This is a genomic window from Brevundimonas abyssalis TAR-001, assembly GCF_000466985.1.
In the GTDB taxonomy this organism is placed as follows: domain Bacteria; phylum Pseudomonadota; class Alphaproteobacteria; order Caulobacterales; family Caulobacteraceae; genus Brevundimonas; species Brevundimonas abyssalis.
Map to the genome: position 1 here is coordinate 1 of NZ_BATC01000003.1, position 56092 is coordinate 56092.

At 68.3% G+C, this 56092-nt stretch carries 49 protein-coding genes and 2 pseudogenes (1 of these 51 cut by a window edge); 26 read left to right on the top strand and 25 right to left on the bottom strand.

Going from position 1 to position 56092, the window contains the following annotated elements; all coding sequences use genetic code 11:
- A partial coding sequence (locus tag MBEBAB_RS01195; RefSeq protein WP_045318636.1) for an amidohydrolase family protein occupies nt 1-714 on the top strand: 714 nt, incomplete at its 5' end.
- Here MBEBAB_RS01195 and MBEBAB_RS01200 read toward each other — a convergent pair.
- The 4 genes from MBEBAB_RS01200 to MBEBAB_RS01210 all read right to left on the bottom strand — a co-directional run bounded on the left by MBEBAB_RS01200 (nt 708) and on the right by MBEBAB_RS01210 (nt 3337).
- Nucleotides 708-1748, bottom strand: a complete 1041-nt coding sequence (locus MBEBAB_RS01200) for a M28 family metallopeptidase (RefSeq protein WP_242397014.1) — start codon at nt 1746-1748, stop codon at nt 708-710. The two genes, MBEBAB_RS01195 and MBEBAB_RS01200, sit on opposite strands and share 7 nt — an antisense overlap.
- Nucleotides 1691-2074 carry a zinc-binding metallopeptidase family protein gene (locus tag MBEBAB_RS17025; RefSeq protein WP_242397015.1) on the bottom strand — a complete coding sequence of 128 codons (384 nt, stop codon included), beginning with the start codon at nt 2072-2074 and terminating at the stop codon, nt 1691-1693. Before MBEBAB_RS17025 ends, MBEBAB_RS01200 begins: the two co-directional genes overlap by 58 nt.
- Nucleotides 2074-2511 carry a hypothetical protein gene (locus MBEBAB_RS01205; protein ID WP_021696091.1) on the bottom strand — a complete coding sequence of 146 codons (438 nt, stop codon included), beginning with the start codon at nt 2509-2511 and terminating at the stop codon, nt 2074-2076. The genes MBEBAB_RS17025 and MBEBAB_RS01205 overlap by 1 nt, the downstream gene beginning before the upstream one ends.
- A gap of 76 nt (nt 2512-2587) precedes the next feature.
- Nucleotides 2588-3337 (bottom strand): creatininase family protein, encoded by a 750-nt coding sequence (locus MBEBAB_RS01210; RefSeq protein WP_021696092.1) that lies wholly within the window; start codon nt 3335-3337, stop codon nt 2588-2590.
- Nucleotides 3338-3447: 110 nt separating this feature from the next.
- Here MBEBAB_RS01210 and acs point away from each other — a divergent pair, with 110 nt between their 5' ends.
- Nucleotides 3448-5382, top strand: a complete 1935-nt coding sequence (gene acs, locus MBEBAB_RS01215; RefSeq protein WP_021696093.1) for an acetate--CoA ligase — start codon at nt 3448-3450, stop codon at nt 5380-5382.
- On the opposite strand, the gene MBEBAB_RS01220 is transcribed toward acs, so the two are convergent.
- The gene (locus MBEBAB_RS01220; RefSeq protein WP_021696094.1) at nt 5363-6082 is read right to left on the bottom strand and encodes a hypothetical protein; all 720 of its coding nucleotides are present in this window, start codon (nt 6080-6082) and stop codon (nt 5363-5365) included. The genes acs and MBEBAB_RS01220 overlap by 20 nt on opposite strands.
- A 67-nt stretch (nt 6083-6149) precedes the next feature.
- Here MBEBAB_RS01220 and nth point away from each other — a divergent pair, with 67 nt between their 5' ends.
- Entirely contained in the window at nt 6150-6818 is a 669-nt protein-coding gene (nth, locus tag MBEBAB_RS01225; RefSeq protein ID WP_021696095.1) for an endonuclease III, read from the top strand.
- 4 nt (nt 6819-6822) lie between these two features.
- Here nth and gyrB read toward each other — a convergent pair.
- From gyrB to MBEBAB_RS01255, 6 genes and pseudogenes are all read right to left on the bottom strand, one after another.
- Nucleotides 6823-9250 (bottom strand): annotated as a pseudogene (gene gyrB, locus MBEBAB_RS01230) (DNA topoisomerase (ATP-hydrolyzing) subunit B).
- Nucleotides 9251-10423, bottom strand: a complete 1173-nt coding sequence (gene recF, locus MBEBAB_RS01235) for a DNA replication/repair protein RecF (RefSeq protein ID WP_021696097.1) — start codon at nt 10421-10423, stop codon at nt 9251-9253.
- 136 nt (nt 10424-10559) lie between these two features.
- The gene (dnaN, locus tag MBEBAB_RS01240) at nt 10560-11678 is read right to left on the bottom strand and encodes a DNA polymerase III subunit beta (RefSeq protein ID WP_021696098.1); all 1119 of its coding nucleotides are present in this window, start codon (nt 11676-11678) and stop codon (nt 10560-10562) included.
- Nucleotides 11679-11798: 120 nt separating this feature from the next.
- Nucleotides 11799-13226: a chromosomal replication initiator protein DnaA gene (gene dnaA, locus MBEBAB_RS01245; protein ID WP_021696099.1), complete on the bottom strand. Its 1428-nt coding sequence runs from the start codon at nt 13224-13226 to the stop codon at nt 11799-11801.
- 425 nt (nt 13227-13651) lie between these two features.
- Nucleotides 13652-13921, bottom strand: coding sequence for a 30S ribosomal protein S20 (rpsT, locus tag MBEBAB_RS01250; protein WP_021696100.1), 270 nt, complete (start codon nt 13919-13921; stop codon nt 13652-13654).
- 111 nt (nt 13922-14032) lie between these two features.
- A complete protein-coding gene (locus MBEBAB_RS01255) occupies nt 14033-14818 on the bottom strand; it encodes an enoyl-CoA hydratase (RefSeq protein ID WP_021696101.1) in 786 nt (261 codons plus the stop codon).
- Nucleotides 14819-14981: 163 nt separating this feature from the next.
- On the opposite strand from MBEBAB_RS01255, the gene MBEBAB_RS01260 reads away from it, so the two are divergent.
- From MBEBAB_RS01260 to folP, 4 genes are all read left to right on the top strand, one after another.
- Nucleotides 14982-16211 (top strand): acyltransferase family protein, encoded by a 1230-nt coding sequence (locus tag MBEBAB_RS01260; protein WP_021696102.1) that lies wholly within the window; start codon nt 14982-14984, stop codon nt 16209-16211.
- Nucleotides 16212-16270: 59 nt separating this feature from the next.
- Complete coding sequence (locus MBEBAB_RS01265) at nt 16271-16909, top strand: hypothetical protein (RefSeq protein WP_021696103.1); 639 nt, start codon at nt 16271-16273, stop codon at nt 16907-16909.
- 3 nt (nt 16910-16912) lie between these two features.
- Nucleotides 16913-17215 (top strand): winged helix-turn-helix domain-containing protein, encoded by a 303-nt coding sequence (locus tag MBEBAB_RS01270; protein WP_021696104.1) that lies wholly within the window; start codon nt 16913-16915, stop codon nt 17213-17215.
- Between the two features lie 62 nt (nt 17216-17277).
- The gene (gene folP, locus MBEBAB_RS01275) at nt 17278-18123 is read left to right on the top strand and encodes a dihydropteroate synthase (protein WP_045318649.1); all 846 of its coding nucleotides are present in this window, start codon (nt 17278-17280) and stop codon (nt 18121-18123) included.
- Here the strand turns inward: folP and MBEBAB_RS01280 are convergent.
- From MBEBAB_RS01280 to MBEBAB_RS01310, 7 genes and pseudogenes are all read right to left on the bottom strand, one after another.
- Nucleotides 18093-19174: pseudogene (locus MBEBAB_RS01280) on the bottom strand (PA0069 family radical SAM protein). The gene folP and the pseudogene MBEBAB_RS01280 sit on opposite strands and share 31 nt — an antisense overlap.
- A gap of 100 nt (nt 19175-19274) precedes the next feature.
- Nucleotides 19275-19763: a peptidase S1 gene (locus MBEBAB_RS01285; RefSeq protein ID WP_148291393.1), complete on the bottom strand. Its 489-nt coding sequence runs from the start codon at nt 19761-19763 to the stop codon at nt 19275-19277.
- Between the two features lie 170 nt (nt 19764-19933).
- On the bottom strand, nt 19934-20344 hold the full coding sequence (locus MBEBAB_RS15970; protein WP_148291394.1) for a hypothetical protein: 411 nt from the start codon (nt 20342-20344) through the stop codon (nt 19934-19936).
- An 85-nt stretch (nt 20345-20429) separates the two neighbouring features.
- Nucleotides 20430-20885: a hypothetical protein gene (locus MBEBAB_RS01295; protein ID WP_021696109.1), complete on the bottom strand. Its 456-nt coding sequence runs from the start codon at nt 20883-20885 to the stop codon at nt 20430-20432.
- 160 nt (nt 20886-21045) lie between these two features.
- Nucleotides 21046-21507, bottom strand: a complete 462-nt coding sequence (locus tag MBEBAB_RS01300) for a hypothetical protein (RefSeq protein WP_045318651.1) — start codon at nt 21505-21507, stop codon at nt 21046-21048.
- 116 nt (nt 21508-21623) lie between these two features.
- Nucleotides 21624-23225, bottom strand: a complete 1602-nt coding sequence (locus MBEBAB_RS01305) for a lytic transglycosylase domain-containing protein (protein WP_242397016.1) — start codon at nt 23223-23225, stop codon at nt 21624-21626.
- A gap of 158 nt (nt 23226-23383) precedes the next feature.
- Nucleotides 23384-24172, bottom strand: coding sequence for a uracil-DNA glycosylase (locus MBEBAB_RS01310; RefSeq protein ID WP_045318638.1), 789 nt, complete (start codon nt 24170-24172; stop codon nt 23384-23386).
- 88 nt (nt 24173-24260) lie between these two features.
- Here MBEBAB_RS01310 and MBEBAB_RS01315 point away from each other — a divergent pair, with 88 nt between their 5' ends.
- The 8 genes from MBEBAB_RS01315 to MBEBAB_RS01350 all read left to right on the top strand — a co-directional run bounded on the left by MBEBAB_RS01315 (nt 24261) and on the right by MBEBAB_RS01350 (nt 33708).
- Complete coding sequence (locus tag MBEBAB_RS01315) at nt 24261-26009, top strand: electron transfer flavoprotein-ubiquinone oxidoreductase (protein WP_021696113.1); 1749 nt, start codon at nt 24261-24263, stop codon at nt 26007-26009.
- Nucleotides 26010-26024: 15 nt separating this feature from the next.
- Nucleotides 26025-27791, top strand: coding sequence for a tetratricopeptide repeat protein (locus MBEBAB_RS01320; RefSeq protein WP_021696114.1), 1767 nt, complete (start codon nt 26025-26027; stop codon nt 27789-27791).
- Nucleotides 27788-28663 (top strand): 4-(cytidine 5'-diphospho)-2-C-methyl-D-erythritol kinase, encoded by an 876-nt coding sequence (locus MBEBAB_RS01325; RefSeq protein WP_021696115.1) that lies wholly within the window; start codon nt 27788-27790, stop codon nt 28661-28663. Before MBEBAB_RS01320 ends, MBEBAB_RS01325 begins: the two co-directional genes overlap by 4 nt.
- Before the next feature lie 128 nt (nt 28664-28791).
- Nucleotides 28792-29304, top strand: a complete 513-nt coding sequence (locus MBEBAB_RS01330; protein ID WP_021696116.1) for a hypothetical protein — start codon at nt 28792-28794, stop codon at nt 29302-29304.
- A gap of 71 nt (nt 29305-29375) precedes the next feature.
- Complete coding sequence (locus MBEBAB_RS01335) at nt 29376-30296, top strand: glycine--tRNA ligase subunit alpha (protein ID WP_045318639.1); 921 nt, start codon at nt 29376-29378, stop codon at nt 30294-30296.
- Nucleotides 30293-30700 carry a hypothetical protein gene (locus MBEBAB_RS01340; RefSeq protein ID WP_148291395.1) on the top strand — a complete coding sequence of 136 codons (408 nt, stop codon included), beginning with the start codon at nt 30293-30295 and terminating at the stop codon, nt 30698-30700. The genes MBEBAB_RS01335 and MBEBAB_RS01340 overlap by 4 nt, the downstream gene beginning before the upstream one ends.
- Nucleotides 30700-32886 carry a glycine--tRNA ligase subunit beta gene (gene glyS, locus MBEBAB_RS01345; protein ID WP_021696119.1) on the top strand — a complete coding sequence of 729 codons (2187 nt, stop codon included), beginning with the start codon at nt 30700-30702 and terminating at the stop codon, nt 32884-32886. Before MBEBAB_RS01340 ends, glyS begins: the two co-directional genes overlap by 1 nt.
- Before the next feature lie 123 nt (nt 32887-33009).
- A complete protein-coding gene (locus tag MBEBAB_RS01350; protein WP_021696120.1) occupies nt 33010-33708 on the top strand; it encodes a pirin family protein in 699 nt (232 codons plus the stop codon).
- A gap of 121 nt (nt 33709-33829) precedes the next feature.
- On the opposite strand, the gene MBEBAB_RS01355 is transcribed toward MBEBAB_RS01350, so the two are convergent.
- Nucleotides 33830-34780 (bottom strand): acetyl-CoA carboxylase carboxyltransferase subunit alpha, encoded by a 951-nt coding sequence (locus MBEBAB_RS01355; RefSeq protein ID WP_021696121.1) that lies wholly within the window; start codon nt 34778-34780, stop codon nt 33830-33832.
- A gap of 81 nt (nt 34781-34861) precedes the next feature.
- Nucleotides 34862-35767 carry a site-specific tyrosine recombinase XerD gene (locus MBEBAB_RS01360; RefSeq protein ID WP_021696122.1) on the bottom strand — a complete coding sequence of 302 codons (906 nt, stop codon included), beginning with the start codon at nt 35765-35767 and terminating at the stop codon, nt 34862-34864.
- A 57-nt stretch (nt 35768-35824) separates the two neighbouring features.
- Between MBEBAB_RS01360 and MBEBAB_RS01365 the strand changes: the two genes are divergently transcribed.
- The 3 genes from MBEBAB_RS01365 to MBEBAB_RS16745 all read left to right on the top strand — a co-directional run bounded on the left by MBEBAB_RS01365 (nt 35825) and on the right by MBEBAB_RS16745 (nt 38138).
- Nucleotides 35825-36391, top strand: a complete 567-nt coding sequence (locus MBEBAB_RS01365) for a shikimate kinase (RefSeq protein WP_021696123.1) — start codon at nt 35825-35827, stop codon at nt 36389-36391.
- Nucleotides 36388-37500: a 3-dehydroquinate synthase gene (gene aroB, locus MBEBAB_RS01370; RefSeq protein WP_021696124.1), complete on the top strand. Its 1113-nt coding sequence runs from the start codon at nt 36388-36390 to the stop codon at nt 37498-37500. The genes MBEBAB_RS01365 and aroB overlap by 4 nt, the downstream gene beginning before the upstream one ends.
- Before the next feature lie 191 nt (nt 37501-37691).
- Complete coding sequence (locus MBEBAB_RS16745; RefSeq protein ID WP_371514767.1) at nt 37692-38138, top strand: class I SAM-dependent methyltransferase; 447 nt, start codon at nt 37692-37694, stop codon at nt 38136-38138.
- Here the strand turns inward: MBEBAB_RS16745 and MBEBAB_RS01380 are convergent.
- On the bottom strand, nt 38135-38545 hold the full coding sequence (locus MBEBAB_RS01380; RefSeq protein ID WP_242397017.1) for an MliC family protein: 411 nt from the start codon (nt 38543-38545) through the stop codon (nt 38135-38137). The two genes, MBEBAB_RS16745 and MBEBAB_RS01380, sit on opposite strands and share 4 nt — an antisense overlap.
- A 31-nt stretch (nt 38546-38576) precedes the next feature.
- Nucleotides 38577-39056 carry a tRNA adenosine(34) deaminase TadA gene (tadA, locus tag MBEBAB_RS01385; protein WP_045318655.1) on the bottom strand — a complete coding sequence of 160 codons (480 nt, stop codon included), beginning with the start codon at nt 39054-39056 and terminating at the stop codon, nt 38577-38579.
- Nucleotides 39057-39292: 236 nt separating this feature from the next.
- On the opposite strand from tadA, the gene MBEBAB_RS01390 reads away from it, so the two are divergent.
- The 4 genes from MBEBAB_RS01390 (at nt 39293) to MBEBAB_RS01405 (ending at nt 45073) form a co-directional block, all read left to right on the top strand.
- Complete coding sequence (locus MBEBAB_RS01390; protein ID WP_021696128.1) at nt 39293-40549, top strand: pseudouridine synthase; 1257 nt, start codon at nt 39293-39295, stop codon at nt 40547-40549.
- Between the two features lie 6 nt (nt 40550-40555).
- A complete protein-coding gene (rsmD, locus tag MBEBAB_RS01395) occupies nt 40556-41137 on the top strand; it encodes a 16S rRNA (guanine(966)-N(2))-methyltransferase RsmD (RefSeq protein ID WP_021696129.1) in 582 nt (193 codons plus the stop codon).
- A 9-nt stretch (nt 41138-41146) separates the two neighbouring features.
- Nucleotides 41147-42187 (top strand): Kelch repeat-containing protein, encoded by a 1041-nt coding sequence (locus tag MBEBAB_RS01400; protein ID WP_021696130.1) that lies wholly within the window; start codon nt 41147-41149, stop codon nt 42185-42187.
- A 93-nt stretch (nt 42188-42280) separates the two neighbouring features.
- Nucleotides 42281-45073 carry a M16 family metallopeptidase gene (locus MBEBAB_RS01405; RefSeq protein ID WP_021696131.1) on the top strand — a complete coding sequence of 931 codons (2793 nt, stop codon included), beginning with the start codon at nt 42281-42283 and terminating at the stop codon, nt 45071-45073.
- 102 nt (nt 45074-45175) lie between these two features.
- Here MBEBAB_RS01405 and MBEBAB_RS01410 read toward each other — a convergent pair whose 3' ends face one another.
- Both MBEBAB_RS01410 and MBEBAB_RS01415 read right to left on the bottom strand, forming a co-directional pair.
- Nucleotides 45176-46864 (bottom strand): alkaline phosphatase D family protein, encoded by a 1689-nt coding sequence (locus MBEBAB_RS01410; protein ID WP_021696132.1) that lies wholly within the window; start codon nt 46862-46864, stop codon nt 45176-45178.
- A gap of 12 nt (nt 46865-46876) precedes the next feature.
- Nucleotides 46877-49423 carry a TonB-dependent receptor gene (locus MBEBAB_RS01415; RefSeq protein WP_021696133.1) on the bottom strand — a complete coding sequence of 849 codons (2547 nt, stop codon included), beginning with the start codon at nt 49421-49423 and terminating at the stop codon, nt 46877-46879.
- Nucleotides 49424-49646: 223 nt separating this feature from the next.
- Between MBEBAB_RS01415 and MBEBAB_RS01420 the strand changes: the two genes are divergently transcribed.
- Both MBEBAB_RS01420 and MBEBAB_RS01425 read left to right on the top strand, forming a co-directional pair.
- Nucleotides 49647-49931 (top strand): DUF4212 domain-containing protein, encoded by a 285-nt coding sequence (locus MBEBAB_RS01420; protein ID WP_021696134.1) that lies wholly within the window; start codon nt 49647-49649, stop codon nt 49929-49931.
- A 9-nt stretch (nt 49932-49940) separates the two neighbouring features.
- Complete coding sequence (locus MBEBAB_RS01425) at nt 49941-51848, top strand: sodium:solute symporter family protein (protein ID WP_021696135.1); 1908 nt, start codon at nt 49941-49943, stop codon at nt 51846-51848.
- Between the two features lie 243 nt (nt 51849-52091).
- Here the strand turns inward: MBEBAB_RS01425 and MBEBAB_RS01430 are convergent, their stop codons facing one another.
- Nucleotides 52092-54029 (bottom strand): S9 family peptidase, encoded by a 1938-nt coding sequence (locus tag MBEBAB_RS01430; RefSeq protein ID WP_021696136.1) that lies wholly within the window; start codon nt 54027-54029, stop codon nt 52092-52094.
- Between the two features lie 144 nt (nt 54030-54173).
- On the opposite strand from MBEBAB_RS01430, the gene MBEBAB_RS14875 reads away from it, so the two are divergent.
- Nucleotides 54174-54899 carry an acyltransferase family protein gene (locus MBEBAB_RS14875; protein WP_021696137.1) on the top strand — a complete coding sequence of 242 codons (726 nt, stop codon included), beginning with the start codon at nt 54174-54176 and terminating at the stop codon, nt 54897-54899.
- A 2-nt stretch (nt 54900-54901) separates the two neighbouring features.
- Nucleotides 54902-56092 carry the 5' portion of an acyltransferase family protein gene (locus MBEBAB_RS14880; RefSeq protein WP_021696138.1) on the top strand. It continues 75 nt past the right edge of the window, so only the first 1191 of its 1266 coding nucleotides appear in the window; it begins with the start codon at nt 54902-54904; its stop codon lies off the right edge, out of view.

The following is a 56092-nucleotide window of genomic DNA, read 5'->3' on the forward strand; positions in this document are numbered from 1 at the left end:
GACCTGGGCGTGGACGCCCTGGTGCACATGATGCCGGTCAGCCCCGACCTGCTGCCGCCGGATCGCCGCGAGGCCTATGTGGCGAGCCGCAGGCAGGGCGCGTTCGCCTTCTTCGAATGGTACGAGGCCGTCGATCTGGACGCACCGGAAATCGAAACCATGATCCGGACGTTGGCGCGTGAACAGGTTCATGTTGACGCCACGCTGGTGGCTTTTGAAGCGGCCTTCCGGGGTGACGATGCGGCCTTCCTCGCCCGGGACGCAGACCTGTTCCATCCGGACATGCAGGCGAACTGGAGCGAGGTCTTCCGCTTTGATCTGGGCTGGACCGCCGAGGACTATGCGCGCGCCCGGGCGGTGTGGCCCAAGGTGCTGGAGCTGACCCGCCGCATGCACGAGGCGGGCGTGCCGCTGACCCTGGGCACGGACATGGCCAATCCCTTCATCGCGCCGGGACGGAGCATGGCGCGCGAGGCGGTCCTGCATCACGCGGCGGGAATTCCCGCCTGGGACATCCTGCGCATGGCCACCTCGAATGCGGCGCGCACGTTGGGCATCGCGGACCGCACCGGCGCCCTGGCCGTGGGTCAGGAAGCGGACATCGTGTTCCTCTCAGCCGACCCGGCGACGGACCTGAACGCCCTGATACAGGTGCGTGCGGTGCTCTCGGACGGTGCGCTCCATGATCCGGAGACGCTGCTGGCCGATCAGTAGCCGCCGAAGCTGCCCGCCGCGCCGGGGAACACCACGGGGCTTTCCGCCCCGTTGTCCGCCACCGCCGCCACGCCGAAGAAATAGTTGTCGATGACTACGTTCTCCAGCGTGAACTCGGTCACGTCCCCGACCCAGCGGCTGTGGGTCCACTGGGGCTCTGTGGTCAGCCGCCAGTAGATGCGGTAGCCGGCCAGCTCGGGGGCCTGGGCGTCGGTCGGACGGGTCCACCGCAGGGTGGTGTCCGGGCTGACCGCGCCCTCGATCTGGACGTCTGCGGGCGGTGGCGGGGCCCAGGCCATGCCGGCCAGGGCCACGGCGTTCAGGCCGGTCAGCTTGGCGGCGTAGTCGAAGTCCACATACGCCAGGGTGTCGCCGTAGTGGCGGCCGTCCTCATTCCTCAGGTCCTGGTGCTGACGGTCATAGTGCTCGTTGGTCTCCATGATCCGCACGCCGGGGTATCCCAGATCATTGAACGGACGGTGGTGACCGCCGCGCCCGAAGCGGTCCAGACGATAGACCATCATCACGTCCAGGTTGGGCACATACTGCTCGCCAATCCGCTCGATGTAGCGGGCCAGGTTGCGCGAGGGGCTGTCCACCTCGCCGCCGGTGAAGCGACGCTGGGTCGCTTCCTGGGCGGTTTCGGTCATGCGGGTGCCTTCGGCGAAGACCCGGGCGGTGGTGTTGTCCACCACCCCGTTGATGCCCGCCGAATTGCCGATCATGTCGTTGTTCAGCACCGCCTGTAGCCGCCAGCCCTCGCGCTGGGCGTGGGCCGCCAGGATCTGGCCGCCGAACAGGCCCTGCTCCTCGCCGGCCAGAGCGGCATAGACGATGGTGGCGGGGAAGCGGTGTCGGGTCAGAACCCGTGCGGCCTCCAGCGTGCCGGCCACGCCCGAGGCGTTGTCGTTGGCGCCGGGAGAGTCGTCCGTGGCGTTCAGTACGTCGGTGACGCGGCTGTCGATGTCGCCGCTCATCAGCACATAGCGGTTCGGGTCGGCGGTCCCGCGCTGGATGGCGATGACGCTGACCACCTCGGCAGGCTCGGGGATGCGGGCGCCGTGACCGTGTCTGAGACATACATCACCTCAAGACAGCCGCCGCAGGCCGCCGAGATGCGTTCGAACTCCGCATGGATCCAGCGCCGGGCCGCGCCGATGCCGCGTGTATCCGACTCCGTTTCCGACAGGGTGTGCCGGGTGCCGAAGCCGACCAGGGTGGCGATGTCGGCCTCAATGCGTTCCGGCGAGGGCGCCACGGCGATGTCATGGAGGGCGGGGATTTCCGCGGGCGGCGGCGTCTGGGCCATGGCGGCGGTCGGCAGGGCCGCGATCGCCAAGGCGGTGAACAGTGCGCGCATCAGCGTTTCTCCTTCGTTTTCAGGCGTCTTGCGTTGGCGCTAACGGTGCTGTGCACTGGTGCCAGGACATAGGTCTGCATCCGCGCCCAGTCGGCGTTCAGCGTCAGGGCTCTTTCGGTCGCGCGTGTCCAGCATCCAAGCGCCCACTGGGTCTGGATGACCGCCGCCTGCGCCGCGTCCGGCGCCGTCATGACCTGCTCCATGGCGCGAGAGGCGGCGTCGGTCTCGACCGCCCAGGCGTCGGCCACTCGCCCCGCCACGACCCCCGCGCCGGCCGTTGCGCGCTCGGAGACGGCCTGAAAGGCGGCGAGCTTCTCGTCGCTCATCAGGGCCAATTCGGTCAGGTCGGCGCCGGCGGGGTCGCACACGGCCTCGGCCATGATCTCCAGCCGCCGGTGGATCACGCTCCCCGCCTCGCGCATCATGCGGTCGTTCATGTCGGAGGGGCTCGGGGGGGTTCTGGATTTCATGCCCGCAAGCCTAGACCGACGCCGCCGCCATGCAAGCGGCGGCTCAGGGCGCCACCTCGCCGGAGAACGCCTTCACATCGGCCAGCAGAGCCGGGACCGCCGCATCGATGATGCGCTGGCCCTTCTCGGGCGACGCCTGGGCCGGGTCCGAGCCAATGCGGCCGTCCGGGAACCGCGCCCGATAATCCAGGGCGTCGCGGATCGGCCCCACGGGCGCGATCTGCGGCGAATAATCCGCCGTCTTGATGCGGTCGGGATAGGCGGCCTGGGTCACGGCGATCTCCGACGGGGTGGCGTGCATGCCGTGCCCCTTGGGGAAGATCTCGGTGCACAGCCGGTGCACCCCCGGCAGATCCCACCAGTTGACCAGCTTCAGGGCGAAGGGCGGGCGCTCCTCCACGAACGACCATTCGGCGTAGATCTCGGAGAAGGTCGCCTCGATGGTGGCGACGTTGCCGCCGTGGCCGTTCAGGAAATAGATGCGCTCAAAGCCGTGCCGCGTCAGCGACGAGACCCAGTCGGTGATGGCCGCCATGAAGGTGGAGGGCCGCAGGGATATGGTGCCCGCGAACGCCAGGTGGTGCTGGGCCATGCCGATGTTGAAGGTGGGCGCCACCACCAGGCCGTCGTCCTGGGTCTCCGCCGCATGGGCGATGATCTCGGGGCACAGCCAGTCGGTGCCCAACAGGCCCGTGGGCCCGTGCTGCTCATTGGAGCCGATCGGCACGACCACGGTCTTCGTCGCCTTCAGGCGCGCGTCGATCTCGGGCCAGGACGACAGGTGGATCAGCATGAGGAACTCCGAACTTTGGGACAGTGGTCCGCTTGGCAAGCGGACGCCCAGCGCATACGCCTGTTTCACCGGCGCCGCCAAGACGCGATCCTCCCCAAACGGAGCCCCACATGACCGACCAGACCCGCATTCCCGTTCCGGACCACATCGCGCAAGCCGCCCACATGGACGCCGAAGCCTATGCCCGTACGGTCGAGAGCGCGGCGCGCGATCCGCAAGGGTTCTGGCGCGGAGTGGGCGAGCGGCTGGACTGGTCCAGGCCCTTCACCGAGGTGAAGGACGTCAGCTTCGACCGGCAGGATTTCCGCATCCGCTGGTTCGCCGACGGCGAGCTGAACGCCAGCGTCAACTGTATCGACCGGCACCTGCCCGACCGCGCCGACCAGACCGCCATCCTGTTCGAGGGCGACGACCCCTCCGTCGACGGCAGGATGACCTATGCCGAGCTGCACGCCGAGGTGTGCCGCATGGCCAATGTGCTCAAGGACCTGGGCGCGAAAAAGGGCGACCGCATCACCCTGTACATGCCCATGATCCCGCTTGCGGCGGTGGCTATGCTGGCCTGCGCCCGCATCGGCGCGGTGCACTCGGTGGTGTTCGGCGGCTTCTCGCCGGACAGCCTGGGCGGCCGGATCGAGGACTGCGGCTCGACCATCGTCATCACCGCCGACGAGGGCAAGCGCGGCGGCAAGCGCATCCCGCTCAAGGCCAATGTGGACAAGGCGCTGGAGAAGGTCGCTGTCGACAAGGTGCTGATGATCCGCTGGACCGGCGCCGACGTGCCGCTGACCGAGGGCCGCGACGTGGTCTATGAGGACGTGCGCGAGGCCGCGTCCACCGAATGCGCGCCCGAGCCCATGAACGCGGAGGATCCGCTGTTCATCCTCTACACCTCCGGCTCCACCGGAAAACCCAAGGGCGTGCTGCACACCACCGGCGGCTATCTGGCCTGGGCCGCCTACACCCACGAGCTGGTGTTCGACTACAAACCCGGCGACATCTACTGGTGCACCGCCGACGTGGGCTGGGTCACGGGGCACAGCTACATCGTCTATGGACCCCTCGCCAACGGCGCGACGACCCTGGTGTTCGAGGGCGTGCCCACCTGGCCCGATGCCGGGCGCTGCTGGCAGGTGGTGGACAAGCACAAGGTCAACATCTTCTACACCGCCCCCACCGCCCTTCGCGCCCTGATGCGCGAGGGCGACGACTGGGTGACGAATTCCGACCGTTCGTCCCTGCGCCTGCTGGGGTCGGTGGGCGAGCCCATCAATCCCGAGGCCTGGCTGTGGTATCACCGGGTCGTCGGCGACGGCCGCTGCCCCGTCGTGGACACCTGGTGGCAGACCGAGACCGGCGGCATCCTGATCAGCCCGTTGCCCGGCGTCACAGAGCTCAAGCCCGGCTCGGCCACCAAGCCCCTGCCCGGCGTCATGCCCGCCATCGTCACAAATGAAGGCGACATCCTGCAGGGGGCGGCCGAGGGGCCGCTGTGCATCACCGAATCCTGGCCGGGCCAGATGCGCACCGTCTACGGCGACCACAACCGCTTCATCGAGACCTATTTCACCACCTTCCCCGGCAAATATTTCACCGGCGACGGGGCCCGGCGCGACGCGGACGGCTACTACTGGATCACCGGGCGCATCGACGATGTGCTCAACGTCTCCGGCCACCGTCTGGGCACCGCCGAGATCGAGAGCGCGCTTGTGTCCCACCCGGCGGTGTCGGAGGCTGCGGTGGTGGGCTATCCCCACGACATCAAGGGTCAGGGCGTCTGGGCCTATGTGACCCTCAAGGCGGATCAGGAGCCGTCCGAGGATCTGCGCAAGGCGCTGGTCACCCACGTCCGCGCCGAGATCGGCCCCATCGCCAGCCCCGACGTGATCCAGTGGGCCCCCGGCCTGCCCAAGACCCGCTCGGGCAAGATCATGCGGCGCATCCTGCGCAAGATCGCCGAGAACGAGACCAGCGCCCTGGGCGACACCTCCACCCTCGCCGATCCTTCGGTGGTGGACGATCTGGTCAGGAACCGGCCGGGGTGACCGTCAATTGGTAGGGAATGAATAGCGACAGATCGAGCGGCCCGGACTGGGTCCAGGTCACGCGGTGGGCGAGGCCCTCCACTTGCACCGCATAGCGATCTCCGAAGGCTTCGGCGGTGCGACGGGCGTCAGCCGCGATGGCGGCAAGGATCTCGGCGCGATACCGGTCGGGGCCGATAAGAGTGAGCTGCCAGTCGCCCGAGGTGATGATTTCGGTGCGTCCGGCCTTGGGGGTCTGCGCCACAAAGCGCTCTATGCGCGCCGTGGCGGCATCCAGAGTGTCCTCGGCGCGGACGGGTGTCTTGATCGTCAGGGTGACCACGCTGGTGTCGGCGCGCGTGCGGTCGACGCCGATGGTCAGTCCGCCCGCCATGGTTTCGTCGAAGGCTGAGAGGATGTCCGATCCGGTGCTGAGATCGATGTCGTCCCGATAAGCCGCCGCCCGCGCCATGTTTCTCAGGGTCTCCAGCAGCTCGGCTCGCCGTTGGGCGGGGTCGCGCGTGTCGCAGATCACCTGCACCTGAATGACCAGATTGTCCGCCCGCCGGGTCAGCCGCACCTGGGGCACCTCTTCAGGCCCCCAACCCGCGAGGCGCGAACCGGTGACGACGATCTCGTCCACCTCGCCGTAGTCCTGCCCCGTCGCCGGAAGCGGGGCCAGCAGGGCGAGTGCGGCGATCAAGGCAATGGCGGATTTCATGAACGTCTCTCCCCGTTTGGACCATTAAGACCCTTGTTCAAATCCTTGTCACGCGGGATGAAGGAGCATGGTTTCCGTCTCACGCTTCCCGCCCGACCCCGACCGGGTGGAGGAGATCTTCGCCCGTCTGGCGCGGGTGATGCCCGAGCCGAAGACCGAGCTGAACTTCACCAATCCCTTCACCCTCGTCTCTGCCGTGGCCCTGTCGGCCCAGGCCACGGACGTGGGGGTGAACAAGGCCACAACCGCGCTGTTCGCGGTGGCCGACACGCCGCAGAAGATGGCCGCCTTGGGGGTCGAGGGCCTGACCCCCTACATCGCCTCCATCGGCCTGTACCGGAACAAGGCGAAGAACCTGATCGCCATGTCGCAGATCCTGATCGAGCGGCACGGCGGCGAGGTGCCGCTGAACCGCGCCGACCTGCAGGCCCTGCCCGGCGTGGGGCGAAAGACCGCCTCGGTGGTGCTGAACGAGCTGGGGATCGAGCCGGCCATCGCGGTGGACACCCATGTGTTCCGCGTCTCCCACCGCCTGGGTCTGGCCAACGCCAATACGCCGGACAAGGTGGAGGCCCAGCTGCATCAGGTGGTCCCGGAGCACTGGCTGCCCAAGGCCCACCACTGGCTGATCCTGCACGGTCGCTACACCTGCGTGGCGCGCCGTCCCAAATGCGAGGCCTGCGTCATCTCGGACCTGTGCCCGGCGCGGCCCGACCTGATGGCGGCCCGCGCCTGATCGATCAGACGTCCACCGCCGCGTCCAGGGCGTTGCTCTGGATGAACTCGCGGCGCGGCTCCACCACATCGCCCATCAGCTTGGCGAACAGGTCGTCAGCGTCGTCGGCGTGGTCCACCTGCACCTTGAGAAGGGTGCGGGCGTTGTCGTCCAAGGTGGTTTCCCACAGCTGCTCGGGGTTCATCTCGCCCAGGCCCTTGTAGCGCTGGATCGACAGCCCCTTCTTGCCCGCGTCCAGCACGGTGGTCAGCAGGTCGAGCGGTCCCCGGATGGTGGTGGACTTGTCCTTGCGCCGGAACGTCGCCGGCTCGCGGAACAGACCGTCGAAGGCGGCGGCGCGCTCGCCGAGGCGTCGCGCGTCCAGCGAGCGGGTGAGGGATTCCTCAAGCACGATCTGCTCGGCCACGGCGCGGCGCGTGCGGCTGAACACCAGGCGCCCTGTTCCCCCTTCTCGCCGGACCAAGGACCATCGCCCTCCTCGGCGTAGAGGTCCAGATGGCGCGCCGCATAGGCGAGATCGCCGCCTTCCGCCGTGAACAGGCCCGACAGGGCCGCCTGCTCAATGGCGAAGGCGGGGGCGCGGGTCGCCAGCCGGTCCACCAGCCCCTTGAAGGCCTTGGCCTCGCGCACCAGGCCTTGCAGGTCCATGCCGGTGCGGCGCTCGCCGCCGGCGAAGTCCAGCTCGGCGCCGTCCGACCCTTCCTCGATCAGATAGGCGTCCATCTCGGACTCGTCCTTGAGGTAGCGGGACTGCTTGCCCTTGGACACCTTGTAGAGGGGCGGCTGGGCGATGAAGATGTGGCCCTTCTCGATCAGCTCCGGCATCTGCCGGTAGAAGAAGGTCAGCAGCAGGGTGCGGATGTGGGCGCCGTCCACGTCGGCGTCGGTCATGATGATGATCTTGTGGTAGCGCAGCTTCTCGATGTTGAAGTCGTCGCGCCCGATGCCGGTGCCCAAGGCCAGGATCAGGGTGCCGATCAGCTCGCTGGACAGCATCCGGTCAAACCGGGCCCGTTCCACGTTCAGGATCTTGCCGCGCAGGGGCAGGACGGCCTGGTTCTCGCGGTTGCGCGCCTGCTTGGCCGAGCCGCCGGCGGAATCACCCTCGACGATGAACAGTTCCGATTTGGCGGGGTCACGCTCCTGACAGTCGGCCAGCTTGCCGGGCAGGGAGCTGATCTCGAGCGCGGACTTGCGCCGGGTCAGGTCGCGGGCCTTGCGCGCCGCCTCGCGCGCGACGGCCGCCTCGACGATCTTGGAGACCACCATCCGGGCCTCGGTCGGGTGCTCCTCGAACCAGGTGGACAGGCCGTCCGAGCACAGGGCCTCCACTGCCGGGCGCACCTCGGACGAGACCAGCTTGTCCTTGGTCTGGCTGGAGAATTTCGGGTCCGGCACCTTGACCGACAGCACGCAGGTCAGACCCTCGCGCGCGTCCTCGCCGGTGACGGAGACCTTCTCCTTCTTCGCGATGCCGGAGCTCTCGATATAGGCGCCCATGACCCGCGTCAGGCTGGCGCGGAAGGCCGAAAGGTGGGTGCCTCCATCCCGCTGGGGGATGTTGTTGGTGAAGCACAGCATGGTCTCGTGGTAGCTGTCGTTCCACCACAGGGCCAGGTCGATCTCGATGTTCTCCTTCTTGCCCCGGATGACGATGACGTCCTTCAGGATCGGAGACTTGGACTTGTCCAGGTGGCGCACGAAGGCCTCGACCCCGCCCTCGTAGTGCAGGATCTCCTCGAACGGCTCCGCGCCGCGGTGATCGGCCAGCTTGATGACCACGCCCGAGTTCAGGAACGCCAGCTCACGCAGGCGGTGCTCCAGGGTCTTCAGGTCGAAGTCGATGTGGCTGAAGGTGGTCACCGACGGATAGAAGGTCAGTTCGGTGCCTGTCAGGACCTTGCCGTTCTCGCGCATGGGCGCGTCGCCCACCACTTCCAGCGCCTTGACCGTGTCGCCCCGTTCGAAGCGCATCTGATGCTTCTTGCCGTTGCGGTAGATGACCAGCTCGAGCCAGTCGGACAGGGCGTTGACCACCGACACGCCCACGCCGTGCAGGCGCCGGAGACCTTGTAGGAATTCTGGTCGAACTTTCCGCCCGCGTGCAGCTGGGTCATGATGACCTCGGCGGCGGACACGCCCTCACCCTCGTGGATGTCGGTGGGAATGCCGCGCCCGTTGTCGGTGACGGTCACCGAGCCGTCGGCGTTCAGGATCACCTGCACCAGGTCGGCGTGACCGGCCAGGGCCTCGTCGATGGCGTTGTCCACCACCTCATAGACCATGTGGTGCAGGCCCGAGCCGTCGTCGGTGTCGCCGATGTACATGCCCGGACGCTTGCGGACGGCGTCGAGCCCTTTCAGCACCTTGATGGATTCTGCGCCGTAGGCGGCTTCCTCGGCGGTGTCCGGGGTGCGGTTCTGGTCGGTCATTCAGTCATCCGATGGGGCGAGCGTTCCTGCGTCGACGCGCACGAACCGGCCTCGCCCGTGAAGGTCAGAGAAGAGCGTTTCGTCGGTGCCGGTCAGGAAAGCCTGAAGGTCCAGCGCCACGATCTCCTCGAACAGGGCGGCGCGTCGGCGGCTATCCAGGTGCGCCGGCGCTTCGTCCAGCAACAATACAGGGTTTGCGCCTGAATTGGCCAGTGATTCCGGGCCTTCCGGCATGGTTTTCAGCCGCGCGACCTGCGCCAGAATAAGGTTCAGAACCAAGGCCTTCTGCTCTCCGGAGGAGCCTTCGGCCGCCGGGCGGTTCTTTTCCCGGTGAATGGCGGTCAGATCCGACCGATGAGGACCGAAAAGCGAGCGTCCTGAGGCCGAATCGCGGGCCCTGGACGCCTTCATGCCGGCGACGATTCCGGCTGCGATTTCAGCGGTCTCCCCGCCCATGGCGGCGCTTTGCTCGGCCTCGCCGGTCAGGCCCAGATCGGCCTGGGGGAAGGGGCGGTCGCCGCGCGCGTCGATGCCCGCCTGCAGGTCGCCCAGGGCGCGGGCGCGGGCCATGGCGGCGGCGGCGCCCTGTTCGCCCAGGCGGGCCTCCAGTGCGTCCAGCCAGGCGGGATCGGCGGGCCGCTTGCCCTCGGCCGCCTCGGTCAGCAGGCGCAGCCGTTCGCGCAGGGCTTTCTCATAGGCCGAGACGCTGGCGGCGTGGCCGGGGTCGGCGGCGAACACCAGCCGGTCGAAGAATTTGAGCCGCTCGGCCCGGCTGTCCGAGAACAGCCGGTCATGCTCGGGCGTGGCCCACACGGGCCGCAGATAATCCAGCATCCGCCCCGGCTGGGCGGTCTCGCTGTCGATGCGCACGATGCGCCGCGACGCCCCCGGGGCCTGCACTCCCGTGCCCAGCCGAACCTCATCGCCATCCGCCCCCGCCAGCACCGCCGCAACGGCCCAGGCGCGGCCCCCGGCCTCGCCCGGCTCGCGCCGCCCCAGCTCGGCCACCGGCGCCCCGCGCAGCCCCCGCCCCGGCGTCAGCAGGCTCACCGCCTCCAGCAGATTGGTCTTGCCCGCCCCGTTGGGCCCATGGAGCACGATGGGGCCTGACCCCACGCGCAAGGTCGCGCTGGCGTATGAGCGGAAATCGGTGAGGGTGAGGGCGGTGATCACTGTGTGATCGGTGGCGCGTGGCGCGTGGCGAGTGGCGAGACGGGCCAGCGCAGGTTCAGGAGGTCTAAGCGCAACCACCCCAAAGCGGTCAGTCTAGCCTTCTCACCACTCGCCACTCGCCGCTCGCCACTCAGAATCACACCCTCAGCGGCATCAGCACGTACTGCACGCCCGGATCGCCCGGATCGAGCACCAGGGTCGGGCTGGCCGGGTCGGCGAACATGTAGGTGGCGGTCTCGCCCTCGATCTGGCCGGCCACGTCCAGCAGGTAGCGGGCGTTGAAGCCGATCTCGAACGGCTCGTCGCTGTAGCCGATCTCAACCTCCTCCACGCCTTGTCCCGCTTCCATGTTGCGCACGGTCAGGGTGACCCGGTCGTTGTCCAGGCCCAGCTTCACCGAGCGGCTCTTCTCGGCCGAGATGGTGGAGACCCGGTCCACGGCCTGGGCGAACACGGCGTTGTCGATGTCGGCGCGTTTGTCGTTGCCCTTGGGAATGACCCGCAGATAGTCGGGGAACGAACCGTCGATGACCTTGGAGGTCAGGCTGGCCTGGCCGAATTCGAAGCGGATCTTCTGGGCGCTGACCTGCACCTCCACCGGGCCGGAGCCGTCGTCCAGCAGGCGGCGCACCTGATCGATGGTCTTGCGTGGCACGATCACGCCGGGGCCGCCCGCCGCGCCTTCCGGCGCCGGGGTCTCGGCCAGGGCCAGACGATGGCCGTCGGTGGCGACGGCGCGCAGCAGCGCCTGTCCGCCCTCGGACACGGTGTGCAGATACAGGCCGTTCAGATAGTAGCGCGTCTCTTCGGTGGAGACGGCGAAGCGGGTCTTGTCGATCAGACGGACCAGATCTTCCTTGAGCAGGCTGAACCGGGCCCCGGCGCTATCGGCGGACATGACCGGGAAGTCCCCGGCCGGCAGCACCGGCAGGTTGAACTTGGACCGGCCGGCCTGGACCACCAGACGGGGGTCGTCGCCGGAGTACAGCAGCGACACCTCGGCGCCTTCCGGCAGCTTGCGCACGATTTCGTACAGGGTGTGGGCCGGGGCCGTGATCTGGCCCTCGGTGTGCACCATGGCCTCGGCCTCATCCACCATCTCCATGTCCAGGTCGGTGGCCGCGAAGCTCAACCGGTCCCGGCCCGCGGACAGCAGGACGTTGGACAGGATGGGGATGGTGTTGCGTCGTTCGACGACGCTCTGCACGTGGCCAAGGGCCTTCAGGAGCGCCGCGCGTTCGATCGTCAGCTGCATTTGGTCTCGCCCGGATGACGACGACTCAACCGCCGCCGCTGCAATTGTGGGCCTTGGACATTAGCGGCTTGCGCGCCCGCTTCAACAGGGGAAACGGGCGCTCCACAGACCGGCGTCGCCTTATCCCCGCAGCTTGCGGGTCAGGGTCTCCACATCGCGGGCGATCTGGTCGTCCGCGGGCATCATCTCCTCGATGCGGCGCACCCCGTGCAGGACCGTGGTGTGGTCCCGCCCGCCGAAGCGGCGGCCGATGTCGGGATAGCTGCGCGTGGTCAGCTGCTTGCACAGGTACATGGCGATCTGGCGGGGGCGGGCGATGATGCGCGTGCGCCGTTCGCTCAGCAGATCCGCCTGCTTCAGGTTGAAGTGCTCGGCCACCGTCTTCTGGATCTCGTCCACGGTGATGCGGCGCTCGGGCCCGCCGCGCAGGGCGGCGCCCAGCAGCACCGAGGCCTCGTCCGCCGTCAGTTCGGCCAGACGCTGCCCGGCGGAGGCTGCCAGGGTGTTCACCGCGCCCTCCAGTTCGCGCACCGATCCCGGGGTGCGGTCCACCAGTTGCTCCAGAACCTCGGGACGCGCCTCGCCGGACACCAGGCCCAGACGGCCCAGGGCCTCAAACCGCTTTCTGGCCACCGCCAGCTTGACCATGCGGTCGGCGGGTTCGACCGGACAGGTCAGGCCTGCGGCCAGGTGGGAGCGCAGACGCGGCTCGATGTCGGTCATGGCCGTGGGCGGCTTGTCGCCGGCCATGACCACGCGCTTCCCGTCCTCGATCAGGGCGGTCAGGGTGTTCAGCAGCTCTTCCTGGGTCGAGCTCTTGCCGCCCACAAACTGGACGTCGTCCAGCAGCAGCATGTCGGCCGAGCGCAGGCTTTCCTTGAAGGCCGCGGTCTGGCGGTCCTGGACGGCGCGCACGAAGGTGGACAGGAACCGCTCGGCGGTCAGGTAGATCACCTTGGCGTTGGGGCGCAGGCGCTGCGCCTCCCAGGCGATGGCGTTCAGCAGGTGGGTCTTGCCGTGGCCGTAGGGGCCGCACAGGAACACCGGGTTGAAATGCCCCTCGGCCCAGCTGGCGGTCTGTTTGGCGATGGCCAGGGCGAAGGCGTTGCCCGGGCCTTCCACGAAGGCGTCGAAAGTCAGGCGGTCCTGCAGGCCCGCGGCCCGCACGGCGCGCGGCCCGTCGGCCACCGGCGCGACCGTGGCGCGGGGATGCGCCGCCGGCGTCTGGGTCTGGGAGGCGGAGCCCGAGATGGCCGGGGCGGGCGAGCCGAACTCGGCCCGGCAGCGCACGTCCAGCCGGCGCGACAGACCGTCCAGGCCCAGCCACAGCTCGTTCATGCGGCGCAGGGCGTTCCTGCGAACCCAGTCCCGCGCATAGGCGGTGGGCGTCACCAGCACCAGCCGACCCGAGGCGTCAGCCCGAACCGCCGACGGCGCGATGTACGAACTGAACGGACCCTCGCCGATCTCGGCGCGCAGGCGCGTCGCCGCTTCGTCCCAGATCCGTTCCGGATCCGTCAGTCTCTGTTCCGCCGCGCTGCCCGCCATGGGTTGCCCACCTCTTTCAGTTCACCAGTCACAAAGCCCGCCTGATCTCCGGGACGACTTCTCCTGGCCGCCGGAACAGGGGTTCCGGCGGTGGGGTCGGCCTCGCAGACGGACTTCTCCCGCCGACGCGGAACAGGGTCCCGCGCCGTCTTCATCCGTGTTGGGATGGAAGTGCGTTAGGCCCCAAAACTTACGCCCAGCGAGGGCGCCGTCAACGCTGATTCGCGGACCCGGATGCGGATAAATTGTTTGACTCCGCTAAGCGCCTCGCCCGCTTGGAGAAACGGATGATCCGCAGCACCGGCGGGTGCGGACTTTTTTTATTTCAACTTAGCCGCACACGGCAAAACGACGAAGGAGACAAATCCCCTTCGCCGTTGAAATGCTTTGATATTTACTGTGACGGCCCTGTGACGGGCCGCAAGTCAGGCTGCGGCCAGCTTCTTCAGCTGAGCGTGCAGACGCGACACCTTCCGGGCGCCGGTGTTCTTGTGGAACACGCCTTTGGACACCGCCCGCATCAGTTCCGACTGGGCGTCGAGGAAGGCCGTCTTGGCAGCCTCGACGTCACCGCCGGCGATCGCGGCGTCAAACTTCTTCAGGAAAGTGCGAACGCGGCTGCGGCGAGCCGTGTTCACTTCAGTCCGGGCGGCGATCTTGCGGATCGCCTTCTTGGCGCCGGGGTTGTTGGCCATCAGTCAAACCTTCGAACGGAAAACGCCGCGGAGCACTTCTCCACGGCGTGGAAATCTCAAGAGGGCGGGCCTATAGCCGATGGCTGCGCAGGGGTCAACGCGACTCTGGACTCAACGCCCCCTGAAATCCGGCTTCCGCTTGTCGACGAAGGCGGCCATGCCTTCCTTCTGGTCCTCGAAGGCGAACAGGCTGTGGAACAGCCGCCGCTCGAAGCGCACGCCTTCGGTCAATGTGCTCTCCAGGGCCACATTGACCATCTCCTTGTTGGCCATGACCGCCAGGGGGCTGTGGGCCGCGATCTTCGCCGCCGCCTCGCGCGCCTCGTCCAGCAGGCGCTCGCCCGGCACGACGCGGCTGACCAGTCCGGCGCGCTCCGCCTCGGCGGCGTCCATCATGCGGGCGGTCAGGATCATGTCCATGGCCTTGGACTTGCCCACCAGCCGGGTCAGGCGCTGGGAGCCGCCGATGCCCGGCGCCACGCCCAGATTGATCTCCGGCTGGCCAAATTTCGCCGTTTCAGAGGCGATGATGAAGTCGCACAGCATGGCCAACTCGCAGCCGCCGCCCAGGGCATAGCCAGACACCGCTGCGATGATGGGCTTTCTGAACCGGGTGATGCGGTCGTGACCGGCGGCGAAGAAATTCTCTGTGAACATCTGGGCGTAGGACTGGTCCGCCATCTCCTTGATGTCGGCGCCGGCCGCGAAGGCCTTTTCCGAGCCGGTCAGGACGATGCAGCGCACAGTGTCATCGCGCTCGACGCTGTCCAGAAAGGCCGTCAGGTCGGCGAAGACCTGGCTGTTCAGGGCGTTCAGCGCCTTGGGCCGGTTCAGCGTCACGACCGCATAGCCGTCGGCGTGCCGTTCGATCAGCAGGGTTTCATAGGTCTCGGCCATGGCGGGTCTCCCTTGTATGCGGGCCCCGTCTAGCGCGTCCCCATGGCCGCTGGAAACACTTGCCCAACCGCTAAGCACTCCCAAGTTGGCGGCGCATGAAAAACAAGTTTGTAAAATAGACAAGTCTATGCCATTCATTAACACGTCCATATCGGAGAGCGCCATGACCGTCCAATCACCCGAACCCGTCGACCGCCTGCACGGTCTAGACGCCCTCAGGGGCTTCGCCCTCCTGCTCGGCGTCGTGCTGCACGCGGCCATGGCTTATACGCCCATGCCCATGTGGGTGGTGGCGGACGGCCAGACTTCGCCCGCCGCCGGGGCGCTGTTCTTCGCCATCCACCTGTTCCGCATGACCGCCTTCTTCCTGATCGCGGGCCTGTTCGCTCACATGATGATCGGGCGCAGGGGCGTAGGCGGCTTTATCCGTGACCGCCTGAGCCGCATCGCCGGCCCGCTGGCGGTGTTCTGGGGGCCGACACTGGCGGCCATCATCGCCGTGCTGATCTGGGTGGCGGTCATCAACAACGGCGGAACCATGCCCGAGGGACCGCCGCCGCCGCCGCTCACCGTCCAGACCTTCCCCCTGACCCACCTGTGGTTCCTGTGGGTGCTGCTGATCCTCTACGCGGTCCTGCTGCTCTTGCGCGCGCCCTTCGCGGCCCTGGACCGGAACGGGGGCTGGGGCAGGGCGGTGGACCGCCTGACCGGCGGCTTGATCGGGCCGTGGACGCCCGTGATCCTGGCCGCGCCGCTGGCTGTCGCCCTGTATCTGACGCCGAACTGGATTCCCTTCTTCGGCATCCCCACGCTCGATACCGGACTGGTCCCCAATCCCGCCGCCCTGACGGCGTTCGGCGTTGCCTTCGGCTTCGGCGCCCTGATCGATCGTCGTCGTGACCTGCTGACCGGCATCCGCAGCCTTTGGGCGCCCTTCACCGTCATGGCGCTGGGAACGGGAGCCGGCGCCTTCCTCCTAAGCGGCGGCGCGACCCCCAGCATGGCGCCGGTGACCGACCCGCAGACCAAGGCCGGCATGGCCGCGCTGTACGCCTTCGCCGTCTATGCCGGCGCCTTGGCCGCCACGGCCCTGGCCCTGCGGTTCGCCTCGGGCGTCAGCGGCGTGCGTCGCTATCTGGCCGACGCCTCGTACTGGATCTACATCATTCACCTGCCGCTGGTGATGGTTGGGCAGGTTCTGATGCTGGGCCTGGACTGGCCATGGTTCGCCAAGCTGGCCGCCGTCATCGCGGGCGTCATGGCCGTCTCGCTGATCACCTACGAACTGCTGATCCGCCACAGCTTCATGGGCCGCTGGCTGAACGGCCGCCGCGTGCCGTGGCGCCGCCCGGCCGCGCCCGTCGCCGTCACCGCCGCCCCGCCTGCCGAATGACTTGCCAAGCCATGCCCGCTCGTTCACCCCAGCATCAGGCCGTTACAGGAATCGCCCCCATGCCCGCGCCCCTCACTTCATCCCCCGAAGACGACCTGGCCTATCTCCGCTCCGTCATCTCCGGCGGCGGGCCGCAAGGGCATTTCACTATGGGCGTCGCCTATCTGGCGGGCGGTCTTCTGTACGGGGTGCAGTGTCTGTTTCACATCGGCCAGTCCTGGGGCTGGATCCTCTGGCCGCCCGCGCCCACCCTGGCCTTCATCATCGCCATCACCGCCGCCATGATCGCCGTGCTGATCTGGGCCTGGCGAAAGGACAGGAGACAGCCGCGCCCCGGCCCGGTGGTGACGCGCACCCTGAACGCGGCCTTCAGCGCCACGGGCATGGTCAATCTGGCGGTGATCGTGGTGTTCGGCGCCGGGGCCATGCGGGATCAGGATTTCGCCGTCTGGCTCTACTATCCGGCCATGGTCTTCGCCATCCAGGCGGCGGCCTGGTTCGTGGCGTGGAGCCTGCGCAAGAAGGCGTGGATGCTGGCGACCTGTCTGGGCGGCTGGATCACCGCGATCGCGCTGGGCCTGCTTGTCCGCGAGCCGCTGCTTTACCTCTATGTCTCCACGGCGGCGCTGTTCCTGCTGTTCGCCGCGCCCGGCTGGATCATGCTGAGCGGCGCCCTGCGCGCGCGGGCGGCGGCCTGATCCATGGGGCTGCACGATCTCGGACGCATCGACGAGATCATCCACGGCCGCATCCGGCTGGGGATCATGGTCTATCTGGCCGACGCCGAAGTGGCCGACTTCACGGAGCTCAAGACCGCGCTGGAGGCCACTCAGGGCAACTTGTCCATCCATCTGAAAAAGCTGGAGGAGGCAGGCTATGTGGCCATCGACAAGAGCTTTGTGGACAAGAAGCCCCTGACCCGCGTGCGCCTAACAGACGCCGGTCGTAAGGCCTTCCAGGCTTATGTGGAGGCCATCGGCGCCCTGATCGGAGACAGGTCATGAGCCAATGGAGCTGGCTCGCCCGCCTCGGGGATGTGGTGTTCGGCGCGCACCCGGACACGCCGATGCATAGGCGGCCGCGCGTCATGGGCATCGTCAATGTGACGCCGGACAGCTTTTCCGACGGTGGCCGCCATGACACCGTCACGGCCGCTGTAGATCATGCGCTCGCCATGCTCGACCAAGGCGCCCACGTGCTGGACATCGGCGGTGAAAGCACCCGGCCCGGCGCCGAGCCGGTCGCTGCGGCCGAGGAAATCGCCCGTGTCGTGCCGGTCATTGAGGGGATCCGCGCCGAACGGCCCGATGCCGTCATCAGCATCGACACCATGAAGCCGGACGTGGCCCGCGCCGCCGTGGCCGTCGGCGCCGCCATCTGGAACGACGTCACGGCGCTGACCCACCGCGCCGACAGCCCGGCCGTCGCCGCCGAACTGGGTTGCGGTGTCATCCTGATGCACATGAAGGGCGCGCCGCGCACCATGCAGGCTGATCCTCGCTATGACGACGTGGCGGCCGAGGTGCGGGACTGGCTCATCGCCCGCGCTGAAGCGGCGATGACGGCAGGTGTGGCCCGCGAGCGCATCTGGCTGGACCCGGGTATCGGGTTCGGCAAGACGGCGGAACACAACCTGGCTCTGACGGCGCATCTGGGTCAGCTGACGACTCTGGGTTTCCCCGTGCTCTACGCCGCCAGCCGCAAGCGGACCATTCAGGCCGTCGATCCGACGGCGACGGATCCGATGGACCGGCTGGGCGGCTCCCTGGCCCTGGCGCTGGAGGGCGCCCGACGCGGCGCGGCCATGGTCCGGGTCCACGACGTGCGCGAGACCGTCCAGGCGCTGCAAGTCCAGGCGGCGGTCGCGAGCGCCGGATCGGGTCAGCTCGCCAGGTCGAACAGGTCCAGCTGACTGCGCGCCTCGGGCGGCACGCGGAAGTGACTGACGTCCAGCATCCTGCGCGGCCCATCCAGGTGGTAGCGCTTCACCGCCGCCCTGAACCGGGTGGCGATCAGCTCCGCCACGGGCCCGGTTCCCTTCATGCGCTGGCCCCAGTCGGGATCGTAGTCGCGCCCGCCTCGGGTCTGGCGCACCAGCGACATGACCCGTTTCGCCCGGTCGGGCCGCGCCTCCGCCAGCCATTCGCGGAACAGATCCTTGATCTCCAGCGGCAGGCGCAATGTGACGTACATAGCGCCGGTCGCCCCGGCCTTTTTCGCCGCCTCCAGCACCGCTCCATTTCGTGGTCGTTGAGGCCCGGAATGACGGGAGCGAAGCCCACCGTCACCGGCACGTCTGCGTCCGCCAGGCGGGATATGGCCTCCAGCCGCCTGGCCGGCGTCGCCGCGCGAGGCTCCATGGCGCGGGCCAGCTTTCGGTCCAGGGTGGTGATGGACACCGCCGCGCTGACCAGGCCTTTTTTCGCCATCGGACCCATCAGGTCGGTGTCGCGCGCGATCAGGGCCGATTTGGTGATGATGCTGAACGGATGGTTGAAACGGCTCAGCACCTCAACCACCCCCCGCGTGATGCGCTCATCCCGCTCCACAGGCTGATAAGGGTCGGTGTTGCCGCCTATGTGGATGGGCTTGCAGACATACCGCCGGGCGCAGAGCTCCTGTTCCAGCAGACGCGCGCTTTCGGGCTTGAAGAAGAGTTTGCTCTCGAAATCCACGCCCGGGGATAGGCCCATCCAGGCATGGGCCGGACGGGCGTAGCAGTAGATGCAGCCATGTTCGCAACCTCGATACGGATTGATGGATCGGTCGAAGCCCACGTCGGGGCTGTCGTTCCGGGTGATGATCTTCCTGGCCCGCTCGGGCGTGAGGGTGGTGCGCAGGGGCGCGGCCGCCGCGTCGTCGCCGGTCCAGCCGTCGTCGAAACCCTCTTCCCGGTTGCTCTCGTATCGGCCGGATGCATTGGATCTGGCCCCTCTGCCCTTTGGGACGGTGCTGGACGACATGCCCACACCATAGCGCAGATATAGAACAAAACAAGAACAAATACGGCATTAGAAAACCCGGCGTGCAGCCGGGTTTTCAATGTCGCTCAGGGATGAGGGCTCACCAACAGTCTGGATCGTCCCAGTCCGCATATTCGCAGTCGTCATCGAGGGATCCATGGGCCGTGCTCACATTGCCGATCACTTCGGAAATGTTGAGAACGGCGTTGGTCGTGCCCTGGGAATAGCGCCCCATCCAGATATCATATCGCCCCGACTGCGGAGCCGTGGCGGCGAACAGGGGGTTCAGATCGCCGGCGCCGTCATCGTTGCAATGCCATGAACCGTCCGGCCCTCGCACCACAAGGGTGGTGTCCGTATCTGAACGGGCGGAGATCAGCAGCGGCAGACTTCCTGAGCCGGCTCTCCACTCCAGTCGGGCCGTAGGCGCATCGCTGATGAAGCCGACGCAACTGGAACTGAAATCCCCAGCCCGGACGTTCCCGCCTGCGGTGACATTCAGGGTTCGCGGATCCGGTACGAATCCGGCCGACAGGTTGATGACCCCGGATCTGGGCGACAGATAATGATTGGGGGGACGGCCGGTCACCACGGCTCGAGGGGTAGAGTCCAGCGGCCGTGAGAATGAAGACAGCGAGCCGCCCGTACTGTCGCTCAGTTCAGTGATTCTGAACGTGGCGGCGCCCCGGGTGTTGGAAAATGTCCCGATCCAGACGTCATATCGGCCTGTCCGGGCGCTCCTGGCCTCGAACAGGGGGTTCAGCCCGACTCCGCCGTCGTCGTCGCAGTGCCAGGCTCCGCTGGATCGCGCACCAGTATGGTGGGGTCGCGCTCCGCGCTGGTGGTCGTGAAGAATAGGGGCAGGCCGCCGCTTCCGCTCGACCAGTGCAGGCTGACGGTCGGCGCTTCGCTGACATAGCCCGAACAGCCGGACTGGAAATCGCTCACCCGGATCGGTCCGCCCGCGTTGACCCGCAGGTCATGCGGATCGGGAAGGAACCCGGCGCTCAGGTGAATATCCCCATGAAGCGGTCGAAGATTTGGATTCGGCCAAGATTGCGCTGCGACATTTCCCGTCAACAGCATAGCGAGCGCCCCCGCCCCCCATAAACTCTTCATTTTTTCGTCCTCTTCAAGCGCCGCTTTTCCCGACAGCGGTGTGCTGATCATGAACCTTGCCGGTCATCGTGTCGCGGTGATCGGAACCGTTGGAAATGAAGAAAGGCCCGGCGTTGAGCCGGGCCTTTCCTGAAGCCTACTGGAGTTCGGTGATCACCAGGGTGGCCGGCGCCGTCTGTTCGCCGAAGGTGCCGATCCAGATGTCATACTGGCCGGAAGTCGCGTTGCGGAAAACGACGCGGGCGTTCAGGCTGCCGCCGCTGTCGTCGTCGCAGTACCAGCGACCGTCGGGACCGTTGATGACCAGGGTGGTGTCGCTGCTCGAGCGCGTTCTGAACACGAGAGGCAGGCTGCCGCCGCCGTTCCAGTTCACCCGCACATCGGGCGCGCTGGCGATGCGGCCGTTGCATCCCGACGCGGTATTGCTCGCGTTGATGCTGCCGCCGGCGACGACCTCAACCGTGCGGGGGTCCGGGGTGAACCCGGCCGACAGGTTGACCGTGCCGAAGCTGGGCGAGCGGGAGACATCCTGCGCGACGGCCGGCGCGGACATGAGCACGGCCACCGCCGCCAGGCCAAGAATTTGTTTCATCAGAAGAACCTCAAGCGATTTGAAAAAATGTCCGTTTCAGGGACACGGCTACGCTTACTAGCGGAAGCGTAGCCGTAACACGAACGGCGTGTTCATCCGCCGTTCATAAAAAAAGGCCCGGCCCTTGCGGGGCCGGGCCTCTCTGGTGCGCAAAGGCAGATCAGTTGCTGTACAGTTCCGAGATCGACAGGGTCGCCGACACATAGTCGCCGCCGTAGCTGCCCACCCAGATGTCGTACTGGCCGCTCATGGGGCTTCCGAAGCGCAAGGACGGGTTGGTGCCCTCGCCGCTGTCATCGTCGCAGTACCAGCGGCCGTTCGGAGCGTTCACCACCAGGGTAGTGTCACGCGAGGAGGACGCCGAGATAATCAGCGGCAGATTGCCGCCGCCCGACCAGTGCAGGCGCACGTCCGGCGCCTGTGAGATGTAGCCGTAGCAGCCCGAGAAGCGCTCGCTGGCGCGGATGGTGCCCCCCGCCGTGACGCTGATGTTGTAAGGATCCGGCGTGAAGCCGGCCGACAGACGCACCGTGCCCGCATGCGGGCTGGCGGAAATATCCTGAGCCGCGACGGGCCCGGCGACGAGCAGCGCCGCAACGGCAACGCCCAGAAGGTTTTTCATGGTGAACACCCCAGATAATCAGCCCCACGCGCACTGCGCGCGCTCTTCAGACAACAGCGATACTACACGCCCTTATCGTTCTGCAAAGCTGATTGAACGTGACGCGTGAAACGCGGTCAGCGGGTCTCGGCGGACGCGCCGGACTCCGGAGTCCCGGCAGGCTGGGGCGGGACATGGTCCAGGGCCAGCGGGATATGCGTCGCACCTGAGGCGACCGCGTCCAGGGTGTGCAGCGGGCGGCCCATCATGCGCTGATAGATCCAGTAGGTGGCCACCACGTCTTCCACATAGGCGCGGGCCTGGGGGACGTCGATGGTCTCGATCAGCAGCAGGGGATCCGGGTTCGGTCCCAGCCGCCGCAGGGCGCCCAGCATGGGGCCGGGCCCTGCGTTGTAGGAGGCGACCGCCCGCAGAAGATCGCCCTGGAACGCCCCCATGCCAAGCATGCGTGTGATGTAGGCCTGGCCCAGACGCAGGTTCACCGCCGGGTTCCACAGGCGCTGGGGGTCGCGCACGAAGCCCGGATCGCCGGCCAGTTCGGCGGCGGTGGTCGGCATCACCTGCATGATGCCGTAGGCGCCCACCGAGCTGCGGGCCTGGGGCTCGAAGCCGCTTTCCTTGCGCGCAATGGCGTAGACCAGCGCCCGTTCGATGGTGAAGCCGCCCTCGGGCTCCAGCACCGGCATCGGATAGGCGTTGGCGTCGATGCGGACGGCGGAGGACAGACCGCGCCGGGGCGCCAGCCCCCGCGCCAGGGCCGCCCACAGGGTCCGGTCGTCGTCCGAGGCGCGACGCAGGCCATTTCTCAGTTCTGTCTGGGCTTCCTCTGACCGGCCCAGTTCGTGAAAGGCCACGGCGCGGCGGGCCTGGTCGTTGGACGCCACGAAGGCCGCCAGGGCGTCCGCCTCGACCGCCATGGGCTCCGGCCCGCGGTCCGCGGCCGCGATCACAGCCATGTAGGGCTGGGGACCGAGGTTCTCGATCACCGGGTCCTCGCCCAGTTGTCGGAGGGCGATCTGGCCGTAGAAGGTGGCGGGCCAACGGCCGGCGAGGCGCAGATACTCCTGCACCCGGTCCTGCCGGCCCGAGGCATAGGCCGCACGGCTGGTCCAGAAAGCGCCGCCGGAACGCACCCACGGATCTTCCAGCGGGTCCAGCGCCACGATCTCGAACTCGGAGAAGGCTTCGGCGAACCGGCCCATGCGCCAGGCCGCAAGGCCGGCCGTCCAGTGATCACCCAGGGCAATCCCCAACTCATAGGCGCGCGGCAGGTCGTCGGCGTTCAGGGCGATGCGGGCTTCGCGGGGTCCGGGCGGGGTGAAGATGTCCTCGCCGACCGACTCGCCGCCGGCGGCCTGAACGCTGGCCCAGTTGCGCAGGGACGCGACCACGCCGGGGCGTCGCGGCTCGGGCGCGCCGTCGGGGCGGCGCCGAAGGGCCAGGGCGTACACACGTGGGGCCGGGGTCAGGTCCGCGTAGTCCTCCAGCCAGGCCGACAGCTCTTCATAGGTGGCGGTGTGATTGGCGTGGAACAGCCGTTCGAACTCCAGCTGGCCCAGCAGGACGCGATCCTGAATGCGGGCGGCCGTTTCACGCGCGGCGTCCAACTGGCCCTGACGCAGGGCGTCGAAGGCGGTGGTGTAGGACAGCCGGTCGGAATCGCTCAGCGCGCGGGGCACCTGGGCCAGGCCCGCGCCCGCGCCGGCCAGCACAGCCATGAATGTCAGCGCGCCAAGGACGCGACGGCTTGTCCGCTTCATTGGCGGCCCCCTCCGGAATGGCTCGACCTGTCTCGATTCAGGTCGCCCCTACGCACACGGTCGGTCGTCAGGCCGCTTTCGTGCCAGCGCCATGGGGCCTCTTCAAGGCGAAAGGGTTAATCCGCCGCGTCCAGTGTCGCGGCCAACTCCAGCATATCCGCCCACGCCATGCGCTTGGCAATGGGCTGGCGCAGCAGGAAGGCGGGGTGCAGGGTCGGCAGGACGGGGGCCGCCACGCTGCCTTCGTTCAGCCGCCATTCCCGCCACTGACCACGCATCTTCATGATGCCCTCGTCAGTCTTCAGCACAGACCTGGCCGCCGCCGCGCCCAGCAGAAGAACGGCTTTCGGCTGGATCAGGGCGAAGGCGCGCTCGACGAAGGGGGCGCAGACCATCTGCTCCTGTGGCGTCGGGGTGCGGTTGCCGGGCGGACGCCAGAACACCGTGTTGGTAATGAAGACCTTGTCCAGAAGGCCGGCGGCGTCGAGCATCTTGTCGAGAAGCTTGCCGGCCCGGCCCACGAAGGGCGCGCCTTGCGCATCCTCGTCCGCGCCGGGGGCCTCGCCGATGACCAGGATGGGCGCTCTGGGGGCGCCGCGCGCGAACACCGCCTGACTCGCCCCCATGTCACGCAGGGGACAGCCGGTGAAGGCGGCGATGGCGTCCTTCAGAGCGTCCAGATCGCCGGCCTGGGCGGCCAGCTGGCGGGCCTCGCCGACCGCGCCGCTGAAATCCATAGGGGCGGAGACCGAGGCGACGGCCTTCAGGGTCGCCTTCTGCTCTGGCGGGGCGGGGACGAAGGTTCGGTCGACCGGGGCTTCTGCGAAGCACGCATCGACGCCGGCGTCCCGCCAGAAGGCGAGAAGGCTTTCGGTCGCAGCGATTTCCGGGTTGAGCACGTTCATGGTTCAAGGACAGGGATAGTCCTTGACCACCGTCACGTCACCTTCGGATAGTGGTTCAAACCCATAAGAAACGAGGATTCAGGGGATCATGGCTGAGGATATCGTCGAAGGCGGCGCCAAAAACAAAGCTGAGGAAGCGGCCATCGGCGGCGGACTGGGCGCAGACGCCGAGCGCGAGGTCATGGAATATGACGTGGTCATCGTCGGCGCCGGGCCGGCGGGCCTGGCCTCCGCCATCCGCCTGAAGCAGCGCGCCGAGAAGGAAGGGCGAGAGCTCTCCGTGGCTGTGCTGGAAAAGGGTTCCGAGGTCGGCGCCCACATCCTGTCGGGCGCGGTGATCGACCCGTCGGGTCTGAGCCAGCTGTTCCCTGACTGGAAGGAACGCGGCGCCCCGCTGGACACGCCGGTGACCAAGGACCGGTTCCTGGTGCTGGGTCCCCAGGGCGACATCGACATCACCTGGCTGCCCCAGCCGAAGTACATGAAGAACCACGGCTGCTACATCGGTTCGCTGGCCAATCTGACCCGCTGGCTGGCCGAGCAGGCCGAGGCGCTGGGTGTGGAGGTCTATCCCGGCATGGCCGCCAGCCATGTGGTCTGGGACGAGCCCTCGGGCCGGGTGAAGGGCGTGGTCGCCGGCGTGTTCGGCATTGATCGCGAGGGCAAGAAGACCGACGATTATCAGCCGGGCATCGCGCTGCACGGCAAGTACGTCTTCATCGGCGAGGGCGTGCGCGGTTCGTTGGCCAAGACCATCATGGCCCGTCACAATCTGTGCGACGAGGCCGAGCCCCAGAAGTTCGGCATCGGGCTGAAGGAGCTGTGGCAGGTTCCGGCCGAAAAGCATCAGCCCGGCCTGGCCCAGCACACCCTGGGCTGGCCGCTGGACGACAAGACCGGGGGCGGGTCGTTCCTCTATCACTTCGGCGACCGCTATGTGGCCGTCGGCTTCGTTGTGCACCTGAACTACAAGAACCCGTTCCTGTCGCCCTTCGACGAGTTCCAGCGCTTCAAGACCCACCCGGCCATCGCCGAGCATCTGGAGGGGGGCGAGCGCATCTCCTACGGCGCGCGGGCCATCACCGAGGGCGGCTATCAGTCGGTGCCGAAGCTGGCCTTCCCCGGCGGCGTGCTGGTGGGCTGTTCGGCCGGCTTCGTGAACGTGCCGCGCATCAAGGGCAGCCACAATGCGGTGCGCTCCGGCATCCTGGCCGCTGACGCCGCCTTTGACGCCATCGCCGCGGGGCGTTCGGGCGACGAACTGGTGGAATACCAGACCGCCTACGAGGCCTCGGACATTGCAAAGGAGCTCAGGCTCGTCCGCAATGTGAAGCCCCTGCTGTCGAAATACGGCGCGACACTGGGCACCCTGCTGGGCGGCATCGACATGCAGATCACCTCGCTGTTCGGCGGCTGGTCGCCCTGGGGCACGGTCAGGCACGGCAAGACCGATGCGGAATCCACCGGCAAGGCCAGGGACTACAAGCCGATCAAGTATCCCAAGCCGGACGGAAAGCTCAGCTTCGACAAGCTGTCGTCGGTGTTCATCTCCAACACCAACCACGCCGAGGAGCAGCCTGCGCATCTGCGGCTGAAGGATCCCTCCATCCCCATCCGGGTCAATCTGCCCGAGTACGGAGAGCCCGCGCGGCTCTATTGCCCCGCCGGGGTCTATGAGGTGGTGTATGGGGACGAAGTGAACCGTACGGACCCGCGCTTTGTCATCAACGCCCAGAACTGCGTCCACTGCAAAACCTGCGACATCAAGGACCCCTCGCAGAATATCGTCTGGACCACGCCTGAAGGCGGCGGCGGCCCCAATTATCCCAATATGTAAGGCCATCCTCGCACCATGACGCGCACCCTGACCGCCGCGGCGCTCGCCGCCCTGATCGCCGCCGCCACGCCCGCCCTGGCCGAACCGCTGGAGGTGGCTGGGCCGGTCCGTTTCGTCGATTTCAGCGATGTGCCGGTGGATGAGCGTGGAAGGTCCAGCTACGGCCTGTTCCTGGCGGGCCGCAACGCCATGGCCCTGGGCGAAAGCAGCACGGGCGCCGATTATCTGGCCGCCGCCCAGGCCGCCGAACCGGATCAGACCCGTCTGAGGGACCAGGCCTTCACCTCGGCGCTGCTGGCCGGAGATCTGGATGTGGCCGCGCGCCTGTCGCCCAGCGGTGAGGGCGTCAGCCCCACCGTGGCCGAGGCCGGCCGCCTTGTCTCGGTGGTGCGGACCTATGGCGCCGGCGACGCCCGACAGGCCAACGCCGTGCTGACGGGCCAGCCCATCGGCTTCCCCCACGCCCGCGCCGGGCTGTTCGTCCAGCCCTGGATCGCCGCCGCTGCGGGGGACTGGGACCGCGCCCTGGCCGAGCCGCCCGCCAACGTGGATCCTCTCGCACGTCTGTTCGCCCGCTATCATCGCGCCCTGCTTCTGGAGCAACGCCGGGACTATGCGACGGCGGAATCGATCCTCGGCGAACTGGCCGGGGCCGCGCCCACGGCGCCGCTGTTCCGCACCGCCTATGGCGAATTCCTCGAACGACGGGGACGGCGTGATGAGGCTCTCGCCCTGTTCGACGCCGCGATCGAGGCCGGGGCCACGGATCTGACGACCCGTCTGGCGCGCGACCGCGTCGTGTCGCGCGGCCGCCCCGTGCCGGTTCCGACCCTGCGCGAAGGCGCGGCCCTGGGGCTCGGTGCGGCTGCGGCCGCAGCCCTGGCTGAAGAGAACAACGAGTTCGCCGCCGTCTATCTGCGCCTGGCCCTGGGGCTGGACGAGAGTGACCAGACCCGTCTGTTGCTGGGCCAGACCCTGCAGGAAGCCGGCCTGACCACCGCCGCCCGCGCGACCTTCGCCGAAATCGGCATGGGCGAACCGATCCTGTATGCGGCCGCTCGCCAGCAGATGGCCTGGAGTTATCAGGAGGACGACCGGGACGAGGACGCCCTGATCCATGCCCGCGAGGCGCTGAACGCGGCCCCTGAGGATCCGCAGGCGGTCTACGGCCTTGCCGGCCTGCTGACGTCGCAGGAGCGGTATCAGGAGGCGCTGGAGTTGCTGAACGGCCCCGCCCTGAACACGGGCGACCAGTCCTGGCAGGTGCGTTTCACCCGGGGCGCGGTCTATGAATCCCTGGGTCGCTTCGAGGAAGCCGAGGCCGAGCTTTGGGCGGCCTTGCAGGAGGAGCCTGACAACGCCGAGGTGCTGAACTATCTGGGCTATATGTGGGTCGACAGCGGCCAGCGGGTGCATCAGGGCGCCGAGATGATCGCGCGCGCCGTGGCGGCTGAGCCGGACTCCGGCCACATCCAGGACTCGCTGGGCTGGGCCCAGTATCGCCAGGGCCAGTTCGAGGCGGCGGTCGAGACCCTGGAGCTGGCCGTGTCGCTGGAGCCGGGCAACGCGGTCATCAACGACCATCTGGGCGACGCCTACTGGCAGGTCGGTCGGCGGCGGGAGGCGGAATTCCAGTGGAGCCGCGCCCTGAGCCTGGCTCCCGAGCCGGATCTGCGCGCGCAGGTCGAGGCCAAGCTGGAGCGCGGACTGGGCGCCGTTCAGTCCGTCAGCGCCGTCGCCCGCGCCGACAACGGCCAGAGCGCCAGCCCCGTCAATCCGTGAGCACCGCCGAACCGGCCTGGCGTCTTGCCCCGGCCAAGGTGAACCTGTTCCTGCACGTGGGGCCGCCGGGCGCTGACGGCTATCACCCGCTGGTGAGCCTGGCGGTGTTCGCCGACACGGGCGACCGCGTGGCGGTGGAACGCGCCGACGCCTTTCGTCTGGAGACCACCGGACCTTTCGCGGCGCGCATCGACGGCGGGCCGAACCTGGTCGAGACCGCGCTGGACGCAATGGCTCGCGCCGTGGGTCTGGACCGCCTGCCGGTGCATGTGCGGCTGGACAAGCGCCTGCCGGTGGCGGCGGGCCTCGGCGGCGGATCGTCGGACGCGGCGACGGTCATGAAGGCCGCGCGCGAGGTGCTCGACCTTGATCTGGACGACGCGGCCCTGACCCGCATCGCCGAACCCCTCGGCGCCGACATGGCCATGTGTCTCGCCGCGCGGCCCGTGATCGCCCGGGGCAGGGGAGAGGTGCTGAGCCCGGCGCCGAGCCTGCCGGACATTCACGCCGTGCTGCTGAATCCCGGCGTTCCATCGCCTACGGGCGCGGTCTACCGGGCCTTTGACGAAGCGGCCCGCCCGGCGGCGGACGCGCCGGACATGCCTGCCGGGTTCGCCTCGGCCTCAGAACTGGCGGACTGGCTGAAAACCACGCGCAACGATCTGGAGGCGCCCGCCATCGGCCTCGCGCCCCTGATCGGCACGGCTCTGGAGGCGGCGGGTTCGGCGCGCGGCGCTCTGGCTGCCCGGGTCACCGGATCGGGCGCCTCCGTCTTCGCCCTGTTCGAGACGGCAGAGGGCGCGCGCTCTGCCGCTGACGTCCTGTCACAGGCTCATCCGGGCTGGTGGGTCGCGCCCTGCCGCCTGGCCTGAGGCCGGGTCCGGCACGAATCTTCCCTGCGGCTGCAGGGAACACAGCGGGCCGATGCCGGATTGTCCTTTCAGAAGTCGGGTTATCCGGCCGCTGGCACGCGGCGGCCGAACTGAGAAGGAGACCACCGATGCTTCGCAAGCGCCTGATGACGGCCAGTGCGGCGGCGGCCCTGTTCTTGGCCCCGACCGCTATCGCTCAGGAAACCGACCCCGTGAGCCCGGCGAACACGCCGCCGGACGCCATGCAGACCAATCCCATGGAGCCGCCGCCGCCGGCGCCCGGCCAACGTCCGGTGTCCGCCATGCCCGACGGCGCAGTGCCCTATGAGCAGGTCGAGGAGGAAGGCTGGAGCGCGCCGACCGACATCGATGCCGACACAGATTCCTCTGAGCCCATGGACGCAGCGCCAACGGAGCCGCCGTCGCCGATGACGCCCCGCCCCGACCCGGCGATGCCGGTCGAGCCGATGGAGACGCCGACCGACATGGAGGCCCCGACGCCGGATCCCATGAATCCAGCCAATCAGGACAGGATTGATCCGCCGCAGGACGCGCCCATGCCGACGCCGCCCATTGATCCGGCGCCGGACGCGGGCGAGGAGGATGACGACCCCATGGATCCGGAGCCACCGGGCCTCTGAACGTCGCCATCCGGCATTGATGCACAAGGCGGCGGGCCCTATGGTCCGCCGTCTTTTTTCGCGCCCGCGAAATGCCCGCAAATCCGGATACGGCCTTGTCTTCCAGGACGACTGAACCGCTGAGTTTCCAGGACCTGATCCTGACCCTGCACGCCTACTGGAGCGAGAAGGGCTGCGCGATCCTGCAACCCTATGACATCGAGGTGGGGGCGGGCACCCTGCACCCGGCCACGGTGCTGCGCGCCCTGGGCCCGCGCCCGTGGAAGGCCGCCTACGTCCAGCCCAGCCGCCGCCCCGGCGACGGCCGCTATGGCGAAAATCCGAACCGCCTCCAGCATTATTACCAGTACCAAGTTATTCTGAAGCCGAATCCGGACGATCTGCAGGATCTGTATCTGAACAGCCTGAAGCGGATCGGGATCGATCCGAAGCTGCACGACATCCGGTTTGTGGAGGACGACTGGGAGAACCCCACGGTGGGGGCCTGGGGGCTGGGCTGGGAGGTCTGGTGCGACGGGATGGAGGTGACGCAGTTCACCTATTTCCAGGGCGTCGGCGGCATCGAGGTGGACGTGGTATCGGGCGAGCTGACCTACGGCCTCGAGCGGCTGGCCATGTATGTGCAGGGCGTCGACAACGTCTATGACCTGCGCTTCAACAACGACGGCGTCACCTATGGCGAGGTGTTCCTGGAGAACGAGCGCCAGCAGTCGGAAGCCAATTTCCACGGCTATGACGTGGACGGGCTGAAGCGCCGCTTCGAGGACATGGTGGGCGAGGTCTCGCGCTTCCTGGCCATGACCGGACCGCAGGGCCAGGCGCTGGTCCTGCCCGCCTATGATCAGGTGCTGAAGGCCAGCCACCTGTTCAACCTGATGGACGCCCGTGGCGCCATCGCCGTGGCCGAACGGCAGAGCTACATCGGCCGCATCCGGGACCTGTGCAAAGCGTGTGCGCTCGCCTACGTCGAACAAGAGCGGAAGACAGCGTGACCAGCGACCGCGTCATAACCTTGGCGGACAGACGCAGCGCAAAGTCCGAAGCGGTGTCAGGCATGGTGTCGTTTTCAAACAGCGCGCTCCGGTTGCCGTTCCACAAGGTCGAGTATGCTCCACGCTGGACGGTCACGGCCCTGGCGGAGATCGGCGAGGGTCAGCGGACGATCGAGGCTTCTATTGTCGGGTATGCGCTCGACGAGGAAACCCCCATGGGATGGGTTGATCGGACCGAGGCGGGCCTTGCCGCGGAATTCATGGTTGGCGTCGAGCATGCAGAAATGATTCAGGCTCTGGCGCTCAGCCCCATCCCTTTCATCATCCAGATCGAGTTTTCAGCCGATCAGACCGGAGCCGTCCGCAGCCTGAAGCTGTCGGTCAACCGTGAGCAGCAGACCTGATGCCCCAGCTTCTTCTTGAAATCTTCTCCGAGGAAATCCCTGCGCGGATGCAGGCGGGGGGCGCGCGGGATCTGGAGCGGCTGGTGGGTGACCGGCTGAAGGCTGAGGGCCTGACGTGGGACGCGCTGACGACCTTCGCCGGGCCGCGGCGGTTGACGCTGGTCATCGAGGGCCTGCCGGCGGCGACGCCGGACCGGGACGAGGAGCTGAAGGGCCCCAAGGCCTCGGCGCCGCCGCAGGCGCTGGAGGGCTTTCTGAGGAAGACCGGCCTGACCCGCGAGCAGCTGGAGGAGCGCGACGGCGTGCTCTACGCCCGCGTTCAGGAAACCGGCCGGGCGACCACCGAGGTGGTCGCCGAGACGGTGGATGCGGTGGTGCGCGCCTTCCCCTGGCCCAAGTCCATGCGATGGGGGTCAGGGACCCTGCGGTGGGTGCGGCCCATCAAGCGCATCCTGTGCCTGTTTGACGGCAAGGTCGTGCCGTTCGCCATCGACGGCATCGAGGCCCATGACATCACCGAGGGGCACCGGTTCCTGGGCACGGGCCGGGGCCTAAAGATCCGCGACTTCGCCGACTATCGCCGCCAGTTGCAGGACAATTTCGTCATGCTGGACGTGGCGGATCGCAAGCTGCGCATTCTGGAGCAGGCCAAGGCCGTGTGCGCCGACAAGGGTCTGGCGCTGGTGGACGACGACGGCCTGCTGGACGAGGTGGCCGGGCTGGCCGAATGGCCGACGCCGATCCTGGGCGACATGGACCCGCAGTTCCTGGACCTGCCGCCCGAGGTGGTGCGCCTGTCCATGAAGGTGCACCAGAAGTATTTCGCCGTGCGCGACCCGGCCAAGGACGGGCTGGCGCCCCACTTCGTGGTGGTGGCCAATGTGGAGGCGACCGACGGGGGCAAGGCGCTGGCGGCGGGCAACTCCCGCGTGCTGTCGGCCCGCCTGAACGACGCCCGCTTCTTCTGGGACGAGGACCGCAAGGTGGGCTTCGACTCCTGGCGGGAGAAGCTGAAGGGCGTCACCTTCCATGCGAAGCTGGGCACCCTGGCCGAGCGGGTCGACCGCATCGCCGCCCTGGCCCGCGAGATCGCCCCGCTGGTGGGGGCCGATCCGGAGGAGGCAGCGCTGGCGGCCCGTCTGGCCAAGGCCGACTTGGCCAGCGGCATGGTGGGCGAGTTCCCGGAACTGCAGGGCGTGATGGGCGGGTACTATGCGCGGGCCGAGCACGGCGACGCCATCGCCGACGCGATCCGCGATCACTACAAGCCGCAGGGGCCGGGGGACACGGTTCCGACGGCGCCGTTGACGGTGGCGGTGGCGCTGGCCGACAAGCTGGACACCCTGGTCGGCTTCTTCGCCATCGACGAGAAGCCCACGGGCTCCAAGGACCCGTTCGCCCTGCGGCGGGCGGCGTTAGGCTTCCTGCGGCTGGTACTAAGCAGCAACGTCCGGTTTTCGCTCAACCATCGCTTGATGGCCCATGGCTATCGCGTGGAACGGGACGCGGTATCTCATCTCGTTGAGAACGACGGCGACAATCAAAGAACAATTGAATCTGCTCAGTCGAAGTTCACCGATGACTGGACCAATCGAATGCTGGCCGCAGCCCAAGCGGGCGGTCCTCGTCTCACCATTCACCGAGCCTTGTTCGAACCGGCGCAACCCGATTTGGTTGAGTTCTTTCTTGACCGCTTGAAAGTCCTCCTGCGCGACCAGGGCCAGCGCCATGATCTGGTGGATGCGGTGTTCGCGCTGGGCGACGACGATCTGGTGCGCATCGTGCGCCGGGTGGAGGCCCTGGGGGCCTTCCTCGCCACGGACGACGGGGCCAATCTGCTGGCGGGGTACAAGCGGGCGTCCAACATTCTGAAGGCCGAGGCCAAGAAGGGCGATGTGCCCATGGGCATGGTCCAGACCGGCCTGCCGAACCAGCCGGACGAAGAGACGACTCTGGCCTTCGCGGTCGGCGCGGCCGGGACGGCGGTGGATGCGGCGCTTCAGACCGAGGACTTCGCCGCCGCCATGACGGCGCTGAGCAAGCTGCGCAGCCCTGTGGACGCCTTCTTCGACAAGGTGATGGTCAACTCCGACGTGCCCGCCGAGCGGGACAACCGGCTCAAGCTGCTGGGTCAGGTGCGCGACGTCATGGGCCGCGTGGCCGACTTCGGGCAGGTGACGGGCTAGCGCGCCCGTCTCCTGTCCATCCCGCGCCTCATCAGTAACAATATGTGTGCCAGTTAGGGCTTTCCCTCGCGTCCGCCGCGCCTATCTGAGTGTCAACATCCACCCCTTGAGGGAGACACCATCATGATCGAGCGCAGACCGTTCGACAGCCTGGGCGGCGCCGACCACGGCTGGCTCAAGGCCAAACACCATTTCTCGTTCGCGAGCTATTTCGACCCGAACCGGGTGCAGTGGGGCAACCTGCGCGTCTGGAACGATGACGAGATCGCGGCGGGCTCGGGCTTTCCGCCTCACCCCCACGCCGACATGGAGATCATCACCTATGTCCGCGACGGCGCCATCACCCACGAGGACAGCCTGGGCAACAAGGGCCGCACCGAGGCCGGCGACGTCCAGGTGATGAGTGCGGGCACCGGCATCCGCCATGCCGAGTACAATGCGGAGCCGGACGTCACGCGGATCTTCCAGATCTGGATCCTGCCGACCCGTCAGGGCGAAAAGCCAGCCTGGGGCGCCAGACCCTTCCCGAAGGGCGACCGGGCGGGTCAGTTCGTGGTCCTGGCCTCAGGCTTCGACGAGGACGCGGACGCCCTGCCCATTCGCACCGATGCTCGGGTGGTGGGCGCGACCCTGAAGGCGGGCGAGAGCGCCGACTATGCGCTGGGCGCGACCCGGCGCGGCTATCTGGTTCCCGCGAAGGGCGAGGTCGAGGTCAACGGCGTCCGCCTGAACGCCCGCGACGGGGCGGCTATCGAGAATGAGGACGTCATCACAGTGACGGCGATCAACGACGCGGAAATCGTCCTGGTGGACGCGGCCTAGACCGAAATCGGCCCGGTTGGACACGTCCAGCCGGGCTCAGATTTCGGTCCAGTTTGAAGCGAGAGCCTGATTCACGGCATCGTCGGGATCGCGAACCGATCCCGCCTCAACCGATCAGGCTCTAGAATCTTCCGATGGCGTAGAAGCGCTCGGCGCGCTGGGCTTTCAGCGCGTCGGGCGTCATCGCCGTCAGGGCCTTCAGCTCTTCCTCGAGCACGTCGCCCACGGTCTGGATGGCGGTCGCGGGATCAGCGTGGGCGCCGCCCAGAGGTTCGGGGATCAGACGGTCCACGATCTTCAGATCAATCAGGTCGGGGCCGGTGATCTTCATGGCCGCAGCCGCGTCCTTGGCCCGCGCCCCGTCGCGCCACAGGATCGAGGCGGCGCCCTCGGGAGAGATCACCGAATAGATGGAGTGCTCCAGCATCAGCACCCGGTTGGCGGCGGCCAGCGCAATGGCGCCGCCCGATCCGCCTTCGCCGGTGACCGTGGCGATCATGGGCGTGCCCAGGGTCAGGCCGCGCTCGGTGGAGCGGGCGATGGCCTCGGCCTGGCCGCGCTCCTCGGCGCCCAGCCCCGGATAGGCGCCGGCGGTGTCCACAAAGGTCAGGACCGGCAGGCCGAACTGCTCGGCCAAGTCCATCAGGCGCACCGCCTTGCGGTAGCCCTCGGGTCGGGCCATGCCGAAATTGTGAGTCAGGCGGCTGGCGGTGTCGTGGCCCTTTTCGTGGCCCATGACCACGCAGGCCTGGCCCCGGAACCGGCCCAGCCCGCCGATGATGGCCTGATCGTCGCTGAATTTGCGGTCGCCGTGCAGCTCGGTGAAGTCGGTGAACAGGCCCGCCAGATAGTCGCCAAGGTGCGGGCGCTGCGGGTGGCGCGCCACCTGCGTCTTCCGCCACGGGTCCAGCTCGGCGTAGGTCTTCTTGCGCAGCTGCTCCGCCTTCTTCCGCAGCCCCGCCACCTCGGTCTCGAACGAGCCGGCGGATTCGGACAGCAGGCTCAGCTCCTCGATCTTGGCTTCAAGCTCGGCGATCGGCTTTTCAAAATCGAGGTAGTGACGGGCGGCCATGGATGTCCGGTGGGCGGCTGATCGGGAAGCGGCGGAACCTAGAGCCGTCAACGCGCGCGGGCAAGCACGGGTTCAGAAGGCTCAGTCGCCTTTGGCCAGGGGGTGCTTGCTGGTCATCACCTGGGTCAGGCGGTCGGTGGCCACGTGGGTGTAGATCTGGGTCGTGGCGATATCGGCGTGGCCCAGCAGGGTCTGGACGATGCGCAGGTCGGCGCCGCCTTCCAGCAGATGGGTGGCGAAGGCATGCCTGAGCACATGGGGGCTGACCCGGGCCGGGTCGATCCCGGCGTCCACGGCGGCCTGATCCAGAAGTTGGGCGAACCGGCGCGGCGTCAGATGTCCGCTCTTGCCGCCGGACGGGAACAGCCACGAACTGTCGGCGCGCGCCTTGTCCGCATCGCGCAGGATCAGCCAGGCCTTCACCGCGGTGCGGGCGGCGTCGTTCAGGGGGGCCAGCCGCTCCTTGCCGCCCTTGCCGCGCACGATCAGGTGGGTGGGATCGCGCCGGACGGCCTGGACCTTGAGGCCCAGCAGCTCCGACACCCGCAGGCCCGAGGCGTAGGCCAGCTCCATCAGGCAGATCAGGCGCGCCCCCGCCGCGCCCTCCCGCGCCGAGGCGGCGGCGATCAGGCGCTCGATCTCGTCGCGGCTGAGGGTCTTCGGCAGGGGACGGCCCTGTCTGGGGGCGTCCAGTCGGCGGGACGGGTCGTCCGCGCGCCACCCCTCGGCCAGGGCGAAACGGTAGAACTGGCGCACGGCCGAACGGCGCCGGGCCTGGGTGGCGGGCGACAGGCCGCGCCGGGACAGGTCCGCGAACCAGCCTTCGATGGCCGTCTCGTCGGCGGCCATGAGTCCGCCCGAGGCCGCGTCCTCGGCGTCGTTCAGGTCGCGGGCGTAGGCGGACAGGGTGTGGGGGGAGGCGTCGCGCTCCACCGCCATCATCTCGAGAAAGGCCTCGATCTGGGGCGAGGCGGGCGAAACCGTCACGAAACCCTCATCGGCGGTTGGCGGCGAACAACAGGTCGTGCAAGGGTTTCACCGATCATGACCGCTGTCCTCTCCGCTTCGGAACTGAAACGTCTGAACACGCGCACCATAGCCCTGGTCGGGCTGATGGGGGTGGGAAAATCCACCGTGGGCCGACGGCTGGCGTCGCGGCTGGGCATGAAATTCTGCGACGCCGACGACGAGATCGAGGAAGCGGCGGGCATGAGCGTGTCCGACATCTTCGCCACCCTGGGCGAGGCCGCGTTCCGCGACGGCGAGGCGCGGGTCATGCGGCGGCTGCTGGAAGGCCGGCCCATCGTGCTGGCCACCGGCGGCGGCGCCATGCTGAACCCCGACACCCGGGCGCACCTGAAGCGCCATGCGGTCACCATCTGGCTGAAGGCGGACCTGAGCATCGTCGCCAGGCGCGTGGCCAAGCGCGACACCCGGCCCCTGCTGCGCGGCAAGGATCCGGCCGAGATTCTCAAGGGTCTGGCCGAGGCGCGCTATCCCATATACGCCGAGGCCGACCTTGTGGTGGAGACGGGCGGCGGCGCCCACGCCGAGGCGGTGGAGGCGATCATCAAGGCCCTGACGGAACACCAGGCGGAGACCGGCGCATGACGGCGGTTTCGGTTTCGGGCGCGGGGTTCGCGCCCTATGAGGTGCTGGTTGGCTCCGGCCTGCTGGCTGACGCGGCGGCGGGCCCCGCGCGGATCGCCGCCCTGCTGAAGCAGCCCCGGGTCCTGATCGTGTCGGACGAGACGGTGGCGAGCCTGCACGCGCCGGCCCTGATCTCCGGCCTCAAGACCCATGGCGTCCACGCCGAACTGGCCACGGTCCCGGCCGGCGAGGCGTCCAAATCGTTCGCGCATCTGGAGCGGGTGCTGGACCGCTGCGCCGAAGCCGGGCTGGACCGCAAGGACATGATCGTGGCCTTGGGCGGCGGCGTGGTGGGCGACCTGGCCGGGCTTGCGGCGGCGCTCTACATGCGCGGCGTCGATTTCATCCAGGTCCCCACGACCCTTCTGGCCCAGGTGGATTCTTCGGTGGGCGGCAAGACCGCCATCGACACGCCGCGCGGCAAGAATCTGGTGGGCGTGTTCCACCAGCCGCGTCTGGTGCTGGCTGACATCGATGTGCTGAAGACCCTGCCGGAGCGGCAGCTGCGGTCCGGCTGGGCCGAGGTGCTCAAGCACGGCCTGATCTGCGACGCGGACTTTTTCGACTGGCTGGGCGGCGCGGGCGCTGGCGGCGCCGCGGGCGATCCTGCCGCCCTGAGCGAGGCCGTGGTGCGCTCGGTGCGGATCAAGGCGGCCGTGGTGGGCGAGGACGAGAAGGAGGCGGGCCGCCGCGCCCTGCTGAATCTGGGCCACACCTTCGGTCACGCGCTGGAGACGGCGCTGGGCTATGACGAGGCTCTGACCCACGGCGAGGCGGTGGCCTTGGGCTGCTGCATGGCGTTCCGGTTCTCGGCGCGGCTCGGCCTGTGCGAGGACGGCGACGCACGGCGTGTGGAGGCCGTCACCGCGGCGGCGGGCCTGCCTACCCGACTGGAGCAGGCCGGCGCCTTCGCGGCGGATCGCCTGATCGCCCTGATGGCCGGCGACAAGAAGGCCGAGGGCGGCTCCCTGACCTTCATCCTGGCGCGCGGCATCGGCCGGGCCGAGGTGGTCAAGGGCGTCGACCCCGCCGAGGTGCGCGCGTTCCTGCTCGCCGAGGGCGCAGCCTGAACCCCGCCTGTCCCCTGTGCGAAACGACGAACGCGTCGTCTTTCGCCGACATCGGGGGCCTGCGCTATTTCCGATGCGGAGCCTGCGACCTGACGTTCCTTGATCCGGCACAGCGTCCGTCGCCGGAGGAAGAGCGCGCCGAATACGCCCTGCACCGGAACGACCCGGACGACCTCCGCTACCGCGCCTTCCTGCAGCAGGCGCTGGATCCGCTGCTCCCGCGTCTGAAGCGGGGTGCGCAAGGGCTGGATTTCGGCTGCGGCCCGGGGCCGACCCTGTCGGTCATGCTGGCCGAGGCGGGCTACCCGACGGCGGATCATGACCCCAATTTCCGGCCCGACCCCAGTGTGCTGGACCGGCGCTACGACTTCATCACCTGCACCGAAGTTGTGGAGCATCTGCACAGGCCTGGAGAGGTGTTCGCGCGGCTGGACGCCATGCTGAAGCCGGGCGGCCTCCTGTCGATCATGACCGAGCGCCTGACGCTGGAACGGGACTTCGTGGGCTGGCGCTACCGCCGTCAGCCCAGCCATGTGGTGTTCTATTCCGACCAGACCATCGACTGGATCGCGCACCGGTTCGGTTGGCGGGTCGGGCTGCACGGGCCTCTGGTCGCCCTGTTCGAGAAGCCCGCCTAGTCGACCGCGCGGCAGGTGGTGGGCTCCAGATTTTCGGCGGTCCAGGTGGCCATGGCGCCCTCGCCCCGCAGCTCATAGCCGCTGGCGGTGTACCAGATGCCGTCGGCGGCCCGCTGCTGGCGCAGGTCCACGGCCTTGCCGCTGACCTGGCGCACCGTGGCCATCTGGCGCGCATTGTCGAAATCCACGCTGAGCCGCTCGCCGTTGTTGCACAGATAAACGGCGCGCACGGTGCGGGTCAGGATGCCCTCCTGAATCTCCGCCCCGGTGCGCCGTCTCGCCGTCTGGGCGTCCTGGGCGCGGGTCTGCACTTCCGCGCTGTCCGTGGGCGCCTCGGTGTCGGGCGACCCGCACGCCGAAAGCCCGAGCACGGACAGGATCATGAGGCTGGCGGAAAAAACGCGCACGGCGGCGACCTTTGCTGTTGCAGGCCGAAGCTCAACGCGGCTCGGAGGACGCCTGTTCCCCTGACTTGCGCCTCGGCTTGCGGCGCGGCGCGAAGAAGCCCTTCAGAAGTGCGCTCGCCTCATCGGCCAGGACGCCCCCTTGCACCGCCGGGCGGGAATGGCAGGTGGGCTGATCGAAGAATTTCGGCCCGTGGACCACCGCCCCGCCCTTGGGGTCGTCGGCGGCCCAGACCACCCGGCCGATGCGGGCATGGCTGATGGCGCCGGCGCACATGACGCAGGGTTCCAGCGTCACATAGAGGGTCAGGCCGGTGAGGCGGTAGTTCTGCAGGCTCTCGGCCGCCTCGCGGATGGCGCGAACCTCGGCGTGAGCGGTGGGGTCGTGCAGGGCGACCGGACGGTTGGCGCCGGTTCCGATCACCTTGCCGGTGGCCTCATCGACGACAATTGCGCCCACGGGGACCTCTCCGGCCTCCGCTGCGGCTTGCGCTAGGTCAAGCGCCGTGCGCATGAACCGCTCATCATGGTCCGCCATTTCAAAGACACCGACAAGACGCCCCGACCGGGCCAGGCCGAAAAGCGTTTCGGCGGCCCCGGCGGCAAGAAGAGCCCCTCTCATAGCGGGAAAAGGGACGACTCCAAGTCCTCGTTCTCGAAAGGACCGGTCGACCCGGCGGCAAGCCGGTCGGCAAGGACGACCGGGACGCGCCCAAGGCGCCCCTGCGTCAGGAGCGCATCGCCAAGGTCATGGCCCGCGCAGGCATCGCCTCGCGCCGCGAGGTCGAGCGCCTGATCGGCCTGGGCAAGGTGGCGGTCAACGGCCGCCTCCTGGACACGCCCGCCACCCTGGTGACCCGCGACGACGTCATCACAGTGGACGGCAAGCCCATCGGCACCATCGCCGCCACCCGCGTCTGGCGCTACCACAAGCCGGTTGGTCTTCTGACCACCCACAATGATCCGGCCGGACGCCCGACGGTGTTCGACGCCATGCCCGCGGGTCTGCCGCGCGTGATTTCGGTGGGGCGGCTGGACATCAACACCGAAGGCCTGCTGCTGCTGACCAACGACGGGGAGCTGGCGCGCGCGCTGGAGCTGCCCACGTCGTCTCTGGTGCGTCAGTACCGGGCCCGCGCCCGGGGCCGCGTGACCCAGGATCAGCTGGACAAGCTGAAGGACGGCGTCACCGTCGACGGCGAACGCTACGGGCCCATCGAGGCGACCCTCGACAAGGTCAAGGAAAAGGCCGCCGACACCGATAGCCGGGCGCCGGCCAATCTGTGGATCAGCGTCTCGATCACCGAGGGCAAGAACCGCGAGGTCCGGAAGGTGCTGGAATCCGTTGGCCTGACGGTGAACCGGCTGATCCGCCTGGCCTATGGCCCGTTCCAGCTCGGCACGCTGGACACCGGCCATGTGGAGGAGGTGGGCCCCCGCGTAATCCGCGAGATGCTGGCCCAGTACATCCGCCCCGAGAACCTGCCCCAGGGCAATACGGTCGAGACCCCGGCGCCGGTCCCCGGCCGCCGCCCGGCCGGATCGGTGGTGCGCGGCAAGTCCGGCTCGCCCATGTCGGACCCGTCGCGCAAGCCCAGCCGCACCCGCGCCGCCGAGGCCGCCGTCGAGGAGGCCGAGAAGCGTCCCGCCAAGAAGGAAGGCTGGGCCAAGGCCAAGCCCCGCTCCAGCCCCGGCGGCGACCGGCCCAAACGCCCGTTCAAGCCGCGCGAGGAGCGGGCGGACGGTGAGCGTCCCCGCCGCGATTTCAAACCCCGTGAGGACCGCACCCCCCGCGCCGACGGCGACCGGCCCAAGCGCGACTTCAAGCCCCGTGACGGCGGCGCGGACCGTCCGCGTGGCGGCAAGCCGGCTGGCAAACCGGGCGGACGTCCTTTCGCTCCGCGCTCAGCGGGTCCGCGCTCTGGCGGTGATCGTCCCGGCGGCGACCGTCCGTCCGGCGGCGGTGGCAAGCCCCGTGGCCCCGGCGGCCCGCGCGGACGCTCGTAAGTCTCCATGCGGATCGTCGCCGGACAGTTCAGGGGCCGCGCCATCGTCGCGCCCGAGGGTCAGGGCACGCGCCCCACATCGGACCGCGCCCGTCAGGCCGTGTTCAATGTCATCGAGCATGCCTCATGGGGCCGCAATCTGGACAGCGCGCGGGTGATCGACCTGTTCGCGGGCTCCGGCGCCCTGGGGTTCGAGGCCTTGTCGCGCGGCGCGGCCTTCGCCCTGTTCGTTGAGACCGACGACGGCGCACGCGGCGCCATCCGCGACAACATGGAGGCGTTCGGCCTGTTCGGCGCCTGCCGCGTCCACCGCCGCAGCGCCGTGGATCTGGGCGTGCGCCCGGGCTCGGCGGGCGAGGCCTTCGACGTGGCCTTTCTCGACCCTCCCTATGGAAAAGGTCTCGGCGAACAGGCGCTGGCCCGCCTGATAGAGGGAAACTGGCTGGCGCCGGGCACCCTCGTGATCCTCGAGCGGGGCTCGGACGAGCCGGAGATCGAAACACCCGGCTATGAGCGCCTCGACGCCCGCGACTATGGCGCGGCGCGGGTGCTGTTTCTGAGAGTCGCGGGCGGCGAACAACCGGGCTAGGCTCGCCCCATGATCAACCGCCGCACCCTCATGACCGCCGCCGGGGCCCTGGCCCTCGCGCCCGCCGCCGCCCCCACGGCCGCCAATGCCCAGCGCGGGCCGTTCTGGGACGAACGCGCGCCCATGCCGTGGGCGATCCAGGAAATCTACGCCGCCGCCTGGGGCGAGCGGATCATCACGGCGGGCGGTCTGGCCATGACGCCCGAAGGTTTTCACGTCAGCGACCGCACCGCCATCTACGACACCCGTCGCGACGTGTGGGAGGAAGGTCCGCGCCTGCCCGAGGCCCGCCACCATCCGATGATCGTGGTTGCTGACGACAAGCCATGGGCGCTGGGCGGCTATCGCCGCAGCGCGCAGGGCGACTGGACCTCCACCACAGACATCTGGGTGCTGGACGGGGACTGGACGCCCGCCGGGGCCATGCCGGGGCCTCAGGCCGAGACCGTGGGTGTCGAGCACGCCGGACGGATTCACCTGATCGGCGGCCGCGCGCCGCACGGCTCCGGCGATGGCGGCTGGAACGATCAGGGCGACATCGCCGTGCATCGGGTCTTCAATCCCGGCGACGGGCGCTGGGCGGAGGCCGCGCCCCTGCCCATGGCCCGGAACAGCGCCGCGGCCTGCGTCGTGGACGGGGCGATCTGGGTGGCGGGCGGACGCACGGTGGCGGGAGGCGGCACGGGCCGGCTGGATCGCTATGACCCCGTCACGGATCGCTGGGACACCCTGGCGCCCATCCCGCCCTCACCCGCTACGGGCCGGCAAGTGGGCGGCGGGCTGGCCATGGGAGCGATCGACGGCCGGCTAGTCGCCTTCGGGGGTGAGTGGTTCGGGTCCGACAACACCTCACGGCAGGGTGGCGTGTTCGCCGAGACCTGGACCTATGACGCCATGCGCGACGTCTGGTTTGAGGGTCCGCCCATGCCCACGCCCCGCCACGGACTGGCGGCGGCCGGCGTGGGGTCCGCCCTTTACGCCATTGCTGGCGGGGCCGTTGTCGGTGGCGGCCGGGCCAGCGCCGCGGTCGAGGTTTTCACCCTCCTCTGATCGCGAATCTGTCCGAACTTTAATGTTCGACGAATTGCGTGGGACCGTCGCCCTGATAGGGTTCATCCTTCCATAGGCTCCGGGGTTACGCGCATGCGTCGTGTTCTGACTTTCCTGTTCGCCGTGCTTCTGGTCGCGCCCGGCGCGGCCCTTGCACAAATTTCCACGGAGGCGGCGCCGGTCGCCGAACTGGTCGAACGGGTCGATATTCCGTACGAGCGGTTCACCCTCGACAACGGCCTGACCGTCGTTGTGCACGAGGACCGCAAGGCCCCCGTGGTGGCGGTGTCCATCTGGTACAATGTGGGCTCCAAGGATGAACCCCAGGGCCAGACCGGCTTCGCTCACCTGTTCGAGCACCTGATGTTCGCGGGTTCCGAGAACGCGCCGGGCAGCTATTTCAACTATGTGCGCGGCATGGGCGCCACGGACCTGAACGGCACCACCTGGTTCGACCGCACCAACTATTTCCAGACCGTGCCGACACCGGCGCTGGAGCAGGCGCTGTATCTGGAAAGCGACCGCATGGGGCACCTGCTGGGCGCCGTCAGCCAGGAGCGCCTGGATAACCAGCGCGGCGTGGTCCAGAACGAAAAGCGTCAGGGCGACAACCAGCCTTACGGCCTGGTCTACTACCAGATGCTGGAGGACCTGTTCCCCGAGGGGCACCCCTACCGCCACTCCACCATCGGCTCCATGGCCGATCTCGACGCCGCGTCCATGGACGACGTGCGCCAGTGGTTCACCGACAATTACGGCCCCAACAACGCTGTGCTGGTGCTGGCCGGCGACATCGACACCGCCACCGCCCGCACCCTGGTCGAGCGCTATTTCGGCGGCATCCCGGCCGGTCCCGTCAACACGCCGGCCGCCGCTGACGTGCCGACCCTCGACGCGCCCATCAACCGCGTGATGCAGGACCGGGTCGCCAATGTGCGCCTGTACCGCACCTGGATCGTGCCCGGCATGCTGGACGATGACGCCATCCCCCTGAGTGTGGCGGGCTCGGTCCTGGGCGGACTTGCCAGCTCGCGCCTTGACAATGAACTGGTGCGCGGCGACCAGACCGCCACCTCGGTCTCGGCCTCCATGCAAGCCTTCCAGCGCGTGGGCATGTTCAGCGTGACCGTGAACGTCAAGCCGGGCGAGGACGCCGACGCGGTGTCGGAACGTCTTGACGCCATCATGGCCGACTTCATCGCCAGCGGGCCGACCGCCGAGGAGGTTCAGCGCGTCGCAACCAACCAGGTCGCGAACCGCATCTATGGCCTGGAGCAGGTCGGCGGCTTCGGCGGCAAGGCCACGGCCCTGGCGGAGGGCCAGCTCTATGCCGGCAATCCCTCGTTCTATCGTGAGCAGCTTGAAGCCTATGCGAGCGTGACCCCGCAGGCTGTGACGGCCGCCATGCAGCGCTGGCTGACCCGCCCTGTCTGGACCATGCGGGTCGAGCCCGGTGAACGGGAAGACTATGTGGAGGCCGCGCGCGATCCGTCCGGCGCCGCGCCGTCCGCCGCACCGCAGGACTATACGCCCACGCCTCGCGATCCGATGCCGCAGATCGCCCAGGTCGAGAACCTGGACTTCCCCGACATCCAGCGCGCGACCCTGTCCAACGGTCTGGAGGTTGTCTACGCCCGCGCCGAAACCGTTCCGGCGGTTCGCGTGGCTGTGGAATTCGATGCGGGTCTGGCGGCGGATCCCGCTGATGCGCTGGGCACCCAGCGCCTGATGCTGAACCTGCTGACCGAAGGCACGGAGAGCCTGAACTCGACCGAGCTGGCCGAAGCGCGCGAGCGTCTGGGCGCCTCGATCAACGCCGGTTCCTCGCTGGACCGCACCGTCGTCAGCCTGGGCGCCGTGAGCCCGAACCTGGAGCCCTCGCTCGACCTGCTGGCCGACGTGGTGATGAACCCGGCCTTTGATCCGGCCGAGGTGGAGCGCCTGCGCGCCACACAGCTCGCCTCCATCGCCAGCGAGCTGACCCAGCCGGGCGGTCTCGGCGGCCGCGTGACCCCGGTGGTGCTGTTCGGTGAAGACCATCCCTATGGCCGTCCCTACAGCGGCCTTGGCGATCCCGACACCGTGCGCGCCATTACGCGCGAAGATCTGGTCAACTTCCACCAGACCTGGATCCGTCCGGACAACGCCCGCATCTATGTGACTGCGGACGTGCCGCTTCAGACCCTCGTGCCGATGCTGGAAGCCCGCTTCGGATCGTGGGCGGCGCCGTCCACGCCGCGCGGCGTCAAGAATTTCGACGTCGCCATTCCTGATCCCCAGCCCCGCGTGGTGCTGGTCAACCGGCCCCAGTCGCCCCAGTCCATCATCTTCGGCGGAACGATCCTGCCGATCTCCGGCCAGGACGACACCCTTGTGCTGGAAGCGGCGAACGAGGTGCTGGGCGCCAGCTTCCTGTCGCGCGTCAACACCGAGTTGCGCGAGGTCAGGGGTTGGTCCTACGGCGCGTCCGCCTCGGTCAGCAACCGTGAGCATCAGACGCCTTACCTGTTCCAGGCGCCGGTGCAGGCGGACCGTACGGGCGATTCCATCGCCGCCATGATCGCCCAGTTCGACGCCTTCCTGACCGAGAACGGCGTGACCGAAGAGGAGCTGGTGCGCACCATCAACGGCCGCACCCGCCAGCTGGCCGGGCAGTTCGAGACGTCCAATGCGGTGCTGGCGGCCATGCGCTCCAACGCCCTCTACGGCCGTCCCGACAACTACTGGGAGACGGTGGCCGGGCGCTACAACGCCATGACCGCCGCAGAGATGGACGCCGCCGCCCGCGCCGTCATCGATCCCTCGCGCTTCGTGTGGGTGGTGGTCGGCGACGCGAGGTGGTCCGGCCCCAGCTGGAGCAACTGGGCCTCCCCATCGAGGAGGTGACGCTGGGCGAGTGATCGCCTTCGTCATATGAAATCGGCCCGGCCGCTTCGGCGGCCGGGCCTTTTTCGTGTCTGCGGTCTCGCTGGTGTCGATGGAGACGCTCTAGGCCCGGGTCAGGTCGCCCGCACCCGCCGGTCCCCTCGCGATGATGAAGCGCGCCGCGTCGCGGACCTCGAACGGCTTGGCCAGGATGGTGGACACCGCCTTCAGTTCGGCGGTGGCCTGATCGCGGGTCAGGGTCAGCAACACGAAGCCCTTGGAGGACTGGTCGCAGAACACGACCTCCTCATTGGTCTGCGCCAGGGCCGGGCCCAGCGGCAGGCCGGGGACTGCGTCCCCAACCGACGGGCTTGAGATGGCGCTGGTGCCGAACTCCACGCCGCGGCGCTCGCCGGCGGCGTCCTTCAGATCGTTGACCCAGAAGGCATGGCTGTCGCCGGCCAGAACGATGGGCGAGACACCCGCCTCGGCGAAGGCGGCGTACAGGCGCTCGCGCTCGGCGGGATAGCCGTCCCAGCTGTCCAGATTGAACGGCAGACCGAAGCGGAACAGCTGGATGGACTGCTGCACCTGGGCCCGGATGGCGTCGGGCAGGCTGGCCAGCAGGCCCTCGATCATGGGCGCCGGCACGGTGTCGGCGATATTGGGCCCGGCCACACGGGCCATGACCACCTGATTGCCGATGATCTGCCACGGACGGCCCGCCAGACGCGACGCCTCCAGCTCGCCCTTCAGCCAGGCGATCTGGTCGGCGCCCATCAGTTCGCGCGCCGGATCGTGACGGATGACCTCGAAGCCGCGCACGTCGGGGATCGGATTGCCCGCCGCGTCCGTGGTCATGGGCAGGTGGCTGGCGTAGCCGATGGGCTCGTCACGGGCGGTCAGCCGCGTCTCGACCATCACCAGGGTGGCCAGATCGCCGAAGTGGAAGGTGCGGTTGATGGCCTCCATCGACAGGCCGGCGCGCGGCTCGCGGATGGGCATCCATTCGTAATAGGCGCGCAGGGCGACGGCCTTGCGCGCGCTGTAATCGCCTTCGTCGCGCGGCTGGTGGTTCTGGGCGCCCTCGGTCCAGCTGTCGTTGGAGACTTCGTGGTCGTCCCACACGCAGATGAAGGGCGCGCGCGCATGGGCGGCCTGCAGGTCGGCGTCGGTCTTGTACTGGGCGTGACGGCGGCGATAGTCGTCCAGGCTGACGATTTCGTGGGCCGGATCGGGCACGCGGTTCAGGGCCGCCCCGGTGACCATGCCGTAGTCGTCGGCCTCGGCGCCGTACTCATAGATGTAGTCGCCCAGGTGCACGACCGCATCCAGGCGCTCCAGCCCGGCCATGGCCTCATAGGCGTTGAACAGACCGCCGGGGTGCAGCTGGCACGAGGCCACGGCCAGCACCACGTCCTCGGTCCCGCCCGCAGGCAGGGTGCGGGTGCGGCCCTCCGGCGAGCCCACGTCGCCGACCGCGAAGTCGAAGCGGTAGTCAGCGCCGGGCTGCAGACCGCCCACGTCCACCTTGACCGTGTGGTCCCGCCCGGGCCCGGTCTCGACCGTGCCCGAGGCGAGCACCGTGTCGGCGTCCAGCGGCCGGATGCGCCACTCCACCGAGACCATCGCATCGGCCCGGTCCGGACTGACCCGGGTCCACAGGATGACCCGGTCATTGAGCGGGTCGCCTGAGGCGACGCCGTGGCGGAACTCGACCGCCGCGGCGGTCTGGCGGGCCTGGGCGGGGGCGGCGGGGGCGGCTGCCCCGGCCCCGATCAGGCTCAGGACGCGGCGACGGTCGATGCGCATGACGGCGGCTCCCTAGTAACGCAGGCTCAGGTTGACGCCCCAGGTGCGGGGACGACCGGGGATGAAGGTCGGCATGCCGATGCCGTCGCCGGTGTTGCCGGCGTCCTTGATGAACTCTTCGTCCAGCAGGTTGTCGCCGAACACCTCGACGCCCCAGTTGGCGCTGTCGGGCGCATAGCGCAGGCGCAGGCTGAGCAGGCCGTAGCTGTCCTGCACCTCGTCCTGGATCAGGTCGGGGACGAGGTTGTTCGCTTGCAGGGCCGGCAGGTCGTTGTCGTCGTCGAAGAAGACCTCGGACTGCCAGGTGTAGCTAGGCTGGATCTCGAAGGCGCCGGCGCCCGCGCGCACCCGCCACACCGCGCCCACCGACGCCATGTGGTCCGGCGACAGACGGAAGCTGTTGCCCTCATAGATGCCGTTGCCGAAGCGGGAGTGGTTGAAGCCGTAGGTGGCGAACAGGTCCAGGTCCGGCGTGGCGGCGTAGAAGACCTGCCCCTCGAACCCGTAGGACTCCGCCTCACCCGCGTTGGTGACGAAGAACCGGGTCCCCTCCTGCACGGTCGTCTGGAAGTTTTGGTAGTCGTAGAAATAGACCGCGCCGTCCAGACGCAGGCGTCGGTCCATCAGCACCGTCTTCGCGCCGATCTCGAAGCTGTCGACCGTCTCGGCCTCGATCACATTGAAGGTGGGCGCGCCCTGGGGCGCCGACGGGGGGCTGACCGACAGCACCTCGGGGCGACGGCCGCGGGCGTAGTTAGCGTAGACGTTGACGTTGTCCGACACCGCATAGCGGGCGGTCAGGCGCCAGGTGAAGCCTTCGTCCTCATGGCCCTGGGTGATCATGTCGCCGTTGTTCGCGGTCGGCTGGGCGGTCAGGGCGAACAGGGGCAGGCCCGGCAGGTTGGCGAAGCCCGGGGTGGCCAGGGCGCCGACCAGACCATTCAGCTGCGCGTTCAGGGCGCCGGCCTGGGCCAGGGCTTCGGGCGTGCCGACGGCGATCAACTGCTGAATCTGGGTTGCGATCGCCTGGGCGCCGAGAATGCCCCCGAGGGTCGAGCGGCCGTTATCCACCTGGGCCGCATAGCCGGTGGTCTTGTCGTCCGTCGTGTAGCGAAGACCGGCCGACAGCTCCAGCCGATCGGTGGCCTGGAAGGTCATGTCCCCGAACACATCCCACGAGGTCAGTTCGGAGGCGTTGGTCGGCGTCTCGATGTGGACGGGCTTCAGATTGGCGGCGATGGCCGGAGCAAGCGGGCCGGCGCCCAGCGGGGTCAGCAGCTGACCGAGGATCAGCTGGGACAGGCCCGGATAGGCCGCGGCGGGAAGCGTGCCGCCGCCCAGACCGCCATCCAGGAAGCCTGACAGCTGGGCCAGGGCCATCCGCTCGTCAAACTGGGTGGGCGTGCGCTGATAGCCTTCCTCGGTGAAGTAGCCGACGCCGACGAAGCCGGTCACGCGCGGGCCGGCCTCGAAATTCAGGCGCAGCTCCTGACTGAACTGCTCGCCATAGGCCTCTTCGGCCGCAGTCAGGATGGGCAGGGACACGCCGTCGGCGTCGAAGGTCTCGTAGGAGTCGAACTCGCGCCAGGCGGTGATGCTGTTCAGGGTCAGCATGGGCGACAGGTCCCAGGCCACCAGCCCGGTCACGCCCCAGACCTCCCGGTCCAGACCCAGGGCCTGGCCGCCGTCGAAGTCCGCGCCCGGCGTCAGGGCCGCGCCCGCCCACGGATCGATCGGGCCGAGCGGGGCGCCCGTGGCGGGATCGGCGGGGGCGTAGGCCATGGAGGTGAACGGCGTGCCCGAGGCGCGATCGGTCTGATAGTTGGCGATGACGTCGATGCTGAGCCCGGGCGTGGGTTCGAACGCACCGGACAGGCGGAAGGCCTCGGTGTCGATGCTGTTGTAGTCCTGCCCGCCCAGCAGGTTCTCCACATAGCCGTCACGGCTCTTCAGCCGGGTGGCGAATCGGATGGCGGAGGTCTCGCCCAGCGGCATGTTGATCATGCCTTCGGCCAGCCGATAGCCCAGGTCGCCGGCGCCCACGCGGGCCTCGGCCTCGAACAGGCTCGGCTCGGCCCGGCGCTGAACGACGTTGACGGCCCCGATCAGGGCGCCGCGTCCGTACAGGGTCGACTGCGGTCCCTTGGCGATTTCCATGCGCTCGATGTCGAACAGTTCGACGTAGGAACCGCGCGACTTCGAGATGGATACGCCGTCCTGATAGACGGACACGCGGGGCTCGGCCGTTGCTGCGCCAGAGTCCGAGGTGATGCCGCGCATCACGAAGCCGGGGTTGTTGGGCGACTGGTTCTGAACCAGGAAGCCGGGCACGAAAGCCGAGAGCTCCTCGAACTCCTGCACCCCCAGATCGCGCAGAAATTCGCCGTCGTAGGCGGTCAGGGCGAAGGGGACCTCGATGGGGTTCTGGGCGCGGAGCTGGGCCGTGACGATGATTTCGTCGACCTCGGTGGCCTCCTGGGCCTGGACGGCTCCGGCCGCGAGGGCGCAGGCGGTCGCCGCGCTCATGAGACCGATGCGATAGGATGTGGTGCGAGCCATGGTGAAGTCCCCCGATTTGGATGGACCCGCACTAATCGCTGTTCATGTAGGACGCGCGACAGCTTGGCCACGGTAGGGTGACGGTTGATCCGGGACGCTGGAATTCCGGGATCATGAGCGCCGGCGCCACAGGCCGGCGAACCGTCTCCACTCAAGTCCGACAAAAGCGGTTGCGCCCCGCGCCCGCATCGTTTCACTGTGACGGTTCGCAGGGAGGCGATGCATGACAGACACCAGCCGCGCTGAAATCCGCCGGGCCGAACACAAGGCCTACTGGAAAAAGAACCTGACCCTGATGGGGGCTCTGCTGGCGGTCTGGTTCCTGGTGTCGTTCGGGGCGGGCATCCTGTTTCGCGACTGGTTGGACCAGTTCAGCATCGGCGGGGCGCCCCTCGGGTTCTGGTTCGCCCAGCAGGGGTCGATCTACGTCTTCGTGGTTCTGATCTTCGTCTATGCGGTCGTGATGGACCGGGTCGAGCGCCGTCACGGCGCGGACGATCAGGTCTAGGGGGCGCACATGGACACCATCTTCGGCCTGTCGCCGACCCTGTTCTGGACCGGCCTGTTCGTCATCACGACCTTCGGGCTCTACATCGGCATCGCCATCTGGGCCCGGGCCGCCAGCACCAACGACTTCTATGTGGCCGGGCACGACGTGCATCCGGTGTTCAACGGCATGGCCACCGCCGCCGACTGGATGAGCGCGGCCAGCTTCCTGTCCATGGCCGGGATCATCGCCTTCTCCGGCTATGACGGCTCGGTCTATCTGATGGGCTGGACCGGCGGCTATGTGCTGCTGGCGCTGTTGCTGGCGCCCTATCTGAGGAAGTTCGGCAAGTTCACCGTGCCGGACTTCATCGGCGACCGGTACTACTCCCAGACCGCCCGGATCGTGGCGGTGATCTGCGCCCTGTTCATCTCCTTCACCTACATCGCCGGCCAGATGCGCGGGGTGGGCATCGCCTTCTCCAACTTCCTGAACGTGCCCATCGAGATAGGCGTGATCGTGGGCGCGATCGTGGTGATGTTCTATGCGGTGCTGGGGGGCATGAAGGGCATCACCTACACCCAGGTGGCGCAATACTGCGTGCTGATCTTCGCCTTCATGGTCCCGGCCATCTTCCTGTCGCTGCAGATCACCGGCTCGCCCATTCCGCAGATGGGATTCGTGGGCAACGCCCAGGACGGGACTCCGCTTCTGCTGAGCCTGGACCGAACCCTGACGGACCTGGGATTCTCGGCCTATACCGAGGGGACCAAAGCGCGCATCGACGTCTTCGCCATCACCCTGGCCCTGATGGTGGGCACCGCGGGCCTGCCTCACGTGATCATCCGCTTCTTCACTGTGCCCAAGGCCTCGGATGCGCGGAAGTCGGCGGGCTACGCCCTGGCCTTCATCGCCATTCTCTACACCACCGCCCCGGCCGTTGCCGTGTTCGCCCGCTCCAACTTCATCGATACGGTGCACCAGTCGGAGTACTCGGTGGACGTGCGGCGGGGCGAAGCGACGGCGGCGGAGCAGGGCGAGGGCGCCACGCCCCAGTGGTTCTATAACTGGGAGCGCACCGGCCTTCTGGAGTTCACCGACAAGGACGGCGACGGGCGCATCCGCTACGCCGCAGACCCGGAGGTCAATGAGGTGACCAAACTGGACCAGGACATCTTCGTCCTGGCCAATCCCGAGATCGGCGGCCTGCCCGCCTGGGTCATCGGCCTGGTGGTTGCTGGCGGTCTGGCGGCGGCCCTGTCGACAGCGGCGGGCCTGCTGATGGTCATCTCCTCGGCGGTGTCCCATGACCTGTGCAAGAAGGTGCTGTTCAAGGGCATGAGCGATGCTCGGGAACTGCTGGTGGCGCGGCTGGCGGCGGTGGTCGCGGTGCTGATCGCCATTATGGCGGGGATCTATCCGCCCGGCTTCGTGGCGGCGGTGGTGGCCTTCGCCTTCGGCCTGGCGGCGGCCAGCTTCTTCCCGGCCATCTTCCTGGGCATCTTCTGGAAGCGCATGAACAAGCACGGGGCCATCTGGGGCATGATCTCGGGCCTGACGGTCACGGGGGCCTATCTGATCCACTTCAAGGTGGGCTTCTCGCCCATGGTGATCGGCATCACCGCCCTGGTTCTGGCCCTGGCGGTGTTCGTGCTGCACCTGGGCGCGTCCCAGGACAGCGGACGGCGCCTCACCCCCTTTGCGGCGGCCTCGGCGCTGCTGGTCCTGACCGGGCTGGCGGCGTTCCTCGGGCTGTTCCCCGGGGCGGCCGCGGGGACGCCCGAGGACTGGTTCCTGGGCATCTCGCCCGAGGGCTTCGGCGCCGTCGGCATGCTCATAAGTTTTGCCGTTTCGATCGTCGTGACCCTGGCCACCCCCGCCCCGCCGGCCGAGGTCCAGGCCATGGTCGAGGAGATCCGCCTGCCGTCGGCGAATTAGACTCCGGGGCAAAAAACAGGGTCTGAATCGTCTGAATAGTCTGAATGCGCCGCCCGCCCGCATGGGCCGGGTGAGACTCTTCGCTCAAAAAAGAGTGCAATGAGAGTCTCACTGCGCGCTCAATCCTCCGTTCCCTGCGCAGACTAGCAGGGTGGGGGAGGGGCGGGGCGAAACAGGGGCCTCGCCAGCCGCAATCCCTTGCGGGGCTTGCGACTGGCTTGGGGAAGTGCGGGGATTACCGGCCTAGTCGTCCCGCACGTGTTCGTTGAGGAAGGCCAGATAGGCTTCCTGTGCGGTGATGCGGTTCTCGCGGCGCAGGAAGCCGTGACCCTCGTCGGGGAACAGGACATATTCCACCGGCACATCGTTGGCGCGGATGGCGGCGACCAGTTCGTCGCTTTCCACCTGAAGCACGCGCGGGTCATTGGCGCCCTGGACCACCAGCATGGGCCGGACGATGTTGGAGGCGTGGAACAGGGGCGAGATGCGGCGGTGGCGCTCGGCGTCGGTGGCCGGGTCTCCCATCTCGTCATAGAGGGCGTCCCGCTGGGCGCCCCACCACGGCGGGATGGACTCCAGTGTGCGCACCCAGTTGGTGACACCGAAGATGTTGACCCCCGCCTCGAAGGCTTCCGGGTGGAAGGCCAGGGCCGCAGCCGTGATGTAGCCGCCGTAGGACCCGCCCATCACCGCCACCTGATCGTCGGCAACCCAGTCCTGCTCGCGCAGCCACTGGCCGCCGTCGACGATGTCCTGAAGGTCGGCCTCGCCGTGGGCGCGGTCGTCCATGTGGAAGAAGGTCTTGCCGTAGCCGGACGAACCCCGGTTGTTGGCGCCCAGCACCGCATAGCCGTGATTGACCAGATGCTGGACCATGGCCGAATAGCCGCGCCGGGTCTGGCCGCCCGGGCCGCCATGCACCAGCACCAGCGCGGGGACCGGATTGTCGGCCGAGGCGCCGCGGGGGCGATACAGCACCGCCGGGATCTCCACCCCGTCCGAGGCGCGGTAGCGGACGATGACAGCCTCCACCAGATCGCTTTCGGCGATGGCGGGGTTCAGGGCCGTGGTCAGGCGTCGCGCCTGTCCGGTCGCCATGTCCGCCACGAACACGTCCGACGGCGAAGTGTCGGAGGAGACGGTGAAGGCGACTGTGCTCTCGTCGTCATTGAAACGCACCTGGGCGATGTCGCCGTCCGGCACGCCGGTGAGGGCGACGGGCTGATTGGTGGTGGTGTCCAGCAGAGTCAGTTGGGTGGAGGCGTCGGCGTTGACGGCGGACACCCGGTAGCGGCCGGACGGCGAGAAAGCGACGTACATCACGTCCCAGTCCGCCGCGAGGAAGGGGGTCTTCTCGCCGGTGGCGAGGTCGTGGCGCCACGCCTGGTTGAACTCGCCGTGCGCGTTGGTGGCGTAGATCAGGGCCGCACTGTCGGGGGTGAAGTCGTAGGTCCCGTGGGCGACATTGCCTTCATGTTCTGTGATCAGCACCGGCTCGCCGCCGCTCTGCAGGTCCACCACATAGACGTCGGAATCGGCGGAGGTGATGGGCTTGTCCATGGCCAGCCAGCGCCCGTCGCGCGAGATGGCCGAGATGAACATGCCGGGGTTCTCGTACACCAGCCGGCTCTCATAGGTGGCCGCGTCATAGGCGTAGAGGTCGAAAACCTGCGGGTCGCGGGCGTTGGAGGTGATCCAGAAGGTGGCGCCGTCGGCGCTCCAGCCCAGCAGGTCGGCCTTGACGTTCTCGCCCGGCGTCAGGTCGCGGACGGATCCGTCCTCCTCGCGCACATAGACATGGGTCAGTTCGCTGCCGCCGCCGCCGGAATCGGCGGTCAGCAGCACCCGGCCGTCGTTGGGAAAGTAGCTCTCGGCGAAGGTGGCCACGTCGGTGGAGGCGCTGAGCGGGACCGGATCGCCGCCGGCTATGGGCAGGGCCCATGCGTTGAACACGCCGGTGCGGTCGCTGGAGATCAGGATCGAGGACCCGTCCGGCGAGAAGGCCGCGCCCGACGGGCTGGCCATGCCATAGCTGGTGGTCTCGAAGAACTGGGCGGCGGTGTAGGTGCGCGGCGCTTCGGCCGATGCGGACGCCTGGGCCAGAGCCGGGGCGGGGGCGATCAGGGCGGGAACGGCGGCGGTCAGGGCGAGCGCCGAGACCAGGCAGGCGAGCTTACGCATGGAAAACCCCTCTATCGATGATGATCTCTAGAGGCGTCATCCCATCACGGCGGATGCAGGCTGTCGCGGAATTAATCGCCGGTCGTTGAGCCGACGGTAACCGGGACCGTGGCAGGGAGAGCGCTTAACTGCCGGGGAACGCCCATGTCCGTCGCGCCAGCGCGCACCGATCGTCGCGGAGACATCCAGGGCCTGAGGGCCGTCGGCGCCTTGCTGGTCGCCGTGTTTCACATCTGGTTCGCCCGGGTGTCCGGCGGGGTGGACGTGTTCTTCGTGGTGTCCGGTTTCCTGCTGATCGGCTCGCTGGGCCGGGAGGCGGTGGCCAAGGGCTCGGTGGACGTGATCCGCTACGCCGCCAAGCTGGCCAAGCGGCTGTTGCCCGCGTCCCTGTTCGTGCTGGTGGTCATCGTCCTGACCGCGCCGCTGTGGGCGCCGGGCGTGCGGTGGGAGCCCTACGCCAAACATGTGATCGCCTCGGCCGCCTATCTGGAGAACTGGTACCTGATCCGGTTCTCCACCGACTATCTGACCCGCGACGCGGCCACCGCGCCGGTGCAGCACTACTGGGCCATGGCGGTGCAGGTGCAGGCGCTGGCCTTCTTCGGCGTGGCCATGTGGGGCCTGGCCTGGGCGCTGGGCAAGACCGCCATCGACCGCACCAAGGCGGTGACGGGGTTCCTGATCCTGATGTTCGTGGGCTCGCTGGCCTGGTCGGTGATCCATACGGCGCGGGACCAGCCCGCCGCCTATTTCGACACCTTCGCCCGGCTGTGGGAGTTCGCCCTGGGCGGCATCGTCGCCCTGATCCTGCCGCGGCTGAAGCTGGGCGAGGGGATGCGGCTGATCGTCGGCTGGCTGGGCCTGGCCTGATCGTGTCGTGCGGGTTCCTGCTGCAGGTCTCCACCGTGTTTCCCGGCTATGCGGCCCTGTGGCCGACGCTGGGCGCGGCCATGGTGCTGATCGGCGGCCTGGGCGCCAGCCGCTTCGGCGTGGCGCGGCTGCTGGGGAGCCGTCCGTTCACCTGGCTGGGGGACCGGTCCTATGGGCTGTATCTGTGGCACTGGCCGATCCTGCTGGCGTATCTGGCGATCAGCGAACGCACGGTGGCCACCCCGCTGGCGGGGCTGGTGATCATGGGCGCGTCCGTCCTCGCGGCGGACCTGACCCTGCGTTTCATCGAGGGGCCGACGCGGTATCTCAGCGACGCAAAACCCTGGCGCATCCTGATCGCCGGGGCCGCCGCCGTGGCGGTGGCCGGCGGGGTCGCCGTGGGCTGGATCGGCTACACCAAATTCCAGGCCCGCGCCGAGTGGGCGCGGCTGGCGGATGCGGAGGCCTATCCCGGCGCCGCCGCCTTCGGACGCGACATTCCCGAAGCGCCCGTGACGCCGGGCCCGTTCACCGTGCGCGCCGACCGGCCCGAGCTCTACGACAACGGCTGCCACCAGTCCGAGACCGGGACCGCCACGCCGAACTGCGTCTATGGCGACCCGGACGCGCCCTACACCCTGGCGGTGGTGGGCGGCTCGCACGTGACCCAGTGGTTTCCGGCCCTGCAGGGCGCGGTGGAGGGCTCGGAGTGGAAGCTGATGATCTTCACCAAGAGCGCCTGCCTGTTCCGCGAGACGCCGGAGCCGCACGAGCCGCCGTCCTGCGCCGTGTGGAACCGCAACGTCATGGCCGAGCTGGAGCGCCTCCGCCCCGACGCGATCTTCACCACCACCACGCGCGGCGAATATGCGGCCGACGAGATCGCGCCGGGCTATGTGGACCGCTGGCGCGAGCTGGAGGCGCTGGGCATCCCAATCGTGGGCATGCGCGACACGCCGTGGTTCCAGTTCGATGTGGCGGAATGCGTGGAGCGGTTCGGTCGGGATGCGGCGCGCTGCTCACGGGCGCGGACGGACCTGCTGTCGCCGGAGAACCCCACGCTGCAGGTGACGGAGATCGAGGGTCTGTATCCGCTCGATTTCTCGCGCTTCTTCTGTGACGAGACCACCTGTCCGGCGGTTATGGGCAATGTGATGGTCTATCACGACACCCACCACTTCGGATCGACCTAC

What these genes read in the sequence shown, in the direction of transcription:
- MBEBAB_RS17025 (WP_242397015.1), bottom strand. Translation starts at nt 2,074, where the DNA reads ATGCGCGCACTGTTCACCGCCTTGGCGATCGCGGCCCTGCCGACCGCC.
- MBEBAB_RS01205 (WP_021696091.1), bottom strand. Translation starts at nt 2,511, where the DNA reads ATGAACGACCGCATGATGCGCGAGGCGGGGAGCGTGATCCACCGGCGG.
- MBEBAB_RS01210 (WP_021696092.1), bottom strand. Translation starts at nt 3,337, where the DNA reads ATGCTGATCCACCTGTCGTCCTGGCCCGAGATCGACGCGCGCCTGAAG.
- acs (WP_021696093.1), top strand. Translation starts at nt 3,448, where the DNA reads ATGACCGACCAGACCCGCATTCCCGTTCCGGACCACATCGCGCAAGCC.
- MBEBAB_RS01220 (WP_021696094.1), bottom strand. Translation starts at nt 6,082, where the DNA reads ATGAAATCCGCCATTGCCTTGATCGCCGCACTCGCCCTGCTGGCCCCG.
- nth (WP_021696095.1), top strand. Translation starts at nt 6,150, where the DNA reads ATGGTTTCCGTCTCACGCTTCCCGCCCGACCCCGACCGGGTGGAGGAG.
- dnaN (WP_021696098.1), bottom strand. Translation starts at nt 11,678, where the DNA reads ATGCAGCTGACGATCGAACGCGCGGCGCTCCTGAAGGCCCTTGGCCAC.
- dnaA (WP_021696099.1), bottom strand. Translation starts at nt 13,226, where the DNA reads ATGGCGGGCAGCGCGGCGGAACAGAGACTGACGGATCCGGAACGGATC.
- rpsT (WP_021696100.1), bottom strand. Translation starts at nt 13,921, where the DNA reads ATGGCCAACAACCCCGGCGCCAAGAAGGCGATCCGCAAGATCGCCGCC.
- MBEBAB_RS01255 (WP_021696101.1), bottom strand. Translation starts at nt 14,818, where the DNA reads ATGGCCGAGACCTATGAAACCCTGCTGATCGAACGGCACGCCGACGGC.
- MBEBAB_RS01260 (WP_021696102.1), top strand. Translation starts at nt 14,982, where the DNA reads ATGACCGTCCAATCACCCGAACCCGTCGACCGCCTGCACGGTCTAGAC.
- MBEBAB_RS01265 (WP_021696103.1), top strand. Translation starts at nt 16,271, where the DNA reads ATGCCCGCGCCCCTCACTTCATCCCCCGAAGACGACCTGGCCTATCTC.
- MBEBAB_RS01270 (WP_021696104.1), top strand. Translation starts at nt 16,913, where the DNA reads ATGGGGCTGCACGATCTCGGACGCATCGACGAGATCATCCACGGCCGC.
- folP (WP_045318649.1), top strand. Translation starts at nt 17,278, where the DNA reads ATGCATAGGCGGCCGCGCGTCATGGGCATCGTCAATGTGACGCCGGAC.
- MBEBAB_RS15970 (WP_148291394.1), bottom strand. Translation starts at nt 20,344, where the DNA reads ATGATCAGCACACCGCTGTCGGGAAAAGCGGCGCTTGAAGAGGACGAA.
- MBEBAB_RS01295 (WP_021696109.1), bottom strand. Translation starts at nt 20,885, where the DNA reads ATGAAACAAATTCTTGGCCTGGCGGCGGTGGCCGTGCTCATGTCCGCG.
- MBEBAB_RS01300 (WP_045318651.1), bottom strand. Translation starts at nt 21,507, where the DNA reads ATGAAAAACCTTCTGGGCGTTGCCGTTGCGGCGCTGCTCGTCGCCGGG.
- MBEBAB_RS01305 (WP_242397016.1), bottom strand. Translation starts at nt 23,225, where the DNA reads ATGGCTGTGCTGGCCGGCGCGGGCGCGGGCCTGGCCCAGGTGCCCCGC.
- MBEBAB_RS01310 (WP_045318638.1), bottom strand. Translation starts at nt 24,172, where the DNA reads ATGAACGTGCTCAACCCGGAAATCGCTGCGACCGAAAGCCTTCTCGCC.
- MBEBAB_RS01315 (WP_021696113.1), top strand. Translation starts at nt 24,261, where the DNA reads ATGGCTGAGGATATCGTCGAAGGCGGCGCCAAAAACAAAGCTGAGGAA.
- MBEBAB_RS01320 (WP_021696114.1), top strand. Translation starts at nt 26,025, where the DNA reads ATGACGCGCACCCTGACCGCCGCGGCGCTCGCCGCCCTGATCGCCGCC.
- MBEBAB_RS01330 (WP_021696116.1), top strand. Translation starts at nt 28,792, where the DNA reads ATGCTTCGCAAGCGCCTGATGACGGCCAGTGCGGCGGCGGCCCTGTTC.
- MBEBAB_RS01335 (WP_045318639.1), top strand. Translation starts at nt 29,376, where the DNA reads ATGCCCGCAAATCCGGATACGGCCTTGTCTTCCAGGACGACTGAACCG.
- glyS (WP_021696119.1), top strand. Translation starts at nt 30,700, where the DNA reads ATGCCCCAGCTTCTTCTTGAAATCTTCTCCGAGGAAATCCCTGCGCGG.
- MBEBAB_RS01350 (WP_021696120.1), top strand. Translation starts at nt 33,010, where the DNA reads ATGATCGAGCGCAGACCGTTCGACAGCCTGGGCGGCGCCGACCACGGC.
- MBEBAB_RS01355 (WP_021696121.1), bottom strand. Translation starts at nt 34,780, where the DNA reads ATGGCCGCCCGTCACTACCTCGATTTTGAAAAGCCGATCGCCGAGCTT.
- MBEBAB_RS01365 (WP_021696123.1), top strand. Translation starts at nt 35,825, where the DNA reads ATGACCGCTGTCCTCTCCGCTTCGGAACTGAAACGTCTGAACACGCGC.
- aroB (WP_021696124.1), top strand. Translation starts at nt 36,388, where the DNA reads ATGACGGCGGTTTCGGTTTCGGGCGCGGGGTTCGCGCCCTATGAGGTG.
- tadA (WP_045318655.1), bottom strand. Translation starts at nt 39,056, where the DNA reads ATGCGCACGGCGCTTGACCTAGCGCAAGCCGCAGCGGAGGCCGGAGAG.
- MBEBAB_RS01390 (WP_021696128.1), top strand. Translation starts at nt 39,293, where the DNA reads ATGGCCCGCGCAGGCATCGCCTCGCGCCGCGAGGTCGAGCGCCTGATC.
- rsmD (WP_021696129.1), top strand. Translation starts at nt 40,556, where the DNA reads ATGCGGATCGTCGCCGGACAGTTCAGGGGCCGCGCCATCGTCGCGCCC.
- MBEBAB_RS01400 (WP_021696130.1), top strand. Translation starts at nt 41,147, where the DNA reads ATGATCAACCGCCGCACCCTCATGACCGCCGCCGGGGCCCTGGCCCTC.
- MBEBAB_RS01405 (WP_021696131.1), top strand. Translation starts at nt 42,281, where the DNA reads ATGCGTCGTGTTCTGACTTTCCTGTTCGCCGTGCTTCTGGTCGCGCCC.
- MBEBAB_RS01410 (WP_021696132.1), bottom strand. Translation starts at nt 46,864, where the DNA reads ATGCGCATCGACCGTCGCCGCGTCCTGAGCCTGATCGGGGCCGGGGCA.
- MBEBAB_RS01415 (WP_021696133.1), bottom strand. Translation starts at nt 49,423, where the DNA reads ATGGCTCGCACCACATCCTATCGCATCGGTCTCATGAGCGCGGCGACC.
- MBEBAB_RS01420 (WP_021696134.1), top strand. Translation starts at nt 49,647, where the DNA reads ATGACAGACACCAGCCGCGCTGAAATCCGCCGGGCCGAACACAAGGCC.
- MBEBAB_RS01425 (WP_021696135.1), top strand. Translation starts at nt 49,941, where the DNA reads ATGGACACCATCTTCGGCCTGTCGCCGACCCTGTTCTGGACCGGCCTG.
- MBEBAB_RS01430 (WP_021696136.1), bottom strand. Translation starts at nt 54,029, where the DNA reads ATGCGTAAGCTCGCCTGCCTGGTCTCGGCGCTCGCCCTGACCGCCGCC.
- MBEBAB_RS14875 (WP_021696137.1), top strand. Translation starts at nt 54,174, where the DNA reads ATGTCCGTCGCGCCAGCGCGCACCGATCGTCGCGGAGACATCCAGGGC.